51 protein-coding genes (1 of these 51 running past the window's edge) are annotated in these 57671 nt (G+C 61.6%); 20 read left to right on the forward strand and 31 right to left on the reverse strand.

Annotated elements, in window-relative coordinates; all coding sequences use genetic code 11:
- Window positions 1-1897: DUF5979 domain-containing protein (locus KBX07_RS07685; RefSeq protein WP_256023652.1), on the reverse strand; the 1897-nt coding region annotated here is incomplete at its 3' end.
- A gap of 518 nt (window positions 1898-2415) precedes the next feature.
- On the opposite strand from KBX07_RS07685, the gene KBX07_RS07690 reads away from it, so the two are divergent.
- Window positions 2416-3696 (forward strand): hypothetical protein, encoded by a 1281-nt coding sequence (locus tag KBX07_RS07690; protein WP_256023654.1) that lies wholly within the window; start codon window positions 2416-2418, stop codon window positions 3694-3696.
- Window positions 3697-3899: 203 nt separating this feature from the next.
- Here the strand turns inward: KBX07_RS07690 and KBX07_RS07695 are convergent, their stop codons facing one another.
- From KBX07_RS07695 to KBX07_RS07725, 7 genes are all read right to left on the reverse strand, one after another.
- Window positions 3900-5549, reverse strand: a complete 1650-nt coding sequence (locus KBX07_RS07695) for a DUF5979 domain-containing protein (protein ID WP_256023655.1) — start codon at window positions 5547-5549, stop codon at window positions 3900-3902.
- Between the two features lie 197 nt (window positions 5550-5746).
- Window positions 5747-6517 carry a class F sortase gene (locus KBX07_RS07700; RefSeq protein WP_256023657.1) on the reverse strand — a complete coding sequence of 257 codons (771 nt, stop codon included), beginning with the start codon at window positions 6515-6517 and terminating at the stop codon, window positions 5747-5749.
- Window positions 6518-6655: 138 nt separating this feature from the next.
- The gene (locus tag KBX07_RS07705) at window positions 6656-9412 is read right to left on the reverse strand and encodes a hypothetical protein (protein ID WP_256023659.1); all 2757 of its coding nucleotides are present in this window, start codon (window positions 9410-9412) and stop codon (window positions 6656-6658) included.
- A 299-nt stretch (window positions 9413-9711) separates the two neighbouring features.
- The gene (locus KBX07_RS07710; RefSeq protein ID WP_370687279.1) at window positions 9712-9840 is read right to left on the reverse strand and encodes a hypothetical protein; all 129 of its coding nucleotides are present in this window, start codon (window positions 9838-9840) and stop codon (window positions 9712-9714) included.
- Window positions 9841-9947: 107 nt separating this feature from the next.
- The gene (locus KBX07_RS07715; RefSeq protein ID WP_256023660.1) at window positions 9948-10625 is read right to left on the reverse strand and encodes a hypothetical protein; all 678 of its coding nucleotides are present in this window, start codon (window positions 10623-10625) and stop codon (window positions 9948-9950) included.
- A 171-nt stretch (window positions 10626-10796) separates the two neighbouring features.
- Window positions 10797-12188 (reverse strand): adenylosuccinate synthetase, encoded by a 1392-nt coding sequence (locus KBX07_RS07720; RefSeq protein ID WP_256023662.1) that lies wholly within the window; start codon window positions 12186-12188, stop codon window positions 10797-10799.
- Window positions 12189-12246: 58 nt separating this feature from the next.
- On the reverse strand, window positions 12247-12675 hold the full coding sequence (locus KBX07_RS07725) for a hypothetical protein (protein WP_255996129.1): 429 nt from the start codon (window positions 12673-12675) through the stop codon (window positions 12247-12249).
- A 178-nt stretch (window positions 12676-12853) separates the two neighbouring features.
- On the opposite strand from KBX07_RS07725, the gene KBX07_RS07730 reads away from it, so the two are divergent.
- Window positions 12854-13771: an endonuclease domain-containing protein gene (locus KBX07_RS07730; protein ID WP_256023663.1), complete on the forward strand. Its 918-nt coding sequence runs from the start codon at window positions 12854-12856 to the stop codon at window positions 13769-13771.
- A 130-nt stretch (window positions 13772-13901) separates the two neighbouring features.
- On the opposite strand, the gene clpB is transcribed toward KBX07_RS07730, so the two are convergent.
- Window positions 13902-16550: an ATP-dependent chaperone ClpB gene (gene clpB, locus KBX07_RS07735; protein ID WP_256023665.1), complete on the reverse strand. Its 2649-nt coding sequence runs from the start codon at window positions 16548-16550 to the stop codon at window positions 13902-13904.
- A 456-nt stretch (window positions 16551-17006) separates the two neighbouring features.
- On the opposite strand from clpB, the gene KBX07_RS07740 reads away from it, so the two are divergent.
- On the forward strand, window positions 17007-17495 hold the full coding sequence (locus tag KBX07_RS07740; protein WP_256023666.1) for a YafY family protein: 489 nt from the start codon (window positions 17007-17009) through the stop codon (window positions 17493-17495).
- Here KBX07_RS07740 and KBX07_RS07745 read toward each other — a convergent pair.
- Window positions 17492-18880 carry a sodium/glutamate symporter gene (locus tag KBX07_RS07745; RefSeq protein WP_005288290.1) on the reverse strand — a complete coding sequence of 463 codons (1389 nt, stop codon included), beginning with the start codon at window positions 18878-18880 and terminating at the stop codon, window positions 17492-17494. The two genes, KBX07_RS07740 and KBX07_RS07745, sit on opposite strands and share 4 nt — an antisense overlap.
- A gap of 73 nt (window positions 18881-18953) precedes the next feature.
- Here KBX07_RS07745 and KBX07_RS07750 point away from each other — a divergent pair, with 73 nt between their 5' ends.
- Window positions 18954-19874: a hypothetical protein gene (locus KBX07_RS07750; RefSeq protein ID WP_255995138.1), complete on the forward strand. Its 921-nt coding sequence runs from the start codon at window positions 18954-18956 to the stop codon at window positions 19872-19874.
- On the opposite strand, the gene KBX07_RS07755 is transcribed toward KBX07_RS07750, so the two are convergent.
- Window positions 19871-20662: a carbon-nitrogen hydrolase family protein gene (locus tag KBX07_RS07755; RefSeq protein WP_255998843.1), complete on the reverse strand. Its 792-nt coding sequence runs from the start codon at window positions 20660-20662 to the stop codon at window positions 19871-19873. The two genes, KBX07_RS07750 and KBX07_RS07755, sit on opposite strands and share 4 nt — an antisense overlap.
- A 90-nt stretch (window positions 20663-20752) precedes the next feature.
- Between KBX07_RS07755 and KBX07_RS07760 the strand changes: the two genes are divergently transcribed.
- From KBX07_RS07760 to KBX07_RS07770, 3 genes are read left to right on the forward strand one after another with little or no spacing between them, the layout of a single operon-like run.
- On the forward strand, window positions 20753-20983 hold the full coding sequence (locus KBX07_RS07760; protein ID WP_040423475.1) for a hypothetical protein: 231 nt from the start codon (window positions 20753-20755) through the stop codon (window positions 20981-20983).
- Complete coding sequence (locus KBX07_RS07765; protein WP_256023668.1) at window positions 20984-22171, forward strand: alpha/beta hydrolase; 1188 nt, start codon at window positions 20984-20986, stop codon at window positions 22169-22171. It abuts the gene before it with no gap.
- Window positions 22172-22218: 47 nt separating this feature from the next.
- Entirely contained in the window at window positions 22219-23970 is a 1752-nt protein-coding gene (locus KBX07_RS07770) for a pyruvate dehydrogenase (RefSeq protein ID WP_005288276.1), read from the forward strand.
- A gap of 605 nt (window positions 23971-24575) precedes the next feature.
- Here KBX07_RS07770 and KBX07_RS07775 read toward each other — a convergent pair.
- The 4 genes from KBX07_RS07775 to dnaK all read right to left on the reverse strand — a co-directional run bounded on the left by KBX07_RS07775 (window position 24576) and on the right by dnaK (window position 28953).
- A complete protein-coding gene (locus KBX07_RS07775) occupies window positions 24576-24977 on the reverse strand; it encodes a heat shock protein transcriptional repressor HspR (RefSeq protein WP_005288272.1) in 402 nt (133 codons plus the stop codon).
- Window positions 24978-25001: 24 nt separating this feature from the next.
- Window positions 25002-26201, reverse strand: coding sequence for a molecular chaperone DnaJ (gene dnaJ / locus KBX07_RS07780; RefSeq protein WP_256023669.1), 1200 nt, complete (start codon window positions 26199-26201; stop codon window positions 25002-25004).
- 136 nt (window positions 26202-26337) lie between these two features.
- Window positions 26338-27078 carry a nucleotide exchange factor GrpE gene (grpE, locus tag KBX07_RS07785; RefSeq protein WP_256023671.1) on the reverse strand — a complete coding sequence of 247 codons (741 nt, stop codon included), beginning with the start codon at window positions 27076-27078 and terminating at the stop codon, window positions 26338-26340.
- A 9-nt stretch (window positions 27079-27087) separates the two neighbouring features.
- Window positions 27088-28953, reverse strand: coding sequence for a molecular chaperone DnaK (gene dnaK / locus KBX07_RS07790; protein WP_005288264.1), 1866 nt, complete (start codon window positions 28951-28953; stop codon window positions 27088-27090).
- Window positions 28954-29247: 294 nt separating this feature from the next.
- Here dnaK and KBX07_RS07795 point away from each other — a divergent pair, with 294 nt between their 5' ends.
- From KBX07_RS07795 to KBX07_RS07805, 3 genes are all read left to right on the forward strand, one after another.
- A complete protein-coding gene (locus tag KBX07_RS07795; RefSeq protein WP_005288260.1) occupies window positions 29248-30768 on the forward strand; it encodes an AI-2E family transporter in 1521 nt (506 codons plus the stop codon).
- Between the two features lie 68 nt (window positions 30769-30836).
- Window positions 30837-31361 carry a type 1 glutamine amidotransferase domain-containing protein gene (locus tag KBX07_RS07800; protein WP_005288257.1) on the forward strand — a complete coding sequence of 175 codons (525 nt, stop codon included), beginning with the start codon at window positions 30837-30839 and terminating at the stop codon, window positions 31359-31361.
- Window positions 31358-32419, forward strand: coding sequence for a biotin/lipoate A/B protein ligase family protein (locus KBX07_RS07805; RefSeq protein ID WP_005288254.1), 1062 nt, complete (start codon window positions 31358-31360; stop codon window positions 32417-32419). Before KBX07_RS07800 ends, KBX07_RS07805 begins: the two co-directional genes overlap by 4 nt.
- A gap of 15 nt (window positions 32420-32434) precedes the next feature.
- On the opposite strand, the gene KBX07_RS07810 is transcribed toward KBX07_RS07805, so the two are convergent.
- The 3 genes from KBX07_RS07810 to KBX07_RS07820 all read right to left on the reverse strand — a co-directional run bounded on the left by KBX07_RS07810 (window position 32435) and on the right by KBX07_RS07820 (window position 34125).
- Window positions 32435-33112 (reverse strand): GPP34 family phosphoprotein, encoded by a 678-nt coding sequence (locus tag KBX07_RS07810; RefSeq protein ID WP_005288251.1) that lies wholly within the window; start codon window positions 33110-33112, stop codon window positions 32435-32437.
- An 83-nt stretch (window positions 33113-33195) separates the two neighbouring features.
- A complete protein-coding gene (locus KBX07_RS07815) occupies window positions 33196-33684 on the reverse strand; it encodes a MarR family winged helix-turn-helix transcriptional regulator (RefSeq protein ID WP_005288248.1) in 489 nt (162 codons plus the stop codon).
- Between the two features lie 21 nt (window positions 33685-33705).
- Window positions 33706-34125 carry a hypothetical protein gene (locus tag KBX07_RS07820; RefSeq protein ID WP_256023673.1) on the reverse strand — a complete coding sequence of 140 codons (420 nt, stop codon included), beginning with the start codon at window positions 34123-34125 and terminating at the stop codon, window positions 33706-33708.
- Window positions 34126-34299: 174 nt separating this feature from the next.
- Here KBX07_RS07820 and ribB point away from each other — a divergent pair, with 174 nt between their 5' ends.
- Genes ribB through KBX07_RS07835 form a run of 3 tightly spaced genes read left to right on the forward strand, consistent with a single transcriptional unit; the run spans window position 34300 to window position 38395 of the window.
- Complete coding sequence (gene ribB, locus KBX07_RS07825) at window positions 34300-35052, forward strand: 3,4-dihydroxy-2-butanone-4-phosphate synthase (protein ID WP_005288240.1); 753 nt, start codon at window positions 34300-34302, stop codon at window positions 35050-35052.
- Window positions 35049-36290 (forward strand): lysophospholipid acyltransferase family protein, encoded by a 1242-nt coding sequence (locus KBX07_RS07830; RefSeq protein ID WP_005288238.1) that lies wholly within the window; start codon window positions 35049-35051, stop codon window positions 36288-36290. The genes ribB and KBX07_RS07830 overlap by 4 nt, the downstream gene beginning before the upstream one ends.
- Window positions 36291-36292: 2 nt before the next feature.
- The gene (locus tag KBX07_RS07835) at window positions 36293-38395 is read left to right on the forward strand and encodes an MMPL family transporter (protein WP_005288235.1); all 2103 of its coding nucleotides are present in this window, start codon (window positions 36293-36295) and stop codon (window positions 38393-38395) included.
- A 111-nt stretch (window positions 38396-38506) separates the two neighbouring features.
- On the opposite strand, the gene KBX07_RS07840 is transcribed toward KBX07_RS07835, so the two are convergent.
- Together KBX07_RS07840 and KBX07_RS07845 are read right to left on the reverse strand one after the other, a co-directional pair.
- Complete coding sequence (locus KBX07_RS07840; RefSeq protein ID WP_040423472.1) at window positions 38507-39124, reverse strand: GPP34 family phosphoprotein; 618 nt, start codon at window positions 39122-39124, stop codon at window positions 38507-38509.
- 341 nt (window positions 39125-39465) lie between these two features.
- Window positions 39466-39921, reverse strand: coding sequence for a GPP34 family phosphoprotein (locus KBX07_RS07845; RefSeq protein ID WP_256023675.1), 456 nt, complete (start codon window positions 39919-39921; stop codon window positions 39466-39468).
- A 328-nt stretch (window positions 39922-40249) separates the two neighbouring features.
- Between KBX07_RS07845 and KBX07_RS07850 the strand changes: the two genes are divergently transcribed.
- The gene (locus tag KBX07_RS07850; RefSeq protein WP_256023677.1) at window positions 40250-40759 is read left to right on the forward strand and encodes a DUF1707 domain-containing protein; all 510 of its coding nucleotides are present in this window, start codon (window positions 40250-40252) and stop codon (window positions 40757-40759) included.
- Between the two features lie 3 nt (window positions 40760-40762).
- Here KBX07_RS07850 and KBX07_RS07855 read toward each other — a convergent pair whose 3' ends face one another.
- From KBX07_RS07855 to KBX07_RS07885, 7 genes are read right to left on the reverse strand one after another with little or no spacing between them, the layout of a single operon-like run.
- Window positions 40763-41737, reverse strand: coding sequence for a sulfite exporter TauE/SafE family protein (locus tag KBX07_RS07855; RefSeq protein ID WP_256023745.1), 975 nt, complete (start codon window positions 41735-41737; stop codon window positions 40763-40765).
- Between the two features lie 31 nt (window positions 41738-41768).
- Entirely contained in the window at window positions 41769-42485 is a 717-nt protein-coding gene (locus KBX07_RS07860) for a sirohydrochlorin chelatase (protein ID WP_256023678.1), read from the reverse strand.
- 16 nt (window positions 42486-42501) lie between these two features.
- A complete protein-coding gene (locus KBX07_RS07865; RefSeq protein ID WP_256023680.1) occupies window positions 42502-43821 on the reverse strand; it encodes a sulfate adenylyltransferase subunit 1 in 1320 nt (439 codons plus the stop codon).
- Window positions 43821-44723, reverse strand: coding sequence for a sulfate adenylyltransferase subunit CysD (gene cysD / locus KBX07_RS07870; protein WP_255998814.1), 903 nt, complete (start codon window positions 44721-44723; stop codon window positions 43821-43823). The genes KBX07_RS07865 and cysD overlap by 1 nt, the downstream gene beginning before the upstream one ends.
- The gene (locus tag KBX07_RS07875) at window positions 44716-45492 is read right to left on the reverse strand and encodes a phosphoadenylyl-sulfate reductase (protein ID WP_370687277.1); all 777 of its coding nucleotides are present in this window, start codon (window positions 45490-45492) and stop codon (window positions 44716-44718) included. The genes cysD and KBX07_RS07875 overlap by 8 nt, the downstream gene beginning before the upstream one ends.
- A complete protein-coding gene (locus KBX07_RS07880; protein WP_005288214.1) occupies window positions 45492-45749 on the reverse strand; it encodes a hypothetical protein in 258 nt (85 codons plus the stop codon). The genes KBX07_RS07875 and KBX07_RS07880 overlap by 1 nt, the downstream gene beginning before the upstream one ends.
- Window positions 45746-47428: a nitrite/sulfite reductase gene (locus KBX07_RS07885; protein ID WP_256023682.1), complete on the reverse strand. Its 1683-nt coding sequence runs from the start codon at window positions 47426-47428 to the stop codon at window positions 45746-45748. Before KBX07_RS07885 ends, KBX07_RS07880 begins: the two co-directional genes overlap by 4 nt.
- Window positions 47429-47651: 223 nt before the next feature.
- Here KBX07_RS07885 and KBX07_RS07890 point away from each other — a divergent pair, with 223 nt between their 5' ends.
- Entirely contained in the window at window positions 47652-48281 is a 630-nt protein-coding gene (locus tag KBX07_RS07890; protein WP_256023683.1) for a hypothetical protein, read from the forward strand.
- Window positions 48282-48510: 229 nt separating this feature from the next.
- On the opposite strand, the gene KBX07_RS07895 is transcribed toward KBX07_RS07890, so the two are convergent.
- On the reverse strand, window positions 48511-48909 hold the full coding sequence (locus KBX07_RS07895; protein ID WP_256023685.1) for a type II toxin-antitoxin system VapC family toxin: 399 nt from the start codon (window positions 48907-48909) through the stop codon (window positions 48511-48513).
- Window positions 48910-48915: 6 nt separating this feature from the next.
- A complete protein-coding gene (locus KBX07_RS07900) occupies window positions 48916-49182 on the reverse strand; it encodes an antitoxin (protein ID WP_255998806.1) in 267 nt (88 codons plus the stop codon).
- Between the two features lie 110 nt (window positions 49183-49292).
- Here KBX07_RS07900 and KBX07_RS07905 point away from each other — a divergent pair, with 110 nt between their 5' ends.
- From KBX07_RS07905 to KBX07_RS07925, 5 genes are all read left to right on the forward strand, one after another.
- On the forward strand, window positions 49293-51017 hold the full coding sequence (locus KBX07_RS07905) for an ABC transporter ATP-binding protein (protein ID WP_256023687.1): 1725 nt from the start codon (window positions 49293-49295) through the stop codon (window positions 51015-51017).
- Entirely contained in the window at window positions 51014-52828 is a 1815-nt protein-coding gene (locus tag KBX07_RS07910; protein ID WP_256023688.1) for an ABC transporter ATP-binding protein, read from the forward strand. Before KBX07_RS07905 ends, KBX07_RS07910 begins: the two co-directional genes overlap by 4 nt.
- Before the next feature lie 95 nt (window positions 52829-52923).
- Window positions 52924-54285, forward strand: coding sequence for a Na/Pi symporter (locus tag KBX07_RS07915; protein ID WP_005288195.1), 1362 nt, complete (start codon window positions 52924-52926; stop codon window positions 54283-54285).
- A 10-nt stretch (window positions 54286-54295) separates the two neighbouring features.
- On the forward strand, window positions 54296-54673 hold the full coding sequence (locus tag KBX07_RS07920) for a hypothetical protein (protein WP_005288192.1): 378 nt from the start codon (window positions 54296-54298) through the stop codon (window positions 54671-54673).
- Window positions 54666-55673 (forward strand): substrate-binding domain-containing protein, encoded by a 1008-nt coding sequence (locus KBX07_RS07925; RefSeq protein ID WP_005288189.1) that lies wholly within the window; start codon window positions 54666-54668, stop codon window positions 55671-55673. Before KBX07_RS07920 ends, KBX07_RS07925 begins: the two co-directional genes overlap by 8 nt.
- Before the next feature lie 127 nt (window positions 55674-55800).
- Here the strand turns inward: KBX07_RS07925 and KBX07_RS07930 are convergent, their stop codons facing one another.
- A complete protein-coding gene (locus tag KBX07_RS07930; protein ID WP_005288185.1) occupies window positions 55801-56733 on the reverse strand; it encodes a DUF3824 domain-containing protein in 933 nt (310 codons plus the stop codon).
- Window positions 56734-56831: 98 nt separating this feature from the next.
- Window positions 56832-57671: the 3' portion of a hypothetical protein gene (locus KBX07_RS07935; protein WP_050748780.1), read on the reverse strand. 477 nt of this gene lie beyond the right edge of the window; only the last 840 of its 1317 coding nucleotides appear in the window; the start codon falls outside the window, past its right edge; its stop codon occupies window positions 56832-56834.

Here is a 57671-nt window from a genome sequence, read left to right on the forward strand (position 1 = left end):
GCTCGGTCGGCTCGGTCGGCTCGGTCGGCTCGGTCGGCTCGGTCGGCTCGGTCGGCTCGGTCGGCTCGGTCGGCTCGGTCGGCTCGTCCTTGATGTAGGAGTTGGTGACCGTCACCTCGACGTTGGACTCTTCGCCATCAGCGATGGTGAACTCGTTGACTTCCTCGCCGCCAATAGTGATAGTGGCGCCATCGAAGGTGTAACCCTCCGGCAGTTCACCTTCCGGGCCACCCTCGGTGATGACGACAGTTGCACCAACCGGTGCTTCACCGGTGAGAGTCTCGCCGTTTACAGAGATGGTGCCCTCAACCGGGTCGAGCTCTTCACCCTCAGCAGAGGTGATGTTAGCGGTGATCGGGAACTGGATGTTGTTAAAGGCCTCAGCATCCGCTTCGTCAACACCCTCGACGACCTTGTTCACCGTGAAGCCGCCGGTGGCGGGGGCTTCAGGAGTGCACTGCGCGGGGTTGGTCAGCGAGACGGCAACGTTGGAGGAGTTCTCATCCTCGATGGTGATGCTCTGCTGGGAGAATACGGGCTCCTGGAAGGTCACGCCCTCGATCTCCGGCTGTGTTTCGCTGAATGCGACAGTGGTGCCAGCCGGCAACCTGTCGTAGCCGCGGATGGTGGCACCGTCCTGCACGTAGTCGGTGTAAGTGATCACGTTGCCTTCACGGTTACCGCGGCCCTCACTGTTCGGGTAGTCGTTTTCCTCGAAGCCTGCCGGCAGGGTGATGGTGACGTTGACCGGGTAGCTAGCGTCCTCGAGAGCCTCGCAGTGCTCCCCGCCCTCGACCTCGACGGTCTTCGTCAGTGAGAAGGAGCCAGTGTTGACACCTTCAATGGTGCCAAAGCCGTCGGTGTTCCAGAACATGCTGGCGGAGGCTTCAGTGACGTTGCCGTCAGCGTTGACCGAGATGTTGTTGGAGTAGGTGTCACCTTCTTTGGTGACCTCGTTCAGGCGCTGGGTCCAGTAGGTCAGGTAAATGTCCTGGCCTTCTTGCCAGTTGCCATCGTATTCTTTTCCATCACCGTCCACGGTGCCTGCGTCGAACGGAGAAAGGGTGATTCGCAGCTCTTGGTCACTGACGATCTCGAAGTTCTCGTTCATGTACGACTGCTGGTTCTGAGCATCACGCTGGGTCGCACCCGCACGCTGTGTGCCGTCCGGCGCCTGGGCATCCACGTGTTTGTGGTTGGTGCCCTGAATCGTGTCCGTGATCACGATCTGGTCAGCGTCCTTGAAGGACTCATAAGGGATCAGAATGTCCCAGATCAGGTATTCGTCGCTCAGGGAGGCGATATGGGCGCTCTTCTCCAGGTTCTCCACACCGGTGAAGTCGGTGATCTCACCCTTCTCCTTCACGCCGCCAGGCACGTTCGCGACAGGGGTGCTCTCTTGCTTGCCCCTGACGGTGAACGGGAAGTCCTCGTCTTCAGAGGCAGCCTCGGCCTGTGCGCGCAGGCCAATGAGGCCGTTGACGTTCTGCTTACCAACGAACTCTTCGTTCAGCGTGCAAACCAGGGTCTGGGCGCCAGATGCCACAGAGCATGTACCGCCGACCGCGTCGTTTTCATCCGTGAGATCGAACGAGTCGATCGACTGCGGCTTGAAGGTCTCCGGGAAGTCCACCTCGAAGGTGTCGCCTGCAGTGAAGGGGCCGTTGGCTTCCCAGTTCATGCGAACGTCGACGACGTTGCCCTCGACGAGCTCGGAACCGTCGCCTTGCTTGGCGATAGTCACGTCCGAGATGGTGACGTCTACCGGATCAGCCTTAGCCATCGGTAGTTGTTTCAGCCCGAACGCTGCTGCCATCACCACGGCGATAATTGTCACCAAAGCGATGAACGTTCGGCGCAGACCGGCTGGAATGCCGGCTGCTTGATGATCGTTCATGATCACTCCTTCTTCCTATGTCTAGGCTTTCGGCTCAATACCGAAAAGGAGTGCTCGGTATCGCCGTAAACTCGTATCCTCTGCCTCTTATGACGTTGCTTTAAGCGTGTTGACAGAGACAATTGAGATCGTAGCACCGTTGGTTAATAGGTCAAGTTTTTGGCTACATTTTTTAGTGCACCCGCTCTCCCAGCTCGATGACCGGCGGTTACACATAACCGAGCGCCAAAGTTTCCCAAATGAGTCGCAAGTTTTCCGCGCTACGGGTCTCCACTTCTGCAACTTGTGTCAGGTTCCGTCCAGGGTCACACCACGAAAACTCCGGGATTTTCACAATCAAGAGTTGCAAGCACGATCGGCCCCTATATGATTGACGCGGTAACTACATGCTATCGGTGCTTGCTACGTACCGCCTCGAGCGAGCCTAAGTCGCTAAACCCGTCGATTGTCCCGCTCGAATATACGGGGACCAACGCAACCCACACGATGCTCACGCTCGAAGAGAAGAAAGCCGGGTAATGAAGAAACGTGCTGTCCACCGTGCCTTCGCTGTCGCGCTCGCGGCAGCGATCGCCCTTCCGCCTATAAGCTTCGCTGAACCTGACGATCCAGCGCAGAACGTTTCCCAGGAGTGCGCTCGGTTCCGCACCGACTACGACTTCACTACGTTCAACTGGGCCGGTTTCGAATGGGGCGTTCGCGAACGAAACCACTACATGCCATGGGGCGGACCGCAGGCACCCGCTCCCGGTGAAGCAGTCGGCAACTGGGTTAACGGTGCCTCAGTGAATGATGCGGGGGACCTCGCCGTGCGCAACGAAGGAATCCGCGGCGGTGTGGAGCTGATGACCACCGAATCGGTGGGATATGGAACCTATACTCTCGAATACTCTGCTGACTTCGGCCACATGGACCCCAGTAGCGTGTTGGGAATATTCCTTTACGATCTCGCAGCACAAGTCGACGACAATCACACAACCCAAGGCGGGTTCACTGAAATCGATTTCATTGAGATCAGCCGCTGGGGCGAAGAAGACTGGCCACTGCCGCATGCTGGCGTCACCTACTATCCCGACGATCTGACCAAGGCCCCGGAACCCGGTGACGGCATGTTCATCAGTGGATTCGATATCCCCGAGGGGCCGCAGAGGTTGACCACGGTCGCCGAGTGGCGCGAAGGTTTTCTCCGCGTGACGACGACAACCTCCGACGGCACTATATTGAGCGATGTCACAGCGACGGAACGGGTGCCGATCGACAACGGCACGCAACAGCTACACATCAATCTGTGGACTTCCGCAGCCAATGAGGAACTCTATCCTCAGGCTCAACCGGATGAGGTCGTCTTCCATTCGTTTACATTCAATCCCGATGCGTCCTGCCCAGAACCATCCCCGGAATCCACCGAAGAAAGCACACCGGCAAGCCCCACTGCCACCGAGGAGAGCGCTGAGCCAACCACCAGCTCCACCGATGCTCCGACAACAGCTCCGACGCCACCCGATTCGTCGACACCATCGGAGCCCTCGACAGCTCCACCACCTTCCAGCGCAGCCACGCCAACAACGACGGATAGCTCTGGAAAGGTTGAGACGGATACCGCACCGTCAAAGCTTCCGTTGCCGGCTACTTATCCAAGTGAGTCCCCGTCCGCTCCCGCGTCTGGCCGGCCTGACTCTGAAGGTGTTCAGCCTTCTGGTCCCCCCACTGTCCCATCCGCAGAGGGACGGCGACCGATTCAATCCGTGCCGTCCGGCGCGACGGCGTTGACGGATCGAACGGCGCGCTTCATCGGATAAGAACAATCAAGCGGGTCGACTACTGAACGCAGTCCACCCGCTTCCTTACATCCAGCTCCATGTTCATTGATTCAGTAACCAAGCCTTGAAAGAGTCGAGATCAGCCCTGAATATCCAAGCAATCCTCACCCACTTGACGGGAGATAGAAGACGAGCCGAGGGAACGCTCCCTCAGCTCGCCTTTTCTAGGTAGTGGTTAGCTCCTAGCCGATGAAATCAGCAACTCCATCGCCCTTCTCAGTCGCACCAGACGGCACCGACTGAATCGGCTGACGCCCATCGCTGGGCGCACCAGGCTTCACCGGTTGTTCGGGAGTACCAGGCTGCGCCTGCTGGGGCTTGTCACCCTCGCGCGGCGTTTCGGGCTTCGGGTTGTCACCCGGCTTGCCTGGCTGCGGGGTGTCACCCGGCTTACCCGGTTGCGGGTTGTCATCCGGCTTACCCGGCGTCGGGGTGGAAGACGTACCCGGACCCTGGTTGAACAGCCAGATCAGACCCGGAATGACCGGAGCCAAAAGCAGGAGCCACCACAGGTTCTTCTTGTCATCGGAGCTTCCCGGCTCCTCCGGGGTGTCCGTGCCCGGCGTATCGGTGCCAGGAGTGTCCGTGCCCGGCGTATCGGTGCCCGGGGTATCGGTGCCCGGGGTATCGGTGCCCGGGGTATCGGTGCCCGGGGTATCGGTGCCCGGAGTGGCTCCAGACGTGATCGGGTTCGAAAGGGCGATCTCGAAGCAGTCATTGCCCTTGATCTGGATCGTGACCGTCTTACCCTTATCCTTCACAGGCTTGTCTTTGATGTGGGGGTGGCCTTCCTTCACGATGAAGACCTCCTCGCCGTAACCGAAGCCCCCGAGGTTAGGCTTCTCGCCCTCAGAGAAAGTCACCTTGGTGCCGATCGGGAGGTGCGAGAATGCGATACCCCTCTCGTCGCCGCCGACAGCTGCGTAGGATTCGAGGTCTGCGTCGACGTTGAGCTTCACCTGCGCCTTGTTCTCTCCAACGAGCTCGAACTCTTTACCCTCAAGCACAGCCTCACGGTTGGTGCCCTCCGGGAACTCGAAGGTCATGTTGACCGGGAACTGCTTCCCCTTCGCCAGTTCCTTAGCCTTAGCCGCGTCTTCGTCGGTCAGCTTCGAGTAGTCGATCTGCTTTTTGATGTGGAACTCGCCCGGCACCGTCTTCCTGATCGGGTTCGTCAGCGTGACTTCGAAGCAATCGTCGCCTTCGAACTCGATGGTGACGGTCTTGCCCTCATCTTTCAGAACTCTTTTATCGCCAGGGGAGACCTGCTCAGCGATGAACTTCTCCTCGTCAAAGTGGAAGCCATCGAGCTCCGGCTTGCCGGTCTGCGAGAGGGTCACCTTCGTGCCTGCCGGGATGTCCGAGAACGCAAGCCCCCTTTCATCAGGGTAGCTGTCAGTACCAACGGAGAGATCGACGGTCTTGGTGTTGTTACCATCCAGCCCAAGCTTCGCCGGAGCGGTTTGACCCTCCGGGAACTCGAACTCCAGGGTTACCTCGAAGGTGGCGTCCTTCAGCTGCGTCTCTGCGTCAGGCTTATCCTCGTGAGCCAGGTTCGAGTCTTCGATTTCCTTCTTAATGTGGAACTCGCCCGGTTCCCCATCAGTGTGCGCCCGCTCAGACTCGTGCTGCTCGGCACGCTCTTCAGCCTCGGATTCGGCAGTCTTGGCCTGTTCCGACTCGCCGTGAACGTGCCCATCTTCAGTCGCGTTAGCTGTGGGAACAACATTGCCCCCGAAAGCTGCAGCGACGAAGACGGCGAAAACCGTCACCAACGCGATGAGGGTTGCACGCAGGCCTTTACGGCCCACGAGACTACGCTGCGCGTCCATGAATCACTCCTTGATTAGTCGATATCTGTTTCGTCCTGATGGCGATACCGACAAGAGTGATCGGCACGTCTCGAACGTCGCTCACAGTTTTAGTTTAAATTCTTAGGTAACTGTCAGAGCACGTTGAGCATCGTACCCAGTTTTCAATTATATGTAAAGGCTGACGGAGAACTTTCTACGAAATTCCTGAGCAAGGCTTAAATTGGTTCTGCAATAACGAATACGTTGTCTGCATAACCGAGCGTTCCACCGACGAACTCACCACCGCATGTGATCAACACGAGCTTGTTCTCACCAGTCGAATCATTCACCTCTTCAGGCAGAGCCCCCTCCTTGGAGGCGCGGAAGGGGGGTTTGGTGACGCGGTAGGTGTGGGTGGTGCCGTCGATAAGCACGGAGACCTCATCGCCCGCCGCAAGCTGCGTGAAGTTGTACGCGAAGCCCTGGCCCTGCGTTTGGTGGTTCACGTGGCCGGTGATCACCGTCGAACCCTTGGAGTTCGGGTCGCCCGGAATCGCGGACGACGCGTACCACCCGAGACGACTGACGTCCTCCGGCGGAATGAGCGCACCCTCAGCCGTCAGGCCCACCATCTCGACCGGCGCGGTGCCGATGCTCATCTGCAACGCCATCTCATTGATGTCCTCATGGCCTTGAGGGACCGGTTTGAGCTCCTCTTCTTGCTGACCGGAATCGTCGACATAGCCGTCCTCGATAATTTCGGGCGCCGCGCTCGTCTGAGGCTGCGGTGCCTCCGACGCCTCCTCTGTGTCGTCGCTTCCTCCCCACGGGATGAAAACAATGGCGCAGATCAGGGCGACTGCGCCGATGAGCGCAGCGAGGATCAGGGGCAGCTTCTTATTCGAGCTTTCGGTCGTTTCGCTTTCCTGGGTGTCATCCGGGTACTTCCCGTAGGAAGTATCTTCCGGGTCCGGCAGGTTCTTGGGGTTTGGTGTCGCAGTACTCATCGCGAAATATCCTAAATCATACTTGGGCTGGAAAGCGACATCGATACCCAAGCAATTGTCATTGTCTTGGGAGGAAACTAAAAGACGGGCTAAAGGATTTCTCCCTTCAGCCCGTCTTGCACGGTGAGCGGTTAATTTTTAGCCGATGAAGTCCGGGACGTTACCGCTCTTCGCAGTCGCGCCGGACGGCACAGACTGGATGGACTGGCGGCCGCCACCCGGCTTACCGGGCTGTGCGGGTTGCCCACCAGGGGCTCGTCCAGGCTGGCCGGACTCAGCCTGCTGGGGTTTGTCGCCGTTTCCACCCTTGGGTTCATCGCCTTGCTTGCCCTTGGGTTTGTCACCCTGGCCTTCCGAACCACCCGGCTCGTCCGTAGCGGTCTTATCTCCCTGGCCCGGCGCCGGCTCACCCGGGGATGGCTTGCCCGGTGCCGGGTTCGAGGAACCGCCCGGGAAGTTGTCGATCAACCACTTACCGATCGGAATGACCGGGACAAGGAGCAGCAGCCACCACGGGAGGGCAGAAGAACCTTCCTTGTTGGTCCCGTCACCGTTGCCGTTGGTTCCGCCGTCGTCTTCACCGTCGGTCCCGTCGTTGTTGCCGCCGGTCTCACCGTCGCCGTCACCGTCGGTCTCTCCGTTGTTGCCGTCGCCGTCGGTTTCTCCGTCGTTGCCGTCGGTCTCACCGTTGTCGTCACCGCCGGTCTCACCGTCGTTGGTTCCGTCACCGTTGCCGTCGGTCTCGCCGCCATCGCCACCGGGGACGGTCTGGTCTCCGGTGGTGGTTGTGGTCGGGGACTCTTCCGCCGTCGTGGTCGGCTCCGGCTGCTCATCCGTGGTGGTCGGTTCCGGCTGCTCCTCCGTCGTCGTCGGTTCCGGCTGCTCATCCGTGGTGGTCGGTTCCGGCTGCTCCTCCGTGGTGGTCGGTTCCGGCTGCTCGTCCGTCGTCGTCGGCTCCGGCGCCTCATCAGTCGTGGTCGGTTCCGGCTGCTCGTCCGTCGTGGTCGGCTCCGGCTGCTCGTCCGTGGTGGTCGGTTCCGGCTCCTCGTCCGTCGTGGTCGGCTCCGGCTCCTCGTCCGTGGTGGTCGGCTCCGGCTCCTCATCCGTCGTGGTCGGCTCCGGCTGCTCCTCCGTTGTCGTCGGCTCCGGCTGCTCCTCCGTCGTGGTCGGCTCCGGCTCCTCATCCGTCGTGGTCGGCTCCGGCTCCTCGTCCGTCGTGGTCGGCTCCGGCTGCTCATCCGTCGTGGTCGGCTCCGGCTCCTCGTCCGTCGTGGTCGGCTCCGGCTCCTCGTCCGTCGTGGTCGGCTCCGGCTCCTCATCCGTTGTGGTCGGCTCCGGCTCCTCGTCCGTCGTGGTCGGCTCCGGCTGCTCCTCCGTCGTGGTCGGCTCCGGTTCCTCGTCCGTCGTGGTCGGCTCCGGCTGCTCCTCCGTGGTGGTCGGCTCCGGCTGCTCCTCCGTGGTGGTCGGCTCCGGCTGCTCCTCCGTGGTGGTCGGCTCCGGCTGTTCCGTTGTAGGCTGCGGACAAGACTCGATCCTATTGGTCAGCTCGATAGTCGCATTCTCTGCGGCGTTCTCGATCGTCACGGTCTGGCCCGGGCTGTAATCCGGATCAGCGAATTCAACACCTGCGATGTCCGGCTTCACCTCAGTAATGGTAACTTTCGAACCCTGCGGCAGAGAGTCGTAACCGGTGAGCGTCGTACCGGGCCGAAGGGCCGCGGTATAAGAAATCTTGCCGTCGGCGGGCTGCGCCTCAGTCTGCTTGACCGTTCCCGGGAACTGGAAGTTCGGCCCGACCGAGTCCCTCACGTCGATGTCGACCTGGACCGTAAAGGGCTCCTCGATTCGTGCAATGCACTCCTGCTCACCGATCACGGTCTTCGTCAGTGCGAATGAACCGCGCTCAACACCCGCACCCGCTGCAGCAGCAGCGGCGTCGTAGGTGTGCTCCCCAGCGTTGCGCTCCTCAGCCGCAGTCGTCGTCTCAATTCCCTGCGAGTCAGTAACAACGACGTTCGCCGAGTTATCGAACTTCTCGCGGTCCTGCGGGTCACCGACGAATTCCGTCTGGTAGGTGATCTTCAGGTCCCACTCTGGGTTCCAGCCACCCCTCTGAGGGGCGATGTCCGCAGCGAAACCGCGACCCCCATCCTGGGCGGTGACGTTGCTGTTCGGCCACGCCTGATTCTCGCGGCTCAGATCCTCCTGGTAGACGTAGACAACCCTGTTGGGGTCATCAAACCCGACGTAGGCGTGGTTTCGGCTTTGCAGCTGGTCAGTGATGCGGACAGACCTGGCCTGACCGTTCTCATCAGTGAGGTTCTCAGCGGGGATGATGATCGTCCAGTCGATGACATTGTTTACGTAATCGATGGTTCCGTACTTCGAAACGCGGTCTTCTTTGCCTTCCGGCAGCACGTACGGCACCACGCTGCCGCCAGGGATAGCAACGGAGAGCGGTTCACCGCCCGGTACGGTGTTGAACTTCCAATCCGGGCCCGGGGTCTCACCGAGCCCCACATTCAGGCCGATCGAGCCAGTCACACTATCCTGATTGATGTCCCGGTTGAAGGTGCAAACCAGGGTTCGTTCCTGCACTTCGCACGACCCAGCCTCTTGACCCGAAACGCTAAACGGCAGCTTGTTAGCAGGCGGCAGGATCTCTGTCGGGAAGTCGATGGACATTGTCTGGCCCTGCTCAATGGTGCCGTTTGCCGTCCACGGGAAGCTGAGGCTCACACGGTCACGCGTGTCGAGCTGCTTGTCAATCGGCTGACCGTTCTGCGTCACTGTCGGCTGCCCGAAGGTCACAGGCGCCGGGTTAGCATCCTGCGCCTCCGAGCTCGGCACAAGATCGAACATGGCTCCTGTAATGAACAGAGCAAATGCCGTCACTACGGCAATCAAAGTCCTTCGCGGGCCAGCAATTTGCACGCCGCGTTGTTGATCTTTCAAGGGTCGCTCCCAATCGTGATTTGCAATTTGGCCCGAGACCCGGGCATCTTCCGTGAGAATCGTTTTACTTCCTCCGGAACTCGCACCGAGCCCACATGGCCGCCTCCGCCTGTTCCAAGGCGGTATACAGCTTAGAAGTTATCACGTACAGGACATTGCCGGATAGTCCCCATGGCAATAAATTCCTTGATGGAGCAAGAAAGTCGACTGGGAAGGCTCCGTCGAAAAGCGAAAAGCTTTCACCGCTCCATGATGTCGTTGCGCACGATCGTCTGGTCGCGCCCCGGCCCCACACCGATGTAGGACATGGGTGCACCGGAGAGCTCCTCGAGACGCAGAACATAATCCTGGGCGCGCCGCTGCAGCATCGTCGCGCCATCTCGCCCGCAACTTCGTTTACGCAGCTGTAGCTCGATCCCTAGTAGATTCCTGTCCGTACCGTCGGACAACAAGCTAATCGCACGCTCGACAAAACTCAGGCAGAAGGCAGTCCGCTAACTAGTTTCGCGATGCTAATGGCCTTTAGTGCCTCAGGGGATTCCGCAATTTTTCTAGCCTTATCGATCATCTTTTTGTAGGCACTACGGTCAGGGCCGTACTTTTCAGACCACTCTTCAAGTTGCCAGCTTTGGGAGTCCGCAAACAGATACCAGAAGTAGTTTTCTAATGATTCGGTGCTCACCACAACGCGTTCGCGATTGAACGATGTGTCGGTAAAGACACCGAACTCGTAAGCCTTATCCCTAAAGAGATCTCGCCAGTACTTCTCCCGAATATAAAGCGTCGTATTCTCATCATTCGTGTGACTGGGCCGCAGATCAACCTTGACATGCCTACCAAGTTCGTTGACGACGCCATTGCGAGAATCTACATTCCCTGTCAGTCGTGTTAACTGCTGAAAATGGCTATACCGCAAGCCGGAGATCTTAGATGGAGTGCACCCAAGGTCTTGTGCAATTGCAAAATCGCTTCGCTCAAGATCGATAGCGCCGTTCTGGGCGAAAAGATGGAATACCAGCTGCTCATATTGAGACTTAGTAGCCGTACCGAAATTTTCATTCAGCATTGTGGCAACCATTTCCGCTCCGATGTTCGTGTGATCGACCTCTCCGCCACTCGGCAACGCTCGATCGTCCGTGGTCTGCTTTGACACGCCACTTACCCTTTGCTTTCGTTCACGTTTTAAATGCTCGAAAGCAAGACTAAAACTTTCCAGCCGTCATTTCATTGTTTTAGAAAGTATTTTTTCGACCGCAGGTGCCCTGGTGATCCGCTACGTCACTGATTGTCGCTAACCGACCGGCCGACACTTAGCAAAAAGCTCTTACCGCTCCATGATGTCGTTGCGCACGATCGTCTGGTCGCGCCCCGGCCCCACACCGATGTAGGACATGGGTGCACCGGAGAGCTCCTCGAGACGCAGAACATAATCCTGGGCGCGCTGCGGCAGCTCCTCGAAGGTGCGGCAGCCGGTGATGTCCTCGTCCCAGGCGGGCATGGTCTCAAAGATCGGCTCGGCGTGGTGGAACTCGGACTGGGTCAGCGGCATCTCGTCGTGGCGGACACCGTCGACGTCGTAGGCCACGCAGATCGGAATCTCGCCGATGCCGGTGAGCACGTCCAGCTTGGTCAGGAAGTAATCGGTGAAGCCGTTGACGCGCGCGGCGTAGCGGGCGATGACGGCGTCGTACCAGCCGCAGCGGCGCTTCCGCCCTGTGTTCACGCCGACCTCGCCGCCGACTTCCTGCAGGTAGTCGCCCCACTTGTCAAAGAGCTCCGTCGGGAACGGGCCCGCACCCACACGCGTGGTGTAGGCCTTGACAATGCCCAGCACGCCCGTGATCTGCGTCGGACCGATGCCGGAGCCGACGCACGCGCCGCCCGCCGTCGGGTTCGAGCTGGTCACAAACGGGTAGGTGCCGCCAAGCTCGAGCGTCACCGGGATGATCCTCTCCGCGACCGACTTGTTGATCAGCTTGCCGACGTCCGTCGAACCAGTGAACGCGATCTTTGCGATCCGGTCAGAACCGGTCAGCGCGACGCCGGCCTCATCGCCGAAGCCGTTAACAATGTTGACCACGCCGTCTGGAATGAGATCACCGATGATGTTCATCAGGTAAAGAATCGATGCTGGGGTCTGTTCCGCCGGCTTCATCACCACGGCATTGCCCGCCGCCAGCGCTGGGGCGAGCTTCCACACGGCCATGAGGATCGGAAAGTTCCACGGAATGATCTGACCGACAACGCCCAGCGGCTCGTGGAAGTGGTAGGCCACAGAGTCGTCGTCAAGCTGCGAAAGGCGACCCTCCTGCGCGCGGATGGCACCCGCAAAGTAGCGGAAGTGATCGATGGCCAGCGGAATGTCAGCGGCAAGAGTCTCGCGCACAGCCTTGCCATTTTCCCACGTCTCGGCGACCGCGATTTCCTCGAGGTGCTCCTCCATGCGGTCCGCGATGCGGTTGAGGATCAATGCGCGCTCCGCCGCAGAAGTTTTGCCCCATTCCGGCGCAGCCTTGTGCGCCGCATCAAGCGCTCGGTCAATGTCTGCCTGCGTGCCTCGTGCGACTTGGCAGAACACCTCACCCGTGACCGGAGTGGAGTTGTCGAAGTACTCACCGTCCGCCGGAGCAACCCACTGACCGCCGATGTAGTGGTCATAGCGCTTCTCGAAGTTAACGATCGAGCCCTCAGAACCCGGGTTAGCGTACACAGTCATGGTCTAGTCCTTTCTAAAACGAGCTGAATATTTTGTGCTCCAAAATACACGAAAGAGTTTAACGGTTGAACGCCTCGTCCACCACCGGACGCAGAGCGAAACCAATCAGGCCTGTGATCAGGAACAGCAGGGCAACGCCAGCTGCCAGCAGGCCGCCGACTCCGGCAACGGAGAGGGAGGAGCCTGCGGGGACGGAGCTGGACTCGCTTTCCTTACCGGCGCAGGCGCCCATGGACTTGGTGTAGGTGACGATGGGAGCGGCCACCTCCGGTCCATTTTCAAGAAGCTTCGTCTTGGCAATGTCGACGAATGCGTCAAGACCGCCGCCTCCGATCACTGAACCAGCAACAGCGCCAATCACACCCTTCAGATCCAAGCCGAGCAGCTTTCCGTTTTCCTCTGCCTGAGCCGGCGTCAGTTCGAAGGTGCCCCCTTCCCTCTTATCAGCCTTGATCTGATCCATCTTCGGGGTCTTGGAGGCATTCATGAATGCGATGTAACGGTAATAATCCGACTGCTCAAAGCGGAAAAGACACCAGGCCAACCGCCCGGCCAGCCCAAGACAGCCCGGCAAGCGAACCGGCCCCATGTGGATAACCCGCCGAATTCCACAGCCAAACGGGCCCGTAGGTGCGCCGCCCGGTGCGATAAGTCAGGCTGGGTGCATGAATTCGGGGGATGAACTGGTCAATCTGCGGTGCCACAAAGCGGGCAGCCCGGTGTGGGCAGAAATCGAAACCGGCCGCATGGTCAAACTGGCACCGACACAAGCTGTCCGGAGCGACTACTTCCGGTCGCTTGCTCCGCATGAGAGGGCTCGACTGGTTGCCATCGCCACTGGTCGCGGTGTTCCGAAATCCATTGCAATCGGCCGCACCGCTGCACGGATTCATGGCATGTGGGTGGTTACGCGATCGAAAGAAACCGCCGAACTGACCCGCGGCGCTCACCCCTGCACGACCATGCCAGAGGGTCAACGTTGTCGGCGCATGAAGCTGCGCCCTGAAGAGATCACGCTTATCGACGGCGCCCGCACCCTCACCCCATTCCGCACCGCCGCCGACATTGCCGCTACGTATGGGCTGGTGGAAGGCCTGGTGGCTATGTCTTGGTTGAAGTACAGGGGGTGGGGGGTTGGGAAGATGCGTCGAGAAGCGGAAAGGCTTGGGCCGGTTAAAGGGATCGCGACAATTCGACAGTGCATCGAGCTGAGCAGTCCGCGCGCGCTGTCTCCGTTTGAGCCGTATGCGCAGGGGCTGTTCGTCGAAGCCGGAATTGAAGGCATCCGGATGCACCCGCGGCTGCCTCTTCCCGGTGGGCGGTACATCGAGCCCGACCTGATGATCGGTGACCACGTGGCCGTGGAAATCGACGGGGATGCGAAGTACGACGGCGTCACCTACGGATCCCTCGACGACATCAGCCGCGGCGAACTGAAACGGCAGAAACTGCTGATCAACATGGGCCTGGAAGTTGTGCGGTTTTCGCCGCGGGAGCTGTTAACGAACCCCGAGTACTGCATCGAGACCTTGCGCGGCGCGATCGAGCGGGCCAGCCGCCGCCCAAGCCAACCCGGCAAATAGCTAGAACCAGACAGCTAGATTGCCCGGTTCTCGGCCCGAAACGGAGCTTTCTAGTCGTCTGGTTCTAGTCAATCGGAATGGTGGGGGGCGCGGTGGGGTCGAGGTGGGGACTGTCGGGCCTGCCGCAGCGCTAGTTGGCGTCTGCGGCGTCGGTGTCGGCTCCGGCGTGCGCGGCTCCGTCGCCAGCACCCTCACCAGCGTCAGCGGCCTCGCCGGCACCGCCAGCACCAGCACCGCGGGTGACGGTCAGCGTGTCCGCGTCCGGGCCGACCTCAACGAGCACGGCGTCGCCGTCGCGGATTTCACCGGCCAGCACCTCGCGGGCCAGCTTGTCGCCAATTTCCTTCTGGATCAGGCGGCGTAGTGGGCGGGCACCGTAGGCGGGGTCGTAGCCGCGGTCGGCAAGCCAGCGCTTCGCGGCATCCGTGACGTCCAAGGCCAGGCGACGTTCAGCCAGCCGGTCAGCCAACCCGCGCAGCTGGATGTCCACAATGCCGACCAGCTGGTCCTGCGTCAGCGGATCGAACACGACCACGTCGTCGAGGCGGTTGATGAATTCCGGCTTGAACGCCCTCTTCACAGCCTCCATGATCTCGTCGCGCGAACCACCGGCACCCAGGTTGGAGGTGAGGATGATGACGGTGTTGCGGAAGTCGACGGTGCGGCCTTGGCCGTCGGTAAGCCTGCCTTCGTCGAGGACCTGCAGGAGGACGTCGAAGACGTCCGGGTGGGCTTTCTCGACTTCGTCGAAAAGCACGAGCGAGTACGGGCGACGGCGCACGGCTTCGGTGAGCTGGCCGCCGGCGTCGAAGCCGACGTATCCCGGAGGCGCACCGACGAGGCGCGCGACGGAGTGCTTCTCGCCGTATTCGGACATGTCGATGCGGATCATGGCGGATTCGTCGTCGAAGAGGAACTCCGCGAGCGACTTGGCCAGCTCCGTCTTACCCACACCCGTCGGGCCGAGGAAGAGGAAGGAACCGATTGGGCGGTTCGGGTCGGCGATCCCGGCGCGCGAACGGCGAACAGCATCCGAGACCGCATTCACGGCCTCGTGCTGCCCGACGACGCGCCCGCCGAGCACGCTCTCCATGTTCAACAGCTTCTCGGTCTCGCCTTCCATCATCTTGCCGGCGGGAATGCCCGTCCAGCTGGACACAACGTCCGCGATGACATCCGGCGTGACTTCTTCCGTCAGCATGGTCTTCACGCTTGCCGACGCCTCCGCCGCCTCAACCTGCGCCTCCAACTCCGGGATGCGACCGTAACGCAGCTCCGACACCTTGGCGAAGTCACCGTCACGCTCCGCGATTTCGGACTGGTTGCGCAGATCTTCCAGCTCTTCCTTGGCGTGCTGGACCTTGTCGATTTCGGACTTCTCGTTCTCCCAGCGGGCTTTCATCTCGCCGAGTTTCTCGCGCTGGTCGGCGAGTTCCTGACGCAGGGCGTCGAGACGCTCGCGCGAAGCTGCGTCGGACTCCTTTTCCAGTGCGATCTCCTCAATCTCGAGACGGCGGACGACGCGCTCAAGCTCATCGATCTCCTGCGGGGAGGAGTCGATCTCCATGCGCAGGCGGGAGCCGGCCTCGTCGACCAGGTCGATAGCCTTGTCCGGAAGGAAGCGGTTGGTGATGTATCGGTCCGACAGCGACGCCGCCGCGACCAGTGCCGAGTCCTGGATGCGGACACCGTGATGCACCTCGTAGCGGTCCTTCAGGCCGCGGAGGATACCGATGGTGTCTTCCACACTCGGCTCGCCGACGTACACCTGCTGGAAGCGGCGCTCCAGGGCGGCGTCTTTTTCGATGTACTTGCGGTACTCGTCAAGGGTGGTCGCACCGACCAGGCGCAGCTCGCCGCGGGCCAGCATCGGCTTGATCATGTTGCCGGCATCCATCGAGCCCTCACCGGTCGCGCCAGCGCCGACGATGGTGTGCAGCTCGTCGATGAAGGTGATGATCTCCCCGTCGGAGGACTTGATCTCATCCAGCACAGCCTTCAGGCGCTCCTCGAACTCGCCGCGGAACTTCGCGCCGGCCACCATCGAGCCCAAGTCCAAGCTGATCAGCGTCTTGCCCTTCAGGGATTCCGGCACGTCGCCCGCGACGATGCGGCGGGCGAGGCCCTCCACGATCGCGGTCTTACCCACGCCCGGCTCACCAATCAGCACCGGGTTGTTCTTCGTCCGGCGGCTTAGCACCTGGACGACGCGGCGGATCTCGCTATCGCGCCCGATGACCGGGTCGATCTTGCCCTCGCGGGCGCGCGCCGTCAGGTCGGTCGAATACTTTTCCAGCGCCTGGAACTGGCCTTCCGGGTCCTGCGTGGTCACCTTCTGGTGCCCGCGTACCGACGGAAACGCCCCCTTAATGGTCTCGTACGTCGCACCCCGCTTCTTCAGCAGGTCAGCGGCATCGTCCGAACCGCGGGCGATGCCGGCGAGGAGGACTTCTGTGGAGACGTATTCGTCGCCAAGCTCGCTGGCGAGTTCCTGCGCCGTGTTCAGCGCGTTAAGGCCGTCGCGGTTGAAGTTCGGGTTGGCCATGTTCTGGCCTTCCGCCTTCGGGTAGCCATCGACAATGTCGGCGGCTTCCTTCACAACGGTTTGCGGGTCAACGCCGGTCGCCTTCAGCACCGGCGCGGCGATGCCCTCCTCCTGGGAGAGGATGGCCTGCAGCAAGTGCGCCGGGCGAATGTCCGGGTTGCCGTTGGCAGAAGCCGTCTGCAGAGCCTGCTGGAGAGCTTCCTGTGTCTTTGTAGTGGGGTTGAATGAGCTCACGAGGGGCTCCTTTCTGAATGCTTTTGTTCTAAATTCCTAACTCCACGCTAGGTGGTCGCTCACTTCAACGCCCGCAAGGTTGAGTCTGTTCCACTCAAGGCTAGAAAGCTTGACGACACCCCGCCCCCTCTGGCCCTTTCCGTCTACATGCGGACATGTGCGCTCCTGCCGATGCGGTCACCGATGTCCTAGTTGCGACCGTTCATCGGGTTCTAGCAGCAGTTTCATACGAGCGAAAACTAGGGCTTTCATGCCCTGGTTTTAGCAGCACCAAAATCGCTGCTCAAGACATAAAAACGACAACGATGCGGCCAGTCATGCCCACAACCGCTGGCGAGCACATATTCACCAAACTAACCTAACGGCAGATTCATCGCGGCAACCACGGTCGTGGGGCTGTGTGGATCGTGGGGGACAAGCAGAGATCGTGGGAGACAAAAGAGGGGGAAACAGGCCATGACAAACAAGGCCGAAGCGAAGGACGTTGGATCGATCTTTGAAGGTCGCCCCAAGTGCCCACCGTTTCTACGAGGCGCGATGTTGCTCGCGCTTTTGCAAACCAGGCAAACATTCACAGGTAGCGAGCTTGCGGAGCGGATCGGTGTCAACGACCGCACGCTGCGCAGGTACATCGCAGAACTCGGCGCGTTGGGATTCGAGGTCGAGGGCCACCCCGGATTCTACGGCGGGTACCAGCTCAAGAGCGTCGATGCTATCCCTCCCCTCATCTTCAGCGAGGATGAAATGGAAACGATCCTGGCAGGTCTTGCCTACATCAGGTACCCGGAGGACGAATATGCCGAACGGGCTAATGACCTCGAAGAGCGCATCAGGAAGCTTCTCCCCGAAGCGTTCCTCGAGTCGCTGCGGATGCCCCTCCTCAAGAAGTACGGGGAGGGTTATCAGATGAGGGTGGAGGCGAAAGCGTCGAAAAGCGGGGGCTAGATCGCGTTCTTGATCCGTGTGCTTCCTGAACCGCCGGACCCCGCGCCCGATTGACCGTCGGCGTATTTCTTCGCGGGGGCCCATTTGAGAACAAAACTCATGACCAGAATGCCCGCCGCGATCGCGGTGGAAATCCACCCGAATCCGCCGGTGAAGGAGGCGATGACGGCAATCGGCGCGAGAATGGTCATGCCGATCTCGAAGGGGGCGAAGCCGACGTAGGCCACGCCGTATTCGTTCAGGGTGCCGGATTTGAGCTTCGGGTCGGCCATCTTGAGCAGCGCGATACCGGTGGCCACAGCGGCGGTTGCCCAGCCCCAGCCGAAGAGCCCGCGCTCGATCCAGTGTTCACCGAAGTAGAGCGGCGCCATGACCAGCAGGTAGAACAGGCAGAACACCACGCCGAGAACGAACAGCAGCACGAGCGCCTGCCAGTAGTCCGCCAGCGCGGCGGGAACGATGGAGGCGATACCGAACGCGATCATGTAGTCGGTCGCAGCACCGGAGATGGCACTAACGGTGTCTTTGTCCAGGTAGTTCGGGCGGCGCACCAGGCGCAGGCCAAGGCGGCCCAGCAAGCCGATGACGAACGACAGGGCGTACAAGGGAATGGAGACGTTGGGCCATTGGGCCTTGATTGCGTCGTTAAGCACATAGGCAATGAGCACGGTGAAAACGATGAAGCCGGCGTGCAACGCGAGCGGCTCGATCGACGACGGGTTGGTCGTGGCTTTACCGATGGATGGGCGCTCATCTTCGTTCTCGATGTAGCCGGATCGGAGGTCTTCCGGCAGTTCGCCCTGCAGCTCGGTCGTCTTGCTGGCGCGAATGCCCCAGTTGGCCACGATGACACCGCCGACGATGGCGACAAGCGTGCCCACGGTCGCGGCAGTGAAACCGAGCGAGGATGCGCCTTCCACACCGATGTCCTCCAGCGAGGACCCCACGGCCGCGGCGGTACCGAAGCCACCGACGAAACCGACCGGCAGCATCATGCCGAACCAGTCTTCGGTGCCGAACACGGGCTTGAACAGGTAGAGGCCGAGCAGCACGAACAGGCCCCACTGGAACACGAACATCGTGGTGGAAAACGCCCACATGTTGCGCGCACCCTTAGCCACGGACCCGCCGAGGTCCATCGAGTACGCCATCGACGCGAACACGACGGCGATGAGGATAGTGGTGTAGGTGCCGACGTTCTCTGAGAAGTTGATCCACCCGAGCACCTCCGGCCCAAGAACCAGTCCGAGCAAACCGGCCGTGATTGGGGCCGGCAGCAGCAGTTGCTGGAGCATGCGGATTCGCTGGCGCAGGACGTTGCCGACGATGAGAAGGAGGGAAATCCATCCGACGTCAAGCAGCATGTCGTAAGGTGTGAATTCCATGTGCCGGACCTTTCACGAATTGTGCTATACCGGTTAGCTTAGCGTGCAGCCCGGACATACTAGTGTTTGTTGCATGGCCGAGCTTGATCACATGGCACGGGAAGAGCTGGACGCGCAGCTCACGCAGGTGCCTGAAGCACGCACGCTTATCGACGTTCTTTTCACCCCCTCCCCCACACCCTCCGTCGAAGACACTGCCTTGGACCGGCGGCGCCTGGGCGTCACCCCGGAGGATTACGAGGCATTGGCCGACGAGATGGAGCAAGCCCTCTCCCGCGCGCTGGCGCTGGCAGGGCAGCTTCCGGGACGGATGACAGAGGCCGACGAGCGCGAGCTGCTCGACCGCGCCCGCGGCAGGTTGATCGGCATGGCAGCGGTGGCCCGCCGGGCGGATGTGGACGGCATTCCGCCGGCGACGGCCGCGGAGGTCACGGGCGTGTTGCCCCTATTCATCCCGCCGGAGATCAACGGCTCGGGCATGCCGGGCTGCGCTGTCTATCTTGAGGCTCCTGCCCCGGTCGATTACCTTTCCGGCCAGTCGCTACCAGTCCTGCGGCCGAACGCTGGCCCAGCGGTGAGCGGGGCAGCTGATGCTCTTCAGCAGCAGTGGGAGGAACTCGTTCCCGCCGTTCCTCCGAACGATTACGGTCAGCTCGTCTTCTTCCTGCTTCCGAATCTCCGGGACGGCGGCCAAGCTGGCCCGATTCGCGTGCCGGGCATCGGCGAGTACTGGACTTTCGGCGAGCCGCGCGGCGACGCCATAGACCTCACCCTGCCCGCCGGCGCGTTAGGTGTGACCTTCACCGTCGACGGCACGGGCGAGAGGTTGCCGGGGGCGCGTGCGGCGGTGTTTGAGCTGGTGGGGAGGATGGCTGAGGACGTCGAAAAGCAGCAGATGAGTGTCAATCTGCTTGTCGACGCCATCGGTGCCAACGAGCCCGGCATCCGCTCCCTCGCAGAAAAGACGGACTGGCTCAGCCTGACACTGTTTTAAAGGAGCGGCAGCGCTTCCTGCTGCTTGGCGGCCTCGTCGGGGTCGATGTCGACGACGATGACCTCGGGCTCGTATCCGCCCTCCGCAAGGATGCGGCCGTCGGGCGCGACCGCCATCGAGTGCCCCACGCCGGTCGGCCCGGAATTTTTTCCTGCTTCGGCGGAACCACCCGGCCGGGCCTGGTCTGGGGCCATGATGAATACCCCTGCATCCAGTGCACGGGCCCGGGAAAGAATGTTCCACTGCTCGACCTTATTTTCGCCGTCGGCCCAGCTGGTGGGCACGACGATGACCTTGGCGCCTTCGCGGGCGAGCTGCTTGAACTGCTCGGGGTAGCGGATGTCGAAGCAAATGGCCACGCCCACCGTCACGCCCTCATGGGTGAAGGTGTGCAGGTCGGTGCCGGGGCGGACAGTTTTGGACTCTTGGTATTGCGCGGTGTCGAAGGTGTGGATCTTGTCGTACCCCTCATGCAGCCCATTTCCGGTGATCAGCGCGGTGTTGTAGACGCGGTTGATCTCGCCCTGGCTGTCGGCGGGGCGGAACATGCCGGCGACGATGGTGACGCCGAGCTCGCGAGCAAGCTCGCGCAACCCCGTCGCAAACGGCCCGTCAAGCTCCTCGGCCTGCGTGTCCAGGCGACCGGAGTCGAACGCCTGCGAAGTCGCCTCCGGGCAGACGATGAGTGTCGCACCTTTGTCCGCCGCTTCGCGGATCTTTTCGGACGCCAGCCGGAGGTTGTCCGCCTTGTCGTCGGAAGTGGTGATTTGCACGAGTCCGATACGCATGCGCCCCAGCGTATGTGTAATTCTCGCCGAATTCCACAGGCAAAATCGGGCCTTGTTGCACCTAGTTTGCGGATGGTTTTGGCTAGGGCCATGAGCTACATCGAAACGCCACGTAACCTCCCCTACCTGTCCGAATGGTCCGCACCCACGATGGACGGACTGGCCACTCCCAGCCTCACCGCGACCGCACTCGCCCGCGCGCATGACTCCCTCCAGGCCGCGCTGCGCCGCCGCGACGAGGCCCTCCACGCCCACGACGGCGAACTGCACAGCTTCGTCGCCGACGCCGTCCACGTCGACGACACGGTCTTCGGAGGATAAATGCTGGTCACATCAGAACTCACCGCCGCCGCGTCCAGCTTGCGGTCCGCGCGCACCAGCGCCCTTTCGCGTATCGACGACACCGCCCACCACCTCACCTCCCTCTCCTCCACCGGCTTCGCCGGACCGGCCGCCGACGCTGGACTAGGCCGCCTGGTTGATCTCGGGCGCGCCTTCGATGGGCCCGCCGACCAGATGAATACTGTGGCCGGGATCTTGGAGGATGCCGCCACAGCGCAGGCCGCCCTCGACCTCGCAAATGAGGCCCTGCGGACAGCCATCGTTCCCCCGCCCGCCATGGCGGCCCACCGCGCCGCCGTCGTCAGCCTGGCCCTGGCCGCCCGGATGCTCGACCAGGCCTGCGCCTCCGCGATCTCCGGGGCCTGTTTCTTAGAGCACGAAGCTGACCTGGACCGGCTGGCTTTCCATCCCGGGGAGTCGCTGAACGATATCAGCGCGCGGAACATGGGCACCGCACCCGCATCCGTCCGAGACGCGATCGAGGATGCGGATGGCCTTCTCCTCGAGGCCGGCCCCGGCGGGTACACCGTCATGGTCGGGCCGCGGGGCGATGTTGGCGACGGTGGCGCGGGGGACCTCATCGACCCCAGCTCCGTGACCACTATGGTCTCGGGCGTGTCCTCCGGAACCCCGGCCAAACTTCCCCGGGCCATCGAAGAAGCACAGAACGTCGCCGATGCGACCGGCGGCGCCGTCATCGTGTGGCAGGGGTACGCCCCGCCGCCGGATGTCCCCTCGGGCATTGACCCGTCAGCTGCCCGCGCCGGTGCCGACGACCTGGCCATGTTCCAGATGGCTATCGACGAACGCTTCCCCGACGCCCACAAGATCGTCATCGGCCACAGCTACGGATCAGTTGTGGCCACCCGCGCGGCAATGGATCACGGGCTGTTCGCCGATGACCTGGTCCTGGCCGGTTCGCCCGGTGTCCCGGCGCGCAACGCCAACGAACTCACGCTCGTGGGCGATAACCCGCAGGTCACAGTCGTGGACTCCCCCACCGACCCGATCCGGGCTCTCCGCGGGCCGTTCAGCGCCGTGCACGGCTACAACCCCGCGAGCCCCATCTTTGGTGCCGACCAACTGAACGGGGTGCGCGGTTCCCATACCGATTACTTCACGGACGCGGAGATGCTGGAGGGGCTGGGGCGGATGGCGCGTCGATAAGCGAAAAAGCGTACGGTGGTGGTGCTACAAAATGAAAGGAATTTTTTATGGCTAAAGATTTCGCGCACCAGATCGTGGAAACGCTAGAAAAGAACGGCGTTAAGCGCATTTACGGCATTGTCGGCGACTCGCTCAACCCCGTCTCGGACGCGGTCGCGGAGAGCAACATCGAGTGGATTCACGTCCGCAACGAGGAAGCTGCCGCATTCGCAGCCGGCGCTGAGTCCTCCGTGACCGGCGAGCTCGCTGTATGTGCCGCCTCCTGCGGCCCGGGCAACACTCACCTTATCCAGGGCCTTTATGACTCTCACCGCAACGGCAACAAGGTGCTCGCCATTGCGTCCCACATCCCCAGCCAGGAGATCGGCTCCAAATTCTTCCAGGAAACCCACCCGGAGAAGATCTTCCAGGAGTGCTCCGGCTACTGCGAGATGGCTAACTCCGCCGCCCAGGGCGCGCGCATCCTGCACCACGCGATCCAGTCCACGATGGCGGGCAACGGCGTATCCGTCTTCGTCATGCCCGGCGACATCGCTAGCCAGGACGCAGCCGACGTGCCGCTGCTCGAATCCACCATCGCACGCGGCACCGACAAGCGCGTTTTCCCGGACTCCGGCGAAGCTGCAGCGCTGGTCCAAGCTATTAACGACGCAGACACCGTGACCCTCTTCTGCGGCGTCGGCGTCAAAAACGCCCGCGAAGAAGTCCTCCAGCTCGCCGAGAAGGTCAAGGCTCCCATCGGCCACTCCTTCGGCGGCAAGATGCACATCCAGTACGACAACCCGTTCGACGTAGGCATGAACGGCCTGCTCGGCTACGGCGCGTGCTACGACGCATCCCACGAAGCCGACCTGCTCATCCTGGTGGGCACCGACTTCCCCTACAACGACTGGCTACCCACCGGCAACGTGGCCCAGATCGACATCAAGGCCGAGAACATGGGCCGCCGCACCAAGGTGCAGTACCCCGTTGTCGGCGACGTCAAGAGCGTCATCGAGAACATCCTCCCCCACATCGAGGAGAAGAAGGACCGCACGTTCCTGGACAAGATGCTCAAGGAGCACGCGCGCCTGCTCGAGAACGTGATCGACAACTACGGCCCGAACGACAAGGCCACCCCGATCCACCCCGAGTACGCCGCCAACCTCATCGACGAACTTGCCGACGAAGACGCCCTCTTCACCGTCGACACCGGCATGTGCAACGTCTGGGCCGCCCGCTACATCACCCCGAACGGCAAGAAGGATGAGCTCGCATCCTTCCGCCACGGCACCATGGCCAATGCTGTGCCGCAAGCCATCGGCGCTCAGGCCGCCGACCGTGACCGCCAGGTGATCACCTTCTCCGGTGACGGCGGCGTCTCGATGCTGCTGTCCGAGCTCATCACCGTCAAACAGCACGAGCTGCCGGTCAAGATGATGGTGTTCAACAACTCGTCCCTGGGCATGGTCAAGCTCGAGATGATGGTCGCCGGCCTGAAGGAATTCCAGACCGACCACGACGGCGTCAACTACGCCGACATCGCCTCCGCCGTGGGCATCACCTCCTTCCGCGTAGAAAAGCCGCAGGACCTGGAGAAGACCCTGAAGAAGGCCCTCGCCCACGACGGCCCGGTGCTGGTCGACATCGTCACCGACCCCGACGCCCTGTCCCTGCCGCCCAACTTCGACTGGGCCATGATCAAGGGCTTCACCGAGTCCGCAGTCAAGACCGTTCTCGACGGTGGCATCGGCAACATGGTCGAGCTCGCACGCTCTAACCTCCGCAACATCAAGGGTGCGGCAGCGATCGAGTTCTAGCTTGGTGAGCTAGTTCTCGGAGAGGGTCAGCCTTGTGGCTGGCCCTCTTTTTGGGTTCTGAGGCGGCCCCGCGCGAGTGCCTAGGGTGCGCGTGCGGCGTGCGCCAATTGCGGTGCGCGTGTGGGTTTAGTGCGCCCCTTGGGGTTCACGTGCGGAAAAGTTGACAAACTCGATTTCGATTTACAGACCTCTGGCTCGCCCACCTGCACAAACACAATTTTAGTGAACCCGGCACGTAAACTATTGCGCACGCCGGGCAGCGTGGCCCGGGCTAGGTCCGAGCTAGGTCCAAGTTGGGCACGGGCTAGGCCCGATCGAGCGATCGCACGGGGCCTTGTGCAAAAGATGACAAACTCGAATTCGATTTACCCCCCGAAAAGCTCTCTAACTGCACAGACAGCTCTAGACAGGAATCGGGTTTGTTATCTTTTGCACAACCGCGACCCAAGCGGCCCTCAATCGAACCCAAGACGAACCCGAGACAAGACCGCAAAAGGCCCCCGCATCCCACAATTGCGGGCACAGGGGCCAATGGGGACCGCTGGGACTGCTGAGGGGGCAAAGTCCCCCAGCCGCAACCCCAGCGCCAGCCCCAGTCCCGACCGCTATTGCTGCTGCTGGGTGGACGAGGTCCGACTCCGGCGAGTGTTTCGCGACCACGCCACCACCGCCGTGGAGCGGGGCACGTGGACGAGTTCGCCGCCGCGCCGCTTTTCGCGCTTCTCCTGTGCGAGGAGCTGTTTGAGTTCGGTGTTTTCGTCCTCGAGCTCGTCGATACGCTCGCTGAGGCTGATGATGGTCTTGATGCCTGCGAGGTTCACCCCCTCTTCCTGCGACAGGCGCTGGATGGTCCGTAGCCGGTTGATGTCGCGTTCGGAGTAGCGGCGCCCGCCGCCGGAGGTGCGCATCGGGGTGACCAGGCCCATCCTGTCGTAGGTGCGCAGGGTTTGGGCGTGCATTCCGGTCAGTTCGGCGGCGACGGAGATGACGTAGTATTCCTCATCCATTGGCACTGTGCGTCACCTCCTTTCCTAAACGGCTCCGGCCCAGCCCGCGCGGGGGTTGAAGCCGGAGTCCTTTTCGGCCTGGGCGTAGGCGCGCAGGGCGCTGGAGGCGGTGGCGTCGAGGTTCTTCGGCACGGTGACTTCGACGGTGACCATGAGGTCGCCAGCGTTGCCAGATTTCTTGGGCACGCCGCGGCCTTTCACACGCAGCGTGCGGCCGTTGGGTGTGCCGGCCGGCACTTTGACCTTGACGGGGTTGTCCAGGGTGGGCACGGTGACGGTGCCGCCGAGGGCTAGCTCGCAGAAGCTGACGGGCACGGTGACTGCGAGGTCGTCGCCGTTGCGGGTGAACACCTTGTCGGGGTGGACGGTGACGTAGACGAAAAGGTCGCCGGCCGGGGTTCCGTTCGGTCCTGCCTCGCCTTGGCCGGCCAGGCGGACCTTTTGGCCGTCGATCACGCCGGCGGGAATCCGCACGGTGATTGACCTAGTCCGGTGGGTGGTGCCGGTGCCGCCGCATGTCGGGCACGGGTCCTCAACGACCTGGCCGGTGCCGCCGCAACGGGTGCACGGCCGGGACATCCCGAACGCGCCCTTCTGCTCGCTGACAAACCCGGTGCCAGAGCAGTCCGGGCACGTTGAGGTCTTGCCGGTCTTCGACCCGGAGCCGTGGCAGTCGGTGCACGGCGCTTCACCAGTCAGCTCGACGGGGATGGTGGTGCCTTTGACGGCTTCGCGGAAGTCGAGTTCTATTTGCGTTTCGACATCGGCCCCCCGCGTCGGCCGAGCACCCCTGCCAGTGCCGCCGCCGCGGTTAAAGAGGCCACCGAAGAGGTCACCAAGACCGCCTTCCGCAGAAAATCCTCCGCCCTGTCCAAACGCTTCTCCGAATCCGAAGTCTGATGTGGTGAAGTCTTGTTCCGTGCTGCGAAACCCGCCCGGGAAACCCGAGCCTCCTTTCCCCCCGAAGCGCATGAAGCCTCCGGAGTCCATCATCTTCTTGAATTCGTCGTATTCTTTGCGCTTCGCTTCGTCGCCGATGACGTCGTAGGCTTCGGCGACCCGCTTGAACTTGTCCTCGGCCGCCTTGTTGCCGGGGTTGGAGTCCGGGTGGTACTCCCGGGCGAGTTTGCGGTAGGCCTTTTTAATATCGGCCGCGGAGGCAGACTTGCTCAGCCCCAGGTCGCCGTAATAGTCCTTGTTGGCCCATTCTTGCTGCATAGCCATGTGCACCCCCTCCTTTCGTCTCAGAGGTTTACTTTCTAAGTGTAGTTTCGCTCAATAAATTCGTTACTAAATAAAGAAGCGGCCAGGGGGAAAGCTTTCTGCTTATCGACGCTTCCCCTCCGGCCGCATCACCCAGCTACTCCGTCGGGGCGTCCGTGCCAGGCGAGCCAGCCAGACCAGCCTCATCGGCGGAGCCAGCCGAATTAGGGCCAGCCCCCTCAGCCGGGTCGGCGATGATGACCATCGCGTTGCGGATCAGCTTGTCGCCGATCTTGTAGCCCTTGCGCAGCACCGTCCCGATGACCTTCGTGTCGCCGGTGGACAGGTCCTGCACAGCTTCGTGGATCTCCGGGTCGAAGGCGTCGCCCTCGGCACCGAAACCCTGCACGTTCTGGCTGTCCAGCACGCCGCGGAGGTTGTCGCTGAACGCCTTCAGGGGTCCTTCGGCCAGGTCGCCGTGCTGTTTTGCGAGCTCGAGATCGTCGATAAGCGGAAGCAGCTGCGCGACGACCTTGGCTTTGGCGGTGTCAGCGATTTGTGCGCGCTCGCGGTCGGTGCGGCGGCGGTAGTTGGCGTACTCGGCGCTCACGCGCTGGAGGTCCTCCGTGCGCTCGGCGAGCTGGAGCTCCAAGTCGCTGACGGTGCCGTCGCCGTCGACGTCGCGGTTGACCTCACGGTCAATGCCTTCACCTTCGGCGAATGCCTCGTCGATTTCCTTGTCTACCGCCGGGTCGGCGAGGGGGTCCTCGGAATCCAGGGCCTCAGCCTCAGCCGCTTCTTCAGCCAAGGTTTCGGTCTGGTCCGGGGAGATGTACTCCTCGTCGGTCGCTTCGGGCGCACCCGGGTTGTCGGGCATCTGCTCGTGCGGGTTCGTCATGGTTGCTCCTTAGTTGTTCCGGGAGTCGTCAGCGTTGTCGGTGTTGTCAGCGTCGTCCTCTTCGACAACCTCAGCGTCGACAACGTTGTCGTCAGCCTCCGGCGCAGCGCCTGCCTGGGTAGCACCGGCGTTAGCGTCAGCCTCGTAGATGGCCTTGCCCATCTCCTGGGACTCGGTGGACAGCTTCTCCACGGCTGTCTTGATGGCGTCGATGTCCTCGCCCTTGAGCGCTTCGTCGACCTCATCGGCAGCTGCGGTGACCTTGGTGCGGATGTCCTCGGAGATCTTGTCGGAGTTCTCGTCCAGGAACTTGCGGGTCTGGTAGGCCATGGACTCCGCGTTGTTGCGGGTCTCCTGCTCCTCGCGGCGAGCCTTGTCCTCGTCAGCGTGAGCCTCCGCGTCCTTGATCATCCGGTCGATCTCGTCCTGGGACAGGCCGGAGCCTTCCTGGATCTTGATCGTGTTCTCCTTGCCGGTGCCCTTGTCCTTGGCGGACACGGAGACGATGCCGTTGGCGTCGATGTCGAAGGTGACCTCGATCTGCGGAACACCGCGCGGTGCCGGAGCGATGCCGCCGAGCTCGAAGGAGCCGAGCAGCTTGTTGGCCGACGCCATCTCGCGCTCACCCTGGAAGACCTGAATCTGCACCGACGGCTGGTTGTCTTCAGCGGTGGTGAAGGTCTCGGACTTCTTGTGAGGGATGGTGGTGTTGCGCTCGATCAGCTTGGTCATCACGCCGCCCTTGGTCTCAATGCCGAGGGAGAGCGGGGTGACGTCGAGAAGCAGCACGTCCTTGACGTCGCCGCGCAAGACACCAGCCTGCAGGGCAGCGCCGAGGGCCACGACCTCGTCCGGGTTGACGGACTTGTTCGGCACGTTGCCGGTGAGCTCCTCAACCAGGGCGGACACAGCCGGCATACGGGTGGAACCACCGACGAGGACGACCTGGTCGATGTCGCCGACGGACATGGAAGCGTCCTTGATCACCTGGTTGAACGGCTCCTTGGTGCGGTCAAGCAGGTCAGAGGTGATCTTTTGGAACTCGGTGCGGGTGAGATTCTCATCCAGGAACAGCGGGTTCTTGTCAGCGTCAACCGTGATGTACGGCAGGTTGATGGATGCCTGTTGAGCGGACGACAGCTCAATCTTCGCCTTCTCAGCAGCCTCGCGCAGACGCTGCAGAGCCATCTTGTCCTTGGTCAGGTCGATGCTGTGCTGAGCCTTGAACTTCTCCACGAGCCAATCGACGATGCGCTGATCCCAGTCATCACCACCGAGCTCGTTGTCGCCGGCGGTAGCCAGCACCTCGACGACACCGTCGCCGATCTCCAGCAGGGAGACGTCGAAGGTACCGCCACCCAGGTCGAACACGAGGATGGTCTGCTCGGTGTCAGCCTTCTCCAGGCCGTAAGCGAGAGCAGCCGCGGTCGGCTCGTTGACGATGCGCAGCACGTTCAGGCCTGCGATCTGGCCGGCCTCCTTGGTGGCCTGGCGCTGTGCGTCCTCGAAGTAGGCCGGAACGGTAATGACGGCATCAGTGACCTCGTCACCCAGGTATGCCTCCGCATCACGCTTGAGCTTCATCAGCGTGCGGGCGGAGATTTCCTGCGGGGTGTACTTCTTATCGTCGATGTCAACGTTCCAGTCGTTGTCGCCCATGTGGCGCTTCACCGAGCGGATGGTGCGGTCAACGTTGGTCACGGCCTGGTTCTTTGCGGACTGGCCGACGAGAATCTCGCCGTTCTTCGCAAAAGCGACGACCGACGGAGTGGTGCGCGACCCCTCAGCGTTCGCGATAACGACGGGCTCGCCGCCCTCAAGAACGGAAACGACCGAGTTCGTCGTACCGAGGTCAATACCTACTGCGCGTCCCATTGTGTGATGTCCTCCTGTGTCAAGGTGCGTTTATCAGTGTTTCTCTGTGAGTTGATTGCTCGTCGCTCAACTTCTGCGGGCCACTGTACCACTCGAGCGTGACACCGCTGCGAAGAGTTGAGCTTGACTCACTCAATCTCCACAACCTGCAGCCACACAAAGTTGTTCCCGGTTCGCTCAACTTTCTTCGTTCCCGCTGATCACGCGCGCTTGTCGACGCCACCTCCCCCACACCCGGTGAACGCTGGTGCATCATGACTGTCGCCGAACCGTTACGGAATGCGCCCACATTCGATGTGGACAAAATCGCCCACTCTGGCAGAATGCACAGGCGTGAATAATTCGAACAAGGACGGCACCACCGGCAAGAACACCGGTGGGGATTTCGCCGACACCCTCCTCGACTCGCTTGAGGAGCCGAAGACCCTCCCCACTCCCGCCGACGCGGCACTGGAGATGTCCCACGAACCGATCGACCGCGGCCAGGTCATCGCCAGCGACGGCAAGTCGGCGGCGGCGTGGGCGCTGCGTTTCATTGTCGTCGTCATTGCGACGGCATTCCTGTTCAAGATCATCGGCTTCGTGTGGGTCGGCGTACTGCCGCTGTTGCTCGCGCTGATCTTCTGCACGGTGTTGTGGCCGCCTGTCCGCTGGCTGCGCAACCACAAGGTGCCCGGCGCGCTGGCCGTCTTCATCGTTCTGCTCGCTTTCTTCGGCGCGATCGGCGGCCTGTTCGCCGCAATGGCCCCGACGATCAAGACGCAGTCGGTGGAGCTCTACCACCAGGCCGAAGAGGGTGTCCAGCGCATCCTGGACTGGGTGGAAACCTCCGCCCCGTTCGACGTGGACACCAGCCAGATTGAGCAGGCCATCAGCCAGGCGGGCGACTTCGTCCGCGGCCAAGCCTCCAACATCGCGTCCGGGGTGGTCACGGGTGTGGGCGCGGTTGCTTCCATCGGTACGACGTTGGCACTGATGCTGGTGCTCACCTTCTTCTTCCTTAAGGACGGTGACCGCTTCCTGCCGTGGCTGCGCAAGTACACCGGCGTGAAGGCTGGCTGGCACCTGACTGAGGTGCTCATGCGCTCCTGGAACACCCTGTCCGGCTTCATCCGCACCCAGGCAATCGTGTCCCTGGTGGACGCTATTTTCATCGGCCTGGGCCTGGTCCTGCTGGGCGTTCCGCTGGCGCCGGTGCTGGCTGTGATCACCTTCTTCGGTGGCTTCATCCCGATCATCGGTGCGTTCACTGCCGGTGCCCTAGCGGTCGTTGTTGCCCTGGTCTCCGGCGGCGTGACTAAGGCGCTTCTCGTGCTTGCGCTGGTCATCCTGGTCCAGCAGCTGGAGGGCAACGTGCTCCAGCCGGTGCTGCAGTCCCAGGCGATGGGCCTGCACGCGGCGATTGTTCTCTTGGCTGTCGCCGTCGGCGGTACGGTCTTCGGCATCATCGGCGCATTCTTGGCTGTCCCGGTGGCTGCTGTCGTGGCCGTCTGGTTCCGCTACTGGGCTGAGATGGTGTCGCTCCGCAGCGGAGAGATCACAGCCGATGACATACAGATAGCCACCCAGCAATCCCAAACGCTGGATTCCCGCGAAGCCTACCTGGCTGTGCGCGACCGCATGCGCTCCCTCGGTCGCCGCAAGGGCCAGACCCAGCTCGACGAGGAAGCGGGCAAGCTCGGCTCCACCAAGGTCCCGCACGATACGATGAAGACCTACGACGAGGAGACGCCGGGCGAATCCCGCGCCCTGTCCAAGGAAGCCGTCTCGTCCGACAAGGGGCGCAAGCGCGACCTCGATAGCGACGACGTTTAAACTGCTTATCCGCGCTTCCCCTGAAAGGCCAGCCCCCGGGCTGGCCTTTTTCTATACCCTGGATTGGCATGAGCACTCTGGAGAACAAGACCATTGCCATCCTTTCCACCAACAACTTTGAAGACTCTGAGCTGACCAGCCCGCGCGATGCCGTGCACGAGGCAGGCGCGGCCACCGTAGTCGTGTCCACCGAGTCCGGCTCCATCGAGGGCAAGAACGGCACCGAGGTCTCTGTCGACCTGACTACCTCCGAGGCCAACGCAGCCGATTACGACGCACTGCTGCTGCCGGGTGGCACCTCCAACGCTGACCAGATCCGCACGGACGAGGCTGCTGTGAAGCTCGTCCGCGAGTTCACCCAGGCCGGCAAGCCCGTCGGCGTGATCTGCCACGGCGGCTGGATCCTCACCGACGCAGAAGCTGTCTCCGGTGTGCGCATGACCTCTTACCCTTCCCTCAAGACCGACCTGTCGAACGCTGGGGCGACGTGGGTTGATGAAGAGGTAGTCGTCGATAAGCGCATCGTCTCTTCGCGCACCCCCGATGACCTCCCTGCTTTCAACAAGGCCATCATCGAGGAGTTCGCTAAGTGACCTCCCACCACTTTGAGGTGAAGGTCGCCGGAGGCAAGCTCGTCGTCGCGGACGTCCAAGAAGACGGCACGACGATCACGGATGCGCGCATCTCCGGCGATTTCTTCCTCGAGCCGGAGGAGGCGTACGACGCGATCAACCGCGCCCTCGTCGGCGCATCAGTCACCGAGACCGCCGACGATCTGTGCAAACGCCTTGACACAGAGCTTTCTCGCTTCGATGACCTCGCGCTCCACGGTTTTTCCACGAAGGATGTGGCCATCGTCACTCGGCGCGCGGTCCTCGACGCCAAAGACCTCACCGACTACGAGTGGACGGTCATCCACTCCCCCGTTTTGCCCACCCCAATCAACGTGGCGCTGGACCAGTACCTGCTCGAAGAGGTCGCTGCTGGGCGCAAGGGCCCGATCCTGCGTTTTTGGGAATGGGAGGACAAGGCTGTTGTCTTCGGTTCCTACCAGTCCTTCCAGAACGAGTTGGATCCAGAGGGCATTGAGAAGCACGGCATCGTGCCTGTGCGCCGCATCTCCGGCGGCGGGGCGATGTTCATGGAGGGCGGCAACTGCGTCACCTACTCCATGTACCTGCCCGACGACATCGTGCGCGGCCTGTCCTACGTGGACAGCTACCAGTACCTCGATGCATGGGTCCTGGCCGGGCTGCAGTCGCTCGGCGTGAACGCTTGGTACGTGCCGATCAACGACATCACCTCCGACGGCGGCAAGATCGGCGGTGCTGCGCAAAAGCGCATCCCTGGCGCGATCCTGCACCACACGACGATGTCTTACGACATCAACGCCGACAAGATGATGGATGTCCTGCGCGTGGGCAAGGTGAAACTGTCGTCTAAGGGCGTGCAGTCCGCCGCCAAGCGTGTTGACCCGCTGCGCCGCCAGACAGGTGTCCCGCGCCAGGAAGTCATCCAGGCGCTCATGGACACGTTCATAGCGCGCTACCCCGCAGAGGTCGGCGCGCTTAGCGACGATGATTTGGCCGCAGCCCAGCACCTCGTGGACACCAAGTTCAGCACCGAGGAGTGGACGCACCGCGTCCCGTAGCTGGCGCTACTACGGTTAGCTAGATGCCGCCGCTTCTTCCACAGCGGCGGCGCTGGCGACCGATAGCAGCACCGTGTTGATTCCGTCGACATTCTCGAAGGTGCCTGCGTCCAGCACCTGTCGATCGATCTGCTTCACCCGCATACGCAGGTCATTGAATGGAATGCCCTCGATTTCGCCGAGGAACTGGCGGCGCAGCTCGCCGGTGTTCTTCAGCAGAAGAATGACCATTGCTTCCTCCGGGCGCGGCTCCTCCTTGCCCAGGAAGATGTCGCGGTAGCGCTGGCGCATGGCCTTCTCGATGGTCTCATCCTTTTCCGGGAAGCGCTGCCAGTGCAGGCCCAAGAATCCCGCGCGCTCCTCGTCGAGCACACCCTCTTCAATGAGTCGCTGGGCAATGGCTTCCTTCTTGGCGAACTTCCGGGAATTGAGCAGCGAGTACACGCTCGGGTGCCCCTTCTTCTCCACACGGGCCACACCGTGAGCGAGGGCGGGGTGACCTTCGGAGCGGGCAACGGCGCCGTTGACAAGCGAGACGCTCGGGCTCTTACCGGCATGCACATCGACCAGCCCGGTTGCGACCAGATCGCACAGCAACGCGCCGTTCAACGCCACGCGCTGGTGGCTCACCCCCACCTCGACGTGGGCGGATTTGTCCGAGAGCAGCAGGAAGAGGGCTTCGCTGACGAGCATGGTGGAAAGTCCTTCTATGGTCGATATATAACTCGCCCCAGTCTATCCGGCAATCGGTAAACAACAAGCCGCATTCCCTCGCATCACGGGTGATAGAGGTGCGGAAAACGTCGCTGCAGAGCCCCCTTGAGCTCTGGATCCGACACAAGTGCAACAAGTTCCTCGATCACCGATCCCCCGTGAGCCTCTGACACTGCTCGCAGTTCGGCCGCTAACTGGGATTCGAACTCGACTTTCTTCTCTTTGATCTGAGTGAGAAGCTCACGCCCTTTGGGTGAGAGAGCATGAAGCGTCAGACGCTTGTCCTCGGTCGACTGTGCTGAGACAGATATTCCTTTCCTAACAAGCGCGTCGAGCAAACGGCTAGGGCTACCGGATTCACAGACAAGATACTGGCCAACTTCTTTCGTGCTAATTGGGCCATGAACGCCTAGCACTTCCACGACCTCCGCCTGGGAGTGAGTCAAACCCACCTCAGAGAAGAGCCGATTGAGCCGTCGGCTCCCCTGGCGCTGGAGCGCGAGAATGAGATAACGGAATTCCTCAGGATGAGTGAATAGCTCTAACGGCATGTCATTCCTTCCCTCGTGTTGTCAGCTTTCAGTCTCGAGGAAACGCGCCAATCGCGCTAACCGCTTACCGGGCACCAACGCCGCCTCTCGCTGCCCAATCACGGCCGACAGAGTCCCGGCTTGCCTAATCCGATGAGTAACCCGTGTCGTTCCATCCAACTGGGATTCAAGCAGAAAAGACGAATGTTCGCGCAGACCCGGAATATCAATTTCAAAGTCGACAACGTGGCCCGTTGAAGTCTCAGACGCGGCGGCCACGATCGTACCGTTCAATACTTTTTGCACCGTGAGCGCGTGCGAACCGTCGGCACGACGCGGGCTCACGAAGCTGAAAGCAGGATTCCACGAGGGCAGGCGTTCCAAGTCCGTCACGACCCCAAGAATGGCGCGCTCACCGGCATGAATCGTCACGGCGGCACTATTTTCGATTTTAAATGACATGTCACCGACATTATCCAAGACACGTGCTTTGGTCAAGTAAATTTAATTCCCGCTGCCTGGTCGACTTCCACTTCAAGTAAATTCCCAGCTCAGAGAAGTTGATCTACGTTTTCCCGTCTGGTTACATTCCGTGTTGCAACATGCATGTTGCCACATCTAGGACCGGAAAGGAACATGATGCTCCAAACACACGAAGAACAGGCATCCGTCAACAAGACTGACGAGCGCCTTTTCGCAGAAACCGAACTCAGCCCGATTGAGAAAATCGTTTCCGACGTCGCGGCGGGCAAGATGGTGGTCCTTGTCGACGACGAAGACCGCGAGAACGAAGGCGATCTGATCATGGCCGCTGAAGCTGCTACTCCAGAGGCCATCAACTTCATGATTACGCAGGGCAGAGGGTTGCTGTGCGTGCCAATGCCTGCAAACCATGCACAACGGTTGAATCTGCACCCCATGGTGAAAACCAACGAGGACGATTTCGGCACGGCATTCTCTGTCTCTTGCGATGCGACCGGTGACTACGGGGTCACTACAGGTATTTCAGCCTCTGATAGAGCGCGAACGGTCCAGCTCCTAGCTAACGGGGGTAACGAGAATGACTTTCACCGTCCAGGGCACATCTTCCCCCTCATCGCTCGCGAAGGCGGGGTTCTCACCCGAGTCGGCCACACAGAGGCCGGAAGCGATCTGGCCGCAATGGCTGGTTTCTCTCCAGTTGGCGTCATCATCGAAATCATCGGTGATGACGGTGAAATGCTTCGACTCCCTCAACTCGTCCCGTGGTGCAAAGAGCGCGGGATCTCCATCTCGACCATCGAGCGCATGCGCGACTACCGGAACGAACAAGTACGCGCAGGAGTCCGAATTGACCAGAAACCCGACGGAACTCCCATCGCCGAGACGCTGAAAGGCGACGCACAGTGAAGAACTACAATTCAAGCTTTCTTGGTCAAACTGTCCGCCGAGTTTCTACGCCGCGAATCCACGACTTCGTCCTGAACCACGTCGGCTTCATCGAGGGTTTGGAAAATATTCCACGCACCGGACCGGTCATTTTTGTAGCCAATCACTCCAGTTACATGGACCACTTCGTTACGAAGACCCTGGCAAACTCAGTTCGCGGAGGCGAGGAGTGGTTCCCCACCAAAGCCGAGGCATTCGAATCGTTTCTTTCGCGTGTTTGGCACGAGTCGATGAACTGTTATCCAGTCGACCGTGACGCACCAGGAGAAGAAGTATTTCGTCGCGCACAAGACGTTCTCGAGGACGGCGGCACTCTCGTGCTCTATCCAGAAGGCACACGCAACGTGGGCGAAGGACTCCTGCCCTTCAAATCCGGCGCGTTTCGCATGGCATTAGCGAACAACACACCCGTCGTACCCATCGGAATGACCGGACTTGCAGAGGTTCTACCAAAAGGCGCTACTGTACCGCGGCGCCGTCTCTTCTCCGTTTCCATCGGCGAGCCGTTGGTCCAGCCAGAGGTGGGTGATGAGCGAGAAAACGCCCGTCAAATGCGCGACCAAGCGTTTGAAATCGTCGCTGAGCTAAAGGATCGAAGCAAGAATCCGAATGGAGCCGATCGTGGTGCCGCGGTGAGCCGCATGGTGGAACTGGCGCAAACTATAGTGCGGGAGAACCTCACTCCCCAGGGAACCCTTCCTCCGGCGGTAGTTCGGCGGGTCGAATTGCTGTTGCGCATCGCGCGTAAAACATCCCGCCGCGACCTCAGTCTCCCCGTTCAGCAGACCCGGTTATCCGGTTTCAAGGCCCTCAACTCACACACATCGGCAGGCACTGCAGCACGCGCCGCGATCGTTAACCAGCGGGCTCTTCTACTTTCAGACCTAGACGGATCTGATGATTTTTCTGCTTACCTCGCTGGAAGAAGCGCCTTAACACTGCCACGTTGGCTCGGTGGTGGAGCGAATTTAGCGCGCTCTCAGTTCCAACGGGCGGTGTCCCGCGGAGGAAAGATGACCTCTCAATCGTACGTGGGGCTCGCAGAGTCGTTCCTCAAAATTGGAGACATTGACGCCGCAATAGAGGCTTACCGCCAAGCAGAGGACAGCATCCCCGCCGATGATCCGCGTGGCGATCTCCGTCGAGAAAAGATCGCGTCTGCGGTTGCGTCGGCCAAGTCAGCATCGGAAAGAAACTAAATATGCCCATAAGCCTCGTAAAAAAGTACTCAAAGCTCATTCTCGTAGTGTGGTTGCTCCTTTCCGCGCTCGGGGTAGTTGGAGCACTCCAGCTCAACGGCGCCGTGAAAGCCGGAGGCTTCAACGACGAGAACGGGACGTCCTTTGTCGGCCAAGAGGTGAACGAGCATGCCTTCGGCGATCCCGCGAATCAACTCACTGTCGTCCTGAACTCCGACAGCAGCATCTCTTCAGAAGTGCTAGACAACGTCTCGACGGGTATAGAAACTCTGCCGAACATCGACTCAGTCATCGATGGGCGTGCGCTCGCCTCATTGTCTTCTGATTCAGGGAAAACCCAAATCCTCCAAGTCGGCGTAGCGGCTGATAATACGACGACTCAAAACATGATCCCTGACCTCCGTGACAGAGTCGAGACAGCAGTGGAAGGAGAAGATGTCACGAGCCATGTGACTGGAGCCCCCGCTTTGGACTACGACTTGAACATTCAGTCCCAGCAAGATGCCTTGCGAGCGGAGATCATCGCCTTCCCACTTCTCATTTTGGTTCTGCTGCTCATCTACAGAGCTGTCGGTCCTACGCTGGTGACACTCCTGGTTGCAGGCGCTTGCCTTATTGGAACGCAAGGCATCGGAACCCTGCTAGCTTCGTTCCTCGATGTTTCCAACATGTACATCACCGCAGCCTCCCTTATCGGCTTGGCCGTTTCGGTGGACTACTGCTTGTTCTTGATCGCTCGATACAAGGAGTTTCTTATCGCGGGACATCCGCCTGAGGACGCTCTGCGGCGAGCAACCAACACCGCAGGGCATTCCATCCGCTTTGGCGGCTTGAGCGTCATCGCCGCTCTATGTGCTCTGTTCATCGCTCGGAATATGGTTTTCAGCTCGATTGCCATGGCTGGCATCGTGGTCACGTCCATCGCGCTTTTGGCGTTGGCAACTCTTGTGCCAGCTGCAATTATGCTGCTGGGAGACCGATTCTTCTTCGGCAAACTCCCTGGATACGAGAAAACAATGCGAGCTCCGGAAGATAAGGAGAAACGCACTTCGAGCCTCCCGCTCAAATCGCCCTTGCTTGCAGTCGTGTTGATCGCCGTGCCATTGCTCATCGCCGCTACCCCTCTGGCGAGCATCAAACTCCAGGTTCCCGTAGCAAGCTCGTCCATTCTCCCAGCAGGAATGGACTCACGCGAGGGGATCGAAATCATTGAATCTGAGCTCAACGCCCGCGAGCTGTTTCCCACTATGGTTACGTTCGCCGGGACGGAGGGCCAGTCAGCCCAAGAACTCGATGCAGAAGTCGAGGAATTCCTCGCGGACATCGAAGAGGTTCGACACGTCGATCAGGTATTCGCGTCGGGAACACCTGCAGAGCAGTATTCCCCCTACCCATTGAGCGCCGAGAAAGAGGGACGCGCCTATAAGAGGGTCGTCATTACGTCTACGGACTTACCGGATTCCGACGCCGCCCACGAGATGGTTGCGGATATCAAGAAAGCGGCAGACGAGTACCCCGACACCTTCGTCTCAGGCGCCACAGCGCAGGGCGACGACTTTGATCGACTGGTCCAAAAGTCCATTCCCTGGATCGTGGGTTTCGTCCTCTTGATTTCGCTGCTTCTCCTTGGATGGGCTTTCCGGTCGTGGCGACTAGCCACACTCGCGGTCGTGCTCAACGGTCTCGTTGTCTCCGCAGCGATGGGTTGCCTATCCCTGCTGTGGAAAGCCGTAACTGGTGAAGCGATCAACAGTGTGACGCCGATCGTCGTGTTCGCGATCGTATTTGGCCTGAGTATGGATTACATGGTGTTGATGGCTTCACGAATGAAAGAGCAGTTCGCTTCCGGCTCAACCCATCGCGATGCCATTGCGGAGGGAGTTGCGCACACATCCCGTCTCATCATCTCCGCCGCGATCATCATGATTGGAGTTTTCCTCTCATTCATGGTGGCTGAAATCAGCATCATTCAAGAGCTGGGCCTTGGGCTGGCGATGGCCGTCGCTTTGGACGCACTCATCGTTCGACCCATCCTCCTGCCGGCAACGCTCGCTTTGCTAGGTGAGAAGGTATGGGGCAAAACCCAATCAACGAGCTCTAACTAGACGCTTAGTTCGCGCAGTGCAGTGAGTAAGCGATTGGACGCAGACAAGACTCCTGTGCGGACTTGCTGGCGCTGGACCGAACACTCCCTTGGTGTCCGGTCAGCCCCTGCGCTACCTCCTGGCCTGGTTAGCCATCATCACTGTCGTGTTGACCGTGACCGATGTTTCAGCACTGTTCGCTGCCTTGATCACCAGCTCAAGATCCGGGTCCGTCACCAAGGCCGCCACATCTCTGACTGCCTGCTTCACTTCGCCGCGGCCCATTCCGCGTAGCTCTTCCTTGAGGAGGGCGCGGACGGCATCGTAGGCGTCGAGAAGCGCTACGAGCATCGATTCTTGCAATGTCGGGTTTGCTTGGCCGCGGAGAATCTGCTCAAGTCGGCCGCGGAGCTGCAGCTCCACCGACTCATCGCGAGTAGGAAATTGATTTCGGGAGAGGAAACTGAAAACCCCGTCTGTTTCCTCGAGGACACCCTGCGCGACGAGCCCCTGTGCGACATCTTTCCGCTTCGCGAACCAGTCATCCGCGATGATGTCGTAAGTAGACCTGTTGTTTCGCTTCTCAATCATCTCTACGCCGTGTCGCAGCACAGGATGCTCGACCTGCGCCGACGGAACAGCAGCTGTGAGCTTCGGGGCGCGGATTGTTCGGTCAGTGATCGTGACTAGTTTCCAACCAACCAGATCGGCCATGAGTCCGCTGCGGAGGAGCATGTCGTTCCACAGCATTGAGGTTTCGTGTTACCTTTGTCGTTCGTGGAGAGAAGTAGTATTTGCTCCGAAATCAACATGCCCTCAGTATATGGACACTCGGAGCTGGCCCGCCCGGAAAAATGTCCCCTGCATCATCGCAGTTTCCTGCGTATTAGCTCCGAACCCCAGGAGCACCGGCGCATGGCCACAGGCACTGTCCCCTGGGCTCGGCAGGAATAGATTTTCAGTATCGCCTTTCAGTGAACCGATGCGACGTTTTCCCAGGCGGGATTTCACCGGAGGCGTCAGAAGGCGATAGTAAAAATGTATTGAGCGCGGTGCCTTGCCCGAAAAAACACCAACACACCCAGTCCGACTTAGGGGGTGAACACGGTCATTGTCGCCCCAACCGCAGCCATTTCCACGGACTTCTTCGCAGCTTTGAGTGTCTGAGCGATCTCGGGGGATGTGACGGAGGCGGATGCGTTTTCAATCGCTTGCTTGCGTTCTGTGCGCCCCATCCCGCGCAGCTCCTCTTTGAGGAGCGGGCGGATGGCGTCGTAGATATCGAGGAGCATGATGAGCGTCGCATCCTGCTCCGTCGGCTGCGCCTGACCACGAAGGATCTGCTCCAGGCGGCCGCGGAGCTGCAGTTCCGGCATCCCATCGCGGGTCGGGAACTGGTTCCGGGAGAAAAGACGGAAGCCTCCGCCGGACTCCTCCAGAACCCCCTCGGCGACCAGTCGTTGGGCGACATCCTGGCGCTTGCCAAACCATTCGGACCACAGGACGTCCGTAAGTCGTTTTGCCCGACCGTTTCTCCAGGGCTTCAACGGCAGTACGGAGGACAGGATCCTCCACTTGGGCCGCAGGCACGCTCGGAGCGACGATCGGGTCTCGGAGCTTGCGCTCTGTGATGGTTGCAAGGCCGCGGCTCATCAAGTCCGCAAGCAAACCGCTGCGCAGCAGCATGTCGTTCCACAGGAAAGCCGACTCGTGCTTGCCTTCGTCGTTGGTGGAGAGAAGTAGTATTTGCTCCGAAATCAACATGGCCCCAGTCTAGAGAAAAGTTAAAGCTCCGAGCATTGCGCATAGGGCCTGGAACGTGTGCAATGGAACCCAGTGAATTGGCCACCCCTTTGAGCCGCACAAGGGACACGCATGTCATCGATTCCTGATTCCGCTGCCCACGACGCTGCGTTAGCCCAGTTGCAAGACGCTGTCGGCTCGGGCCAGATCGATCTCAACGAATTTGAAGAACGGTCGGCGATGCTTCTCGACGACAATCCCGCGGCAATCTCGCGCGCACTCGAGGGTCTTCCGCAGGCAAAGACCGCAAGCACAGTCACACGTTCGGCAGGTACCGGCCCTTCCCCTACTGGCGCTGCAGCGCCCGCTCGGACGATGCCACGCCCGGTCTCTTCCCGTTCGGTGCGCCAACTCCACAACAAGGAGTTGAAAGTTGAGGTTGCAACGTGGGTAGCGGTGTCGCTGATCGTGCTGACCATTTGGGGCATCATCGCGGTGACGGCGACTCCCACCTATTTCTGGCCTGCGTGGGTGATCGGGCCGTGGGGTGCGCTCCTCGCTGGGCGAACACTCATTGAAAGGGCTACCCGGGAGCGTCCGCAGGATGGGCTTGCCCCGGCCGGTCGACCAGAGCTGTACTAGTGCTTAGCTCCGCGCACTGGCGTTGGAGGTATCCGGCGCGTGTGCCGGAGTCTCTGTCGCCTCGGCCGAACCCGACTCAGCGCCGATGGCTGCTTCCTTCTCGTTAGCGGCACGCCAGTTCGCTCGGTGGCGCCTCCATCCACGGATCGACAGTGCCACGCCGACAACCAGCACGACCACCCGCACCACGATCAGCACGGTCGCCCCGACACCAAGGGCCTTGAGCACGACGGGCAGGTTGAGCATGACGATCAAGGTGCCCACGATGCCGCCGAGCAGGATCGGGTTGAGCCTGGTCACCAGCCATGCGGCCAGCGGCGCGGCAATCACACCGCCGAGTAGCAGCGCACCGACCGCGGAGAGGTGGGTGACCAGGTCGTCCCACATTCCCAGCACGAAGCCGGCGGTCGCAGCCGCGGTGACGAAGAACTCCGCGGTGTTGACGGTACCGACAATGCGGCGCGGCTCGGAGCGGCCAGCCGACAGCAGCGTCGAGGTGGTGACGGGACCCCAGCCGCCGCCACCAGTGGCGTCGACAAATCCGCCGAACAAACCCAGGAACCCAAGGAAGGGTTTCGAGTGCGGGGTCTCTACGACCTGCCGGCGAATGAGCCCGCGGGAGAATCGATAGACCAGGTTGATGCCGATCGCCGCGAGAATAAGCGACATGATCGGCTTCGCGGACTCCGTCGACAGGTTGGACAGCACAGTCGCACCGACGAACGCTCCGACAGAGCCAGGAATGCCGATCGCGGCGACAACGCGCCAGTCGACGTTGCCGAATTTCCAGTGGCTGATGCCGGACACGAGCGTTGTACCCAGCTCAGCTGTGTGCACCACCGCGGAGGCCTGCGCGGGTCCCAGGCCTGCGAGCATGACAAGGATCGTCGTCGATGTGACGCCGAAGCCCATGCCCAGGCCGCCGTCCACAAGTTGGCCGGCTAAGCCGGCGATGGCGATGAGTATGAGCGTGATCATGCGGTTCATGGTGGCTGTCCTTTGGTGAGAATTACGCCGTGGCCGAAGCGGCCAGGGCGTCTGTGTGCGCGAGTGCGCGGCGGTAGCGCGAAGCTACGACGTGTGCGAGGTCCGCACCCAGCGGCGCGGAGACGGAACCGGGCCACATTCGAAACGCCCGGTCCAGGAGCAAACCTTCAGTGACAAAAAGCGGGAGCAGATGCTTATCGACGCTTGCCAGCTCCCCTAGATCCCTCTTCCCATGGCCCGTCGCGGGAACGGTCGTGACAGGAATGCCGACGAGCTTTTCGACGTCTCGCCCCAGCTCCACCGTCTTCCCGGCCGCCTCCGTGTTGGAAGTGCCGACCGGGTAGAGGATGATCTCCCGGATCGACCGGCCGGATGCCGCGATATCGGTCACGGCTCGAGCGGCGAGGATGGCCGCCACATCACGACCTTGGCCCAGCCCCTCGGCAGGGATGAGCTCGAGTTCGGTCGCTGCGCGGGCTTCCGCGATCGCTTGCGGAACGTCGTGGGTGGCGTGGAAGGCGGTGGTGAACAGGGTCGGTACGACAACGGCGCGGGTGTGGCCAGCGTCGACAAGCTGCTGGGCAGCGGCGGTGAGGTCGGGGGTGTCGAACTCGAGGTGCGCATCCACACCCGTCACGCCCAGCTGAGCTGCGGCGGCAGCGGTCAGCGTAGCCACACCGGGGCGCGCGCCGGGGTGGCGCGATCCGTGCGACAGCGTGATCAGGGCGGGTGCGTTCATGATGACCTCAGCTCTCCTACCGCAGCCGCGTTCCCACGAGACCAGCTGCCAGCGTGTTACCGGACGCCTGATCAATGAGCAGGAAGTTGCCCACGGCACCGCGCGCCGCGTACTCCTCCACCGGCAGCTCCTGCGCCGTCTGGACGGTCACGTGCGCGATGTCGTTCAGGCCGAAGGACTCTGGTGCGGTGTCATCCGAGTTGGACGAAGCCGTGCCGTCGATGTCGATGACGCGGTCGACGCTGCCAACACGGGCACGGACCAGTGAGGTGCCATAGCGCAGCTTCACAGCCTGGCCAGTGGCGACGTCCTTCTCTGTCAGGCCGACGACGGTGCCGTGGAACTCGCGGACGAGCTCCGGGAATGGCGCGGAGGCCAGCAGGTCGCCGCGGGTGAGGTCAATGTCGTCGGCAAGGCGCAGGGAGACCGCGTCGCCAGCGTCAGCGGACTGCGCGCCGTCGAGGCCATCCGCCGTGTCGATGTGCGTCACCGTCGTGGTGCGGCCGTTCGGCGCGACGACCTCATCGCCGACCTGCACGGAGCCGGAGTTCACGGTGCCGGCGTAGGCGCGGTAGTCCGTCTCGTGCTCACGCAGGACGTACTGGATGTTGAACCGGAACGCCAGGTCCAGCGCGCGGCCGGAGTTGACCGGGATGGTCTCCAGCAGCTCGAGCACGGTCGGGCCCTCGTACCAGGATGTCTCGGTGGAGCGCTCGGCAACATTGGCGCCGAACTTCGCGGAGATCGGCACGGCGTGCGGCTCCTCGATGCCCAGGGCAGCACAGCGGGACTCGAACTCGCCCTTGATCTCCTCGAAGACGTTCTGCGAGTAGTCCACCAGGTCGATCTTGTTCACGGCCAGGATGACTGTCTTCACACCGAGCAGGCTCGCCACGGTGAGGTGGCGGATGGTTTGCGGTTTGATGCCGTTTCGGGCGTCGACAAGCAAAACGACGACCTGGGACGTGGACATGCCCGTGACGGTGTTGCGCGTGTACTGCTCATGCCCCGGGGTGTCCGCGAGGATGAAGCTGCGCTGGTCGGTGGCGAAGTACCGGTAGGCGACGTCGATGGTGATGCCTTGTTCGCGCTCGGCGCGGAGGCCGTCGACAAGCAAGGAAAGATCGAGGCCCTCGAAGCCGCGGTCGGCGGAGGTGCGTTCGACGCTGGCGAGCTGATCCGCCAGGACCGACTTCGTGTCGTGCAGGAGGCGGCCGACGAAGGTGGATTTGCCGTCGTCAACGGAGCCGGCCGTGCAGAGCCTCAGCGTCGCTCGTTGCGCTAACGCTTCACTCGCCGACGCATTCGGCTCTGCAGAATTTCCAAAAGGACTCATCAGAAGTAGCCCTCCTTCTTGCGGTCTTCCATGGCGGATTCGGACAGGCGGTCGTCGGCACGCGTGGCGCCGCGCTCGGTCAGGGTGGAAGCGGCGAGCTCGACCAGCACCTCGTCAATGGTTGTCGCGGTCGAATCGACTGCGCCGGTGCAGCTCATGTCGCCAACGGTGCGGTAACGCACGCGGCGGGTCTCCACGGTCTCATCCTCGCGCGGGCCGCCCCACTCGCCGGCGGTGAGCCACATGCCGTCGCGGTTGAACACCTCGCGGTCGTGGGCGAAGTAAATGGCCGGCAGCTCAATGTCGCGGGCGCCGATGTACTCCCACACGTCCGCTTCCGTCCAGTTGGAGATGGGGAAGACGCGGATGTTCTCGCCCGGAAGCTTCTCGCCGTTGTAGAGACTCCACAGCTCAGGGCGCTGACGGCGCGGGTCCCAGCCGCCGAAAGAGTCGCGGACGGAGAAGACGCGCTCCTTGGCGCGGGCGCGCTCCTCGTCGCGGCGGGCGCCGCCGAGAACGGCGTCGTAACCGACCTCAGCGATGGTCTCCACTAGGGGCACGGTTTGCAGCGGGTTGCGGGTGCCGTCGGGACGCTCGACCAGGTCGCCGCGGTCAATCCAATCCTGCACGTGCGCCACGCGCAGGCGGGCACCGGTTTCCTCGACGAGGCGGTCGCGGAATCCGATCACTTCCGGGAAGTTGTGGCCGGTGTCCACGTGCAGCAACTCGATCGGCATTGCGGCGGGCGCGAACGCGCGGCGCGCCAGCTCGAAGACGACACAGGAGTCCTTGCCGCCCGAGAACAGCAGGCCGATCTTGTCGAATTGCCCTGCCACCTCACGCAGGATGTGAATCGACTCGTTCTCCAGATCCCGCAGGTGCGGGGAGAGTTCGTTAGCCATGCAGACCACACTCCGTCTTGCTCGAAAAGGCCCAGCGACCAGCGCGGGGATCTTCGCCCTCAGCGACCGGCAGGGTGCAGGTCGCACAGCCGATGGAGGGGTAGCCCTGCTTGGTCAGCGGGTGGATGATCAAATTCTTGTCCTCTATGTATGCGTCGGTCTCGTCCAGCGACCACGTGATGATCGGGCTGATCTTCAACCGGCCCGTGGCATCCAAACTCAAAGCGGGGGCTTCGGCGCGGGTGGGGCCGTCGTCACGCCGCAGGCCCGTGACCCAGCCGACATAGGGCGAGAGGTTCACCGCGAGCGGCTCCACCTTGCGCATACGGCAGCACGCGGTCGGGTTGCGGCGGTAGAGTGCCTTGCCGTATACGCGGTCCTGCTCCTCACGGGACAGGATCGCCTTCGCGCGGACGAGGCGCTGCGCCGGATAACGCTCTTCGACCTGGTCCGCGACATCAAGCGTCTCGTCGAAGTGGTACTCCGTATCCAGGAAGAGGAAGTCCGCCTCCGGCAGGTAGTCTTTCGCCAGCTCCGCGAGAACGGTGTTCTCCATGCTCAACGTCACCACGAGGTTGCCTGGGGCATACTCGTGGGCCCACTCGAGGATCTCTTTCGCGGAGGCGTCGTAGAGCCTGTCGGCCCATTCGTCGACAAGCTTCGCGTTTGCTTCGGCGATCTCTGGGGTCAGCGGCGCAGTTTCTTTGGGGCCCTCGGGGCTCACTTCGGGGTCGCGCACATCACCCGCGGACCTGTTTAGAAAGTCCACTATTTCTCCTTCCTCAACACCGCGTCGTGGCCGTGACGGGCCAGCGATTCCTGCAGTGCTTGCTCCGTTGACTTGGCCTTCTGCGGAGCCACGTCCGGGTCATCTTGCCCGTGGAACAACACCTCGAAGATACGCAGGCACTCGGTGCATTTCCATGCAAAATCCGATTGTTCATCAGGAAATAACCCTTCCCCCGCGCAGTAGGGGCAATACGCGGGGTGGTTGCGGTTCGGGTTCGGCTTGCGGCGGAAGCTCATCGCAGGTCATCCTCGTCGGCGCGCGCGACCCAGTCGCGGAAGAGCTCGCCGTCGTTTCGCTTTTCGACGAAATTACCCGCCACCCTCGTCACATAATCCCCAAGCTCAGTCGAAAGGACCTTGTGGCCGCGGAGCTTCCGGCCGAAGTTGGCGCCGTCGCCGATGGCGCCTCCCAAGTGGACTTGGAAGCCCTCGACCTTGTTGCCGTTGCCGTCGTCGACCATCTGGCCCTTCAGGCCGATGTCCGCGATGTGCGTGCGGGCGCAGGCGTTCGGGCAGCCGTTCAGGGCGATCGTGATGGGAGAGTCGAAGTCCTTGAGGCGTTCCTCGAGTTCGTCGACAAGCTCAATGCCGCGGGCCTTTGTGGTCACGTGGGCGAGCTTGCAGTATTCCAAGCCGGTGCAGGTGAGCATGCCGCGGCGGAATTCGCTGGGGGCGGAGTAGAGGCCCATCTCAGTCAGGTCTGCCGCAAGCGCCCGGACCTGCTCCGGGCCGACGTCGAGGAACAGAATTTCCTTGAACGGGGTGAAGCGCAGACGACTCAGGCCGTAAGACTCGGCCAGGTCAGCGATGGCGATGAGCTGCTCTCCGGTGAGGTGGCCCATCGTCGGCTTCACGCCCAGGTAGACATTGCCGTCTTTCTGCTCGTGGATGCCAATGTGGTCGCGGTCGATCAGGTTGGTCGGGGCGTGCGGGCCGTCGGGAAGCTTGTAGCCCAGGTACTCGTCCTCGAGGACCTGGCGGAACTTATCGATGCCCCACTGCGCCACCAAGAACTTGATGCGTGCCCGGGCGCGGAGGCGGCGGTAGCCGTAGTCGCGGAACAGGCGGACCACGCCAGCCCACACCTCCGGCACCTCCTCCAGGGTGACAAAGGCGCCGAGGGACTGGGCGAGCATCGGGTTCGTCGCCAAGCCTCCGCCGACGAAGCACTCGAAGCCCGGACCCAACTCGGGGTGGTTGACCCCGATGAACGCGATGTCGTTGATCTCGTGCACGACATCCTGGCGGGCGTTGCCGGAAATCGCGGTCTTGAACTTGCGCGGCAGGTTCTGGAATTCCTCGCGCAGGACGTACTCGTTCTTGATCTTCTCAATCGCCGGTGTGGCGTCGATAATCTCATCCTTCGCGATGCCCGCCACCGGCGAACCCATGATCACGCGCGGCACATCGCCGCAGGCGTCCCAGGTGTTCAGGCCGACCGACTCGAGCTTGTCCCACATCGCCGGCGCGTCTTCGACGCGCAGCCAGTGGAGCTGAATGTTCTGGCGGTCCGTCAGGTCGGCTGTGGACCGGCAGTAGTCGCGGCTGATCTCGCCGACGGCGCGGGCTTGTTCGGTGGAGCACTGGCCGCCGTCAAAACGCACGCGCGCCATGAAGAACTCGTCCTGCAGCTCGAGGTTGTCCTTGCCGGTGTGCTCGCCGCCCAAGTTCTGCTTGCGCTGCGTGTACATGCCCAGCCACTTAAAGCGCGGGTACAGATCTTCTTCCGGGATCGACTTGAAGCCCTGCTTAGAGTAGATGTCGATGACGCGCTGCTTGACCGCCAGCACGGGCTCGACCTGTTTGAGCTCCTCATCGTGGTTGAGGGGCGCCTGGCCGTCGATCTTCCACTGGCCTTCCGGCTTTGGCTTACGCGCCGGGCGGGGCCGTGCTTCTGCGCTTGTGGTGGTGGTCATGCCGCCTCCTTCTGTGTACCGCTCTGTCTATAGCGTTGCGCGGTGCGGTTTGTTGATCAGCACGCTACACAGCCAGCCCGCATAAGGTCACTCCCCTGCAAGGTTTCGGCTCGCTGGTCTGCACGTTCATATGAATGTAAATCTCGCTTGAGCCTTGACTGCGTACTAATCGTTGCTAAGTTTTTAGACCAAGCGGTCTACCCAGCTACAGAAGGAGACTCACATGACCAGCCGCGTTTCCCGCGTCGCCGTCATTGGAGCCGGCCCCACCGGCATCCACGCATCGGACCTCCTCATCTGCATGCCCGGCCGCAGCTACTTCGTCGACCTTTTCGACGCCTCCCCCGCCCCCACATCCCTCATCCGCTTCGGCTCATCGCACCGCAGCGCCCGCTCGCTTATCGACGTCCCCCGCCTCAGACTCTTCGGCAACCTCACCATCGGAACTGACGTGACCGTCGGCGAACTGACCCACTACTACGACACGATTGTCGCGGCGTCTGATTCTGACGCCGGGGCCAGCGACACCGCCGGGTCCGTCGTGGTCATCGGCACATCTCCTGGCGCGGCCGAGGTTTACGACGCGCTCTCCGCGTCCGCCGCCGATGCCGCGATTGCCGTCAGCCGCACCCCCGTCGTCGCTTCACCGCAGGTGGCCGACCAGCCCGGCGCGATCGTCGCCCTTCTCGAGTCCCGCAGCCTCCCCTTCACCACGTGGGAAGGCTGGCACCGGCCGGCTTGGGCGGACGTTTCCGCGGTGTCAGCATCCGGCCCGTCTGCGCCTGGCGTCGTCACGGTGGCCCAGTGGACGACCCTGCTGTCTGCAGCGAATGCAGTTCCAGCCACACCCTAGCTCCGCAAAACCCCAGGGACTCCGCAAAACCGCAGGGACTCCGCAATGCGGAGTCCGCTCCATCGAACTCCACCCGACCCCCGGAATACTGCTCGACCTTATAAGCCAAACCGAACGTTTCTGACCTGCATGTTTACCTGAGCAGTATTCCGGAAATGCCCGAGCAGTATTCCAGCCCGGCGCCACCTCACCGGACTGCCGCAAAACCGCAGGGACTCCGCAGTGCGGACTATCGCCAGTTCTCAACCTCAAGCGATGGCACTCGGGAGAATTCATCGTCGTTGGCCGTCACGAGGACCACATCCTCGCGCAATGCCTGAGCCGCGATCCATAAGTCATTGGGGCCGATAACTCGTCCTTGACTTTGCAGGGCCGCTCGAATTTCCGCGTAGATCTCTGCAGTTCGTTCATCCACACCGATCCTCGGCCAGCCCGCCAAGAACGTGTCGATGGATCGTCGCGCTCGAATAGGGTCCATCGACCGTAAAGCACCTGCATACAGTTCTCCGAGAACCACTGTGGAGACGCCTACTTGATCTCGTGTGCAGCTCGAGGCACGGTCCAGCACGTGCGGATAACTGCCCCGTTCAAGATCAATCCAGACGTTCGTGTCGAACAGATACCGCATGGTCTATCAGGACCTGTCGTCGAAGTCAGGTAAGGGTTCGAGTGGAAGGTCTTCGACTTCTTCGAGAAGTCCCCCTTCGATACCTTCTGCGGCTTGGTAGGCGCGCAGCCGGTTGAGCGCGTCACCGATTGTCTCTTCGACGGGACGGAGGAGCAGACCCTCGGGGACGTGCTCGACGGTCACTCGTTCGACGACGAGTCGGTGGGTCACCGGAATGCGGACAGCCTGACTGTTTCCGGATTTGAACACGGTGGTTTCAACGGGCTTCGTCACAACTTCCTCCTTTAGCACTATCAACACCGTCACTACGGATATAACTCCAAGTATATACGGCCGAATGGCGACACTATGCTCCAGAAACGGCACAGGCCTATGATTGCCCCGTGAACCTCCCCCATCTGATCCGCCTCATCGGCAGCGTGTTCCGCACAGACCGCCGCTTCGCCGCCGCCATCGCGGGCGTGCTGGTACTCCAGCTCGTGTCGGTGCTGGCTACGTTGTGGTTGCCGTCGCTGAATGCGGACATCATCGACAAGGGTCTGGCCCGTGGCGACATACCTTATATATGGCGCACTGGCGGGGTGATGCTGTTCGCGGCCTTGGTGCAGATTGTCACGGCGGTGGGGGTGATGTGGTTGGCGGCGTGGGCGTCGACAAGCGTGGCGCGTGAGCTGCGCAAGGACGTGTTCGCGCACGTCAACCGCTTTGACGCTGAGGATATGGCGGAGTTTCCGCCGGCGACGCTGATCACGCGCGGGACGAACGATATCTACCAGATTCAGGTCGCGCTGCAGCTCACACTGGGCATGCTCGCGACCGCGCCGATCATGGCGATCGGCGGTGTGGTCATGGCGTTGCGGCAGGACGCTGGCTTGTCATGGCTGGTCGCGGTTGCGGTAGTGATTCTCGCGGTGGTGGTCACGGCAGTCGTTGCGCTGCTGTTGCCGTTGTTCACGCAGATGCAGGAGCGCCTCGACGCGGTCAACGCCGTTCTGCGCGAGCAGATCAGCGGCATTCGTGTGGTGCGCGCGTTCGGCCGCGAAGACTTTGAAACGCAACGTTTCGCCGAGGCCAACGCGGACATCACGCGGGTGAGCCTGAATGTCGGCCGCGTGTTTGTGATCCTGTTTCCTGTGGTCATGCTGATCCTCAACGCCGCGATCACCGCCCTGATGTGGTTCGGCGGCCAACGCATCGACGCCGGCCTGATGCAGATCGGTTCGTTGACGGCATTCATGCAGTACATGCTGCAGATTCTCATTGCGGTGGTCATGGGCGCGGCGATGATCATTCCGCTGCCCCGAGCGTTCGTGTGCGCACGCCGTGTAACGGAAGTCTTGGCGCACTCGCCCTCGCTTATCGACGCCCCAACCACCCCGGCCACTGACCCCACCGTCACATTCGACCGCGTCACCTACTGCTACCCCGGCGCAGACGCCCCGGTCCTGGAGGACATTTCTTTCGAGGCCCGCCCAGGCACCACAACGGCCGTGATCGGCTCGACTGGAGCGGGAAAGACGACGCTGTTGTCCTTGATCCCTCGGCTGCGCGCACCCAGCTCCGGCGTAGTGTCACTCGGCGGCGTGCCCACCACGGAGTTGAGCCGCGAGCACCTGGCCAGCACCGTGTCAATGGTTCCGCAGAAGCCGTACCTGTTCTCCGGGACGGTCGCGACGAACTTGCGCTTCGGTAACCCGGACGCCACCGATGACGAACTGTGGGCGGCGTTGCGCGTCGCCCAGGCGGACTTCGTCGAGGACTTGGACATGCCCATCTCCCAGGGCGGCACGAACGTTTCCGGCGGGCAGCGCCAGCGTCTGTGCATCGCGCGCATGTTCGTAGCAAATCCGAAGGTGCTGCTTTTCGACGACTCTTTCTCCGCCCTTGACCCCATCACCGAATCCAACCTGCAGGCGGTCATGGCCGAATACACGGCCGGTGCGGTGACCATTCTCGTGGCGCAGAAGGTCAGCTCCATTGTCGACGCCGACCAGATCCTGGTCATGGAAGCCGGCCGGATTGTGGACCGCGGTACCCACGAATCCCTGCTGGCCAACTCACCGACGTACCAAGAGATCGTTGCGTCCCAGGAAGGAGTGGACGCATGAGTGCCAAGACAGACTTGACCGACGAAGAGTTCCTGGAGTTGGAGGAAAAGACCGGGGAGGCGGGACGCAGACAAGCAAAAGCGTTCTGGCCCTCTGCCTGGCGGATGCTGAAGCTCATGGGCCCGCACAAGCTCGCGTTCGGCACAGGCGTGGTGCTCAATGTGGTCTCGGTGCTGCTCATGGTGGCCGGGCCGGCGGTGCTGGGCATAGCCATCGACGTGATCGCGCGCGGCGACATGGAGCGGCTGAGCGACGTTGTGATGTGGCTGCTGGTCATCTACACCGGCGCATCGTTCGCTGACTGGGCCTCAGGTGCGGTGATTAACCGGGCCGTGATGCGGGCGGTGTACGACCTGCGCGCGTCGATCGAGGCGAAAGTTCATGACCTGCCGTTGAGCTACTTCGACACCCGGCAGCGCGGCGACCTGCTGTCGCGCACGACGAACGACGTGGACAACGTGCAGCAAGCCCTGCAACAGGCGATGGGGCACTTGATTCACTCGGCGATCATGCTCACCGGCATCGTGGTGATGATGTTCTCCATCTCCTGGGAGCTCGCCCTCGTCGCTCTCATCGCTGTGCCGCTGTCAGGACTGGTCATCGCCGTGCTGGGAACGCGCTCGCAAAAGCAGTTCAGTCAGCAATGGCGCTCTACCGGCGCGCTGAACGGTCACGTCGAGGAAGCGTTCACCGGCCACGAGGTCGCGCTCATCTTCGGTCGCACCGACGAGATGGAGAATGAATTCGATCGCCGCAACGCCGAGCTGTTCGGCTCCGCGTTCAAGGCGCAGTTCCTTTCGGGCACGATCTTCCCGACCATGCAGTTCATCACCTACCTGTCGTATGTGGTCATCGCGGTCGTCGGTGCTCTGCGCGTGGCTGGCGGGCACATCACGCTGGGTTCGGCGGTGGCGTTCATCCAGTATTCGCGCCAGCTCAACCAGCCGCTCGGTGAGCTCGGCGGGATGTTGCAAATGCTGCAGTCCGGTGTCGCATCGGCCGAGCGCATCTTCGAGTTCCTCGACGCGCCCGCGCAGAGCACCGACGCCAACGGCATCCTTGCCACACCCGCGCGCGGACTCGTCGAATTCGACGACGTTTCCTTCAGCTACTCCCCCGACACGCCACTTATCGAAGACCTGACCCTGCGCGTCGAACCGGGGCAGACCGCCGCGATCGTCGGCCCCACGGGCGCCGGAAAAACGACACTGGTCAACCTGCTCATGCGGTTCTACGACATCGATAGGGGTGAGATCCGGCTCGATGGCGTCGATACGCGAAGCGTCCCTCGTGCGGCCTTGCGCGGCGAGATCGGCATGGTGCTGCAGGACGCTGTGCTGTTCAAAGGCACCATCATGGAGAACATTCGCTACGGGCATCTTGACGCCACCGACGAGGAGGTCATCGCCGCCGCGCGCGCCACGTACGTCGACCGCTTCGTGCGCACGCTTGCCGACGGCTACGACACGGTCGTCGACCTGGATTCCGGCGCCATCTCTGCCGGTGAGCGACAGTTGATCACTATTGCTCGAGCGTTTCTTGCTCAGCCGTCGGTGCTCATCCTCGATGAAGCAACGTCGTCCGTGGACACCCGCACCGAGGTTCTCGTGCAGGAAGCGATGGGGTCGTTGCGCTCTGGGCGCACCGCGTTCGTTATTGCTCACCGCTTATCGACGATCCGCGACGCCGACACCATCCTGGTCATGGAGGCCGGCCGCATCGTCGAACAGGGCCCCCACGACGAGCTGATGGCGCGCCGCGGGGTGTACTGGCGTATGCAGCAACCAGACGGAGCTGCGGGCGACTTCTAGTTCAACAAGCGTTCATCTTCTGTTACTCGCCTGTCCAGTTCCTTAGATTAGCCTGACGAGCGCCCATATTCGCCCCTAATTAGAAGTGAGCGCTAATGAGTAAAAAGGGACTCCCCCGCGATCCAGCTGGTGAGCACGATCTGCCCGACGAGGCAGACGTGCGCGTCATCGACCGGAACGTGAAAGATTCTGAGCCGGTCGATGTCGACGGCAAGAACACCACGACCACTGATTCCTCCGATACCGACTCCTCCGATATCGATGACGACATCGAAGACAAGGCCGAGGAAAACGACCCGCTCGGTTTCCTCCCGTTTGAAGGCACCGCAAAGCAGGTAGCTAACTGGGTCGCCGTCTTCCTCGGCATCTGGCTGCTCCTCAACGGCGTCGGCATGATCGGTGACGGCTTCAAGATGGTCGCCGGCGACCAGGCTAAAGAGCTGTTCTCCTTCGCTGAGAACCCGTTCGTGGGTCTGGCCATCGGTATCGTCTCCACGGCGATCATCCAGTCTTCCTCTACCACCACTTCCATCGTGGTGGGCATGATCGCCGGTGGTCTGCCGCTGAACATCGCCATCCCGATGCTCTTCGGTGCCAACATGGGTACCTCGGTCACCTCGACCCTGGTCGCCCTGGGTCTGGCCGGTAACAAGAAGCAGTTCAAGAACGGTTTCTCCATGGCGACCGTGCACGACTTCTTCAACCTGATCGCCATCGGCGTCTTCTTCCCGCTGGAGATCCTCACCGGATTCTTAGGCAAGACCGCAACTGCCATCGCACCGTCGTTGGCCGGTGGCGGCGACAGCATCATCTCGAAGGGCTTCGAGGCCTTCGGTGACTTCATTGACATGATCACAGAGCCGCTCGTTGAGCTGGTCAGCAGCCTCGTCGAGCCACTCGGTGACATGTGGGGCGGCATTATTCTCGCCCTGATCGGTGTCGCTCTGATTCTGGTGTCCATCCAGTTCATCGGTAAGGTCCTCAACGCTCTGCTGGTGGGCAAGGCCCAGGACATCCTCTACGCCGCACTGGGTAAGAACGCTTTCATCGGTGCGCTCTCCGGCGCCCTGATCACCGCGCTGGTTCAGTCTTCCTCCACCACCACCGCCCTGACGGTTCCACTGGCTGCGTCCGGCAAGTTCGAAGTGCGCACCCTGTTCCCGTTCGTGGTCGGTGCGAACATCGGTACGACCTTCACCGGCCTCATCGCTGCGTTCTCCGCATCCGGTGCAGAAGCAGAGGCAGCAATGTCCGGTGCGCTGGTGCACATGCTGTTCAACCTCTTCTCCGCGATTCTCATCTTGAGTATCCCGTTCCTGCGCAACATCCCCCCGCGCTGCTCGGACTGGCTCGCTGGCCTGGCCGAGAAGAACAAGCTCTACGTCTTCATCTACATCGGTGGCGTGTTCTTCGCTATCCCGCTGCTAGCCGTCTTCATTTCCAACACTTTGATGTAAGGAGTCTTCAATGACTAACCCGAACGAGACCCCCGACCTGTCCCCGATGGCTCAGGAGCTCATCCAGAACGAGGCTCCGGATGAGGCACTGCAAGCCCTGCTCGAGGAGCTCGAAGAGACCGCAGAAGAGCTGCGCGTCGAGCTCAACGCCCGCGGCCGCAACGCGGACCGTCTAGCCGCTGACCAGGAGGGTGAGGCTGCTGCTGCAACCGGAGAGGGCACCCGCAAGCACAAGAAGATCAACCCGAACGTCACGCCTGAACAGCAGGCTGAGCTCGACGAGAACTTCGCCAAGTACTGGAGCAACTCCCAGGGTTCCTGGAAGAACCTCTTCCGCCTGCTGCGCGAGTTCCGTGCTGAGATGCAGGAGGGCAAGACCAATGGCTAAAGCCCGCAAGTCCATCACCGCAGCCATCCTGGCGGGCATGACCGTCCTCGCAGTCGGCTGCTCCTCTGACAGCGGCTCGAACGGCAGCTCCGGCAACAGCAACTCTGGCGGCGACAACGGCAGCGAGACCAACGCTGCCGCTGGGGGCCCGATCAAGACCACCGGTTCCGCCACCATCGAGCCGATCACCTCCTACATGGCGAACCGCTACGACTTCGATGTCGACGTAGAGGCCATTGGTTCGACCGACGGTTTCGAGAAGTTCTGCAACGGCGAAGCTGACATCAACGACGCCTCCACGCCTATCCCGGGTGACGGCGCAGAGGTCGACTTCCAGAAGCAGTGCGCCGACAACGACGTCGAGTACATTGAGCTGCCGATCGGTCTGGACGCCATCACCATCGTCAAACACCGCGACAACGACTTCGCGACCGACCTGACCGTCGAGCAGCTGCACGACATTTGGTCGAAGGAGTCCGAGGTGTCCAAGTGGTCCGACATCGACCCGTCCTGGCCGGACGAGGAGATCAAGCTCTACGGCCGCCCGGAGGGTTCCGGTACCCTCGGCGTGTTCGAGGACCTGGTCCTGGACGGTGACGAGATCCGCGACGACTACGAGTCCACCGACGACATCGATGAGCTGACCCAGTGGGTTGCTGATGACCCGAACGCTCTGTCCTTCATGGGCATCGGTAACTACCTCTCCGCTGAGGAAGATGCCCAGCGCATGATCGACAACGTGAAGGTCGGCGGTGTCGAACCGACCGCTGAGGAAACGAAGGACGGCAACTACCCGCTGTCCCGTCCGCTGTTCATCTACGTGAGCAAGAAGTCGGCCGAGCGCGAGGACGTGGACAAGTTCGTCACCACCTACCTCGAGCACGCTGAGGCTGTCATGCCACGCGTGTACTTCTACCAGCTCCCGGAAGAGGACTACGAAGGCGCCCAGAAGCGCTACGCTGACCGCAAGACCGGCGCAGACGAGCGCTGGCAAGCATAAACCCGGACTAGCTGGCAAGCAGCCCGGCCCGGCCGCAACTAAGAGGGTTTGACTCCGATTCTGAATCGGGGGTCAGACCCTCTTAGTCATTCTTCACAGTCGAAGCAGTTGGGAGCTGCAGTTTCTGTTACCAGCCGGGTGTGCCCGGACCCTGGTACGGCGGCTGCTGGTACGGCTGGCCCGGGTAGGGCTGGCTAGGATACGGCTGGCTCGGGTAAGGCGCCGGATACGGGGAATCAGGGTATGCAGACGGGTACGGGTGGGCCGGATAAGCCGGGTAGGAACCAGCCGGGTACATGGGATCGCCGTAGGGCGGCTGCATCCCGCGCGCGACGCCGTACGTGGGGACGTAAGGGTAGTCGGAGCGGATCAGCTGGTAAATGCGGGCAAATGCCAAAGACTCGGCCGGGTAGGTGACAAACAGCGACAGGTTGAGCGTGAACAAGGAAAGCACCGAGTTGATGATGCGCAGCAGAGTGATCGACCCCAGAACCGTCCAGTAGCACCCTTTGAGGTCCTTGAAGACCCGGCCAAAGGCCTCGAATGGGTTCGCTGCCCTATCGATGACGTACACCGGCACCAGAACGACCACCGGGTACACCAGGAACGCGAGCACTACAGCAGCAATGCCGAGGAGAACGGTGAAGGCCGGGTGGACGTCGAAAAGCAGGGCCGCTCCGGCGATAGGCAGACCGACAACGATCACCCCGAAACAGGCGGTCAAGAAGTACGCCACCACCGCCCCGATGATCGGCAAACCAGTGAATGCGTTGGACCAGCGGGCTCCTTCGCCGGCGACATCGCGGAGAGCAACGCGGGTGCGTGCGACCTGCCACCACAACCAGATGAAGCCGAGAACAGCGACGAAAACGAGCGCCTTAATGAGGTCTTCGTTGGTCACGATCTCCTCGTCGGAGAGAACCCCCGTGACCCCACCCATGATCAACGTGGCGATGACAATAGCCGTGAAGATGAGGTTGATCCCGGCGTAGACGAGAAAATTGTCGAATACCCGCTTGAACCCGAACCCGATCGGCTCGGTGACTGTCACCGTGGTCATCTTGGCTCCTTCATACCTGCTGCTAAGAGATGAAAAGCGTGCCGCCCAGCACCATTGTTAGATGCAGGCGGCACGCTGAGGGTTACACCGGGTGAGCTTTAGTACATGCTCATGTAGCCGTTGGGGGACTCAGGGTGCTGCGGGCCAGCCTGGTTGGGCTGGTCGCGGTGTGCGCTGATCCAGCGGTAGATGAAGACGTAGGCGAGGGCCTGGAGCGCTGGAAGAGCGAACATGCCGAACCCGATCGTTACGATTGCGAATGCACTGCAAGCGATGCTGATGAGGAAGAGTGAAACCACGATCAGCAGGAAATGGGGCTTAGCATCCTGCCACGCCATCTTGAAGGCACCGACGGCGTTGGTGCGGCCGTCGTACACGTAGAACGGCGCCAGGTTGAGAACTGGAGCAGCGGCGATCATTGCTGCGATCATGAGCAGGAAGACGATGATGCCCAGCGCGACGTGTACCTCAGATAAGAAGATCATGAGCAGCGCGAAGACGACATAGATCACAAACACAGCCAATCCGAGAAGGACGTGGACCAAGATGACCTGGCCCCATCGGATGTTCTTGAACAGGTTGCCCCAGCTCGGTTCTTCACCGCGGCTGTCGCGCAATGCAGTGTTGTACAGCACGATGTACATCACGAACATGATGGCTATCATGACCAGGTACCCGGCGATGATCCCGAAGGGATGCTCCTCCGCCAGGTTGTAGTTCGGGCTGCCAGCATTGGGGTCGTTGGTCGCCGCCGCGATCACCGGAACAATGATGAGGAGCAGCGCAACGATCGAGGCGATCATCATCAGCACCGTGAAGCCGATGTATACGTGCCAGTTCTTGCTGAACAGGCGCTTGAACGCGAACGGAATAGACTCGACGATCGGCAGCGAGCCGCCGGTGGGCTGCAGCGGGCGGCCCGACTCGGAAGCGTTCGG

This window comes from Corynebacterium sp. CCUG 70398, from assembly GCF_024454055.1.
Taxonomy (GTDB): Bacteria; Actinomycetota; Actinomycetes; order Mycobacteriales; family Mycobacteriaceae; genus Corynebacterium; species Corynebacterium genitalium.

Bases quoted from the DNA above. Each gene is read 5' to 3' on its own strand.
- KBX07_RS07690 (WP_256023654.1), top strand. From the start codon at position 2,416: ATGAAGAAACGTGCTGTCCACCGTGCCTTCGCTGTCGCGCTCGCGGCA.
- KBX07_RS07695 (WP_256023655.1), bottom strand. From the start codon at position 5,549: ATGGACGCGCAGCGTAGTCTCGTGGGCCGTAAAGGCCTGCGTGCAACC.
- KBX07_RS07700 (WP_256023657.1), bottom strand. From the start codon at position 6,517: ATGAGTACTGCGACACCAAACCCCAAGAACCTGCCGGACCCGGAAGAT.
- KBX07_RS07710 (WP_370687279.1), bottom strand. From the start codon at position 9,840: ATGCTGCAGCGGCGCGCCCAGGATTATGTTCTGCGTCTCGAGGAGCTC.
- KBX07_RS07720 (WP_256023662.1), bottom strand. From the start codon at position 12,188: ATGACTGTGTACGCTAACCCGGGTTCTGAGGGCTCGATCGTTAACTTC.
- KBX07_RS07725 (WP_255996129.1), bottom strand. From the start codon at position 12,675: ATGAATGCCTCCAAGACCCCGAAGATGGATCAGATCAAGGCTGATAAG.
- KBX07_RS07730 (WP_256023663.1), top strand. From the start codon at position 12,854: ATGAATTCGGGGGATGAACTGGTCAATCTGCGGTGCCACAAAGCGGGC.
- KBX07_RS07740 (WP_256023666.1), top strand. From the start codon at position 17,007: ATGACAAACAAGGCCGAAGCGAAGGACGTTGGATCGATCTTTGAAGGT.
- KBX07_RS07745 (WP_005288290.1), bottom strand. From the start codon at position 18,880: ATGGAATTCACACCTTACGACATGCTGCTTGACGTCGGATGGATTTCC.
- KBX07_RS07750 (WP_255995138.1), top strand. From the start codon at position 18,954: ATGGCCGAGCTTGATCACATGGCACGGGAAGAGCTGGACGCGCAGCTC.
- KBX07_RS07755 (WP_255998843.1), bottom strand. From the start codon at position 20,662: ATGCGTATCGGACTCGTGCAAATCACCACTTCCGACGACAAGGCGGAC.
- KBX07_RS07760 (WP_040423475.1), top strand. From the start codon at position 20,753: ATGAGCTACATCGAAACGCCACGTAACCTCCCCTACCTGTCCGAATGG.
- KBX07_RS07765 (WP_256023668.1), top strand. From the start codon at position 20,984: ATGCTGGTCACATCAGAACTCACCGCCGCCGCGTCCAGCTTGCGGTCC.
- KBX07_RS07770 (WP_005288276.1), top strand. From the start codon at position 22,219: ATGGCTAAAGATTTCGCGCACCAGATCGTGGAAACGCTAGAAAAGAAC.
- KBX07_RS07775 (WP_005288272.1), bottom strand. From the start codon at position 24,977: ATGGATGAGGAATACTACGTCATCTCCGTCGCCGCCGAACTGACCGGA.
- dnaJ (WP_256023669.1), bottom strand. From the start codon at position 26,201: ATGGCTATGCAGCAAGAATGGGCCAACAAGGACTATTACGGCGACCTG.
- grpE (WP_256023671.1), bottom strand. From the start codon at position 27,078: ATGACGAACCCGCACGAGCAGATGCCCGACAACCCGGGTGCGCCCGAA.
- dnaK (WP_005288264.1), bottom strand. From the start codon at position 28,953: ATGGGACGCGCAGTAGGTATTGACCTCGGTACGACGAACTCGGTCGTT.
- KBX07_RS07795 (WP_005288260.1), top strand. From the start codon at position 29,248: ATGTGGACAAAATCGCCCACTCTGGCAGAATGCACAGGCGTGAATAAT.
- KBX07_RS07800 (WP_005288257.1), top strand. From the start codon at position 30,837: ATGAGCACTCTGGAGAACAAGACCATTGCCATCCTTTCCACCAACAAC.
- KBX07_RS07810 (WP_005288251.1), bottom strand. From the start codon at position 33,112: ATGCTCGTCAGCGAAGCCCTCTTCCTGCTGCTCTCGGACAAATCCGCC.
- KBX07_RS07815 (WP_005288248.1), bottom strand. From the start codon at position 33,684: ATGCCGTTAGAGCTATTCACTCATCCTGAGGAATTCCGTTATCTCATT.
- KBX07_RS07820 (WP_256023673.1), bottom strand. From the start codon at position 34,125: ATGTCATTTAAAATCGAAAATAGTGCCGCCGTGACGATTCATGCCGGT.
- ribB (WP_005288240.1), top strand. From the start codon at position 34,300: ATGATGCTCCAAACACACGAAGAACAGGCATCCGTCAACAAGACTGAC.
- KBX07_RS07835 (WP_005288235.1), top strand. From the start codon at position 36,293: ATGCCCATAAGCCTCGTAAAAAAGTACTCAAAGCTCATTCTCGTAGTG.
- KBX07_RS07840 (WP_040423472.1), bottom strand. From the start codon at position 39,124: ATGCTGTGGAACGACATGCTCCTCCGCAGCGGACTCATGGCCGATCTG.
- KBX07_RS07850 (WP_256023677.1), top strand. From the start codon at position 40,250: ATGTCATCGATTCCTGATTCCGCTGCCCACGACGCTGCGTTAGCCCAG.
- KBX07_RS07855 (WP_256023745.1), bottom strand. From the start codon at position 41,737: ATGATCACGCTCATACTCATCGCCATCGCCGGCTTAGCCGGCCAACTT.
- KBX07_RS07860 (WP_256023678.1), bottom strand. From the start codon at position 42,485: ATGAACGCACCCGCCCTGATCACGCTGTCGCACGGATCGCGCCACCCC.
- KBX07_RS07865 (WP_256023680.1), bottom strand. From the start codon at position 43,821: ATGAGTCCTTTTGGAAATTCTGCAGAGCCGAATGCGTCGGCGAGTGAA.
- cysD (WP_255998814.1), bottom strand. From the start codon at position 44,723: ATGGCTAACGAACTCTCCCCGCACCTGCGGGATCTGGAGAACGAGTCG.
- KBX07_RS07880 (WP_005288214.1), bottom strand. From the start codon at position 45,749: ATGAGCTTCCGCCGCAAGCCGAACCCGAACCGCAACCACCCCGCGTAT.
- KBX07_RS07885 (WP_256023682.1), bottom strand. From the start codon at position 47,428: ATGACCACCACCACAAGCGCAGAAGCACGGCCCCGCCCGGCGCGTAAG.
- KBX07_RS07890 (WP_256023683.1), top strand. From the start codon at position 47,652: ATGACCAGCCGCGTTTCCCGCGTCGCCGTCATTGGAGCCGGCCCCACC.
- KBX07_RS07895 (WP_256023685.1), bottom strand. From the start codon at position 48,909: ATGCGGTATCTGTTCGACACGAACGTCTGGATTGATCTTGAACGGGGC.
- KBX07_RS07910 (WP_256023688.1), top strand. From the start codon at position 51,014: ATGAGTGCCAAGACAGACTTGACCGACGAAGAGTTCCTGGAGTTGGAG.
- KBX07_RS07915 (WP_005288195.1), top strand. From the start codon at position 52,924: ATGAGTAAAAAGGGACTCCCCCGCGATCCAGCTGGTGAGCACGATCTG.
- KBX07_RS07920 (WP_005288192.1), top strand. From the start codon at position 54,296: ATGACTAACCCGAACGAGACCCCCGACCTGTCCCCGATGGCTCAGGAG.
- KBX07_RS07925 (WP_005288189.1), top strand. From the start codon at position 54,666: ATGGCTAAAGCCCGCAAGTCCATCACCGCAGCCATCCTGGCGGGCATG.
- KBX07_RS07930 (WP_005288185.1), bottom strand. From the start codon at position 56,733: ATGACCACGGTGACAGTCACCGAGCCGATCGGGTTCGGGTTCAAGCGG.